Raw genomic sequence first — 44,299 nt, forward strand, 5'->3', positions numbered from 1 at the left:
GGGGAGGGCGGCGCTGGCCACGGCTGTGCGCTGAACGGCCCTGCCCCGCTTGAAGCTGCCGGACCTTAATAGGCGCTTAAGCCTCGTGGTTGCAATTGTGACCGTTTCGTGACGCTCTCCGTCCCTGGGCCAGCGCTGCTAGGATTGACACAACTACATCTTCGGCTATGCCAACCGTAAACACAAGCCCTCAGCTCAGAGGCGCCATTCAGGCGGTCACTGGTGCCGATCCAGTCATTACTCTAAATGGAAGCACTGCTGATCAGTACTCCGTCCTCACGCTGGGACAGAGAAGCAGCTTCGTGCCGAAAGCATCCCGGTATAATGGTTATACAATTCAGGGTACATCAAGCGTTCTGGCAAATTCAGCAAAGCTTGTTAATACTCGCATCTATCAACAAAATGTCGATAGCGCCTTTGCGCCCGGAATCGTAAAAAATCTCACATTAAATTATACCTCGTCTGGCGCCGCCGATAACGGCGCCCTGCTCAGCGTCTCCTCAACGGCCGCCCGTTCGATCACGCTGGAGAATGTCCTGATCACCGGTGTCCACAGGGGTTGGAATGGCAACGGCAACCTCTACATGTCGTTGCGCAGCTTCAATGCCGCAGCTCCGCTCAACACATCGCTGACCCTGACTGGTGTCAGAGCCAACCTCACTGGTCAGGGTGGCTTCCTCGGCACCACCGGAGGTTCTGCTTTCCTGCATAGCTGGAACAACAATGGCCCTGTAACCATCTCCAGCAGCACCTTCGATGAAGCAGGTTACGCCAGCTCCTTCAACTTCCTCACCTTCGGATCGACTGTCGCTGGTAACTACACCCTCACCGGCAACACCTTCTTCCGCTCCTCCAACGACACAGTGCGTCCCGAGGGCAACCGTCTCGGCAGCGTCGTAGCCAATCTCACGGACAACATCTTCCAGGATGGCTCCTACCTCGATCTCTACGGCAATGTTGGTTCGGTTACCCTCCATGACAACACATTTGCCACGATCGCAGGGGGCTACGGCATCCGTGTCAACGATCCCGTCCTCGGCACGCCCACCCTTTCGGGCACCAACGTGTTCACCGGTGCTGGCCTGGCCCTGAAATTCGTGAAGGCCACGGCAGGTTCCACCTCCCTCGCGGGGGCAGTCACGGTGAATGGCTCCAGCTTTTCCAACCTGATTGCCGGCGGCCAGGCTGCCGACACGATCACGGGGACTGCCGCCAACGACTGGATCAGTGGCGATGATGGCGCTGACAGCATCAGCGGCCTCGCCGGCGATGATTTTATTCTGGGTGGGGCTGGCAATGACACGTTGATCGGAGGATTGGGTGCAGATATGCTCACCGGTGGATCTGGAAATGATCAATTCCAATGGGCTACTGGTGATGGAACAGACACTATCACTGATTTCAGCACTACGGAGGACCAAATTGCGCTCATTGATATCTTTAACAATACATCTCCAGGTAGCACTCTGGCTGCAGCTGATTACGCTACCGTCGTCGACAACACTTTCATTACAATAGCAGATAGTAATAAAGTCATCGAGCGTACCCAAGGGGTATCCACTTTAGAATTCACCAGCTTTACGCTGGCAGGTTTGACAAATGCTTATTTGCTCGGGTACAATTCAACAGTGAGCAATGCGCAGCTTTATTTTGATAATGACTGGGGAGATACTGCAGGCCGTCAATTAGTCGCAAACTTTACCAACTTGACGTCTGGTCCACTGACTAATGCTTTCACCAATTCAAATTTCATTGCTGTCTAAGTCTGCTTAAGTTTGCTCCACCGAACCTGGCCCGCTCTACCAGCGGGCCCTTTTTTATGGCGCGCTTTCGCAGCCACTGGCATTCGCCTCCCAGAGTCCGCCGCTCAAGCCTACAGCGAAAACTTCTTTTCCTGCCGCCCTGCTTTCACCGTACGCGATATGGTGATCTTGGAGCGCGGCTTCTACTGGCGCCTGCTCACCGCCCTGGTGTAGCGTCCCCTCGGCTGGGCTAAGCAACAGTTCCTGCGTCGTTAAGGAATAAGGATATTGCGTAGAGTGCTGACGAGTCTGGTTAAGGTTTTTTCAGAAGTGTGGCTTCTGATGAGGGGACTCCCCTGGGGCTCCCGTAAAGAAATTCCAGCGTCTCTCATTTTTCCTAACTCGTCAGCCTCCGGTGTCATGACTCAGTTCATCAGGATCGGCAGCAACGATTACTTCAATCTGCGTTTGGCCATCATGGCTGCCACCACGGGTGTCCTCACCGGGCAGACGATCGACATCGGCGAAGTCTGTACGACATTCGCAGCTCCGCCACCTCCTTCACTCCGATCCCGGACCAGACCCAGCTTCGCAATCCCAACACCTTCGCCCGTTTCGGGACCAAGACTCTCACCTTCACAGGCTGCAGTAGTGGCAACAATCACACGCGCAATACCATCATCACCGGCAACGCCCGGATCTACACCGCTCAAAGCGACAGAAGTTCCGGCGTTCCTGTCGGGATCACAATCAATAACCTTCGACTATCCTACGGCGAGACGTTCAATGCCTACACGTCCCCAAATGGAAGCGGCTACACCCTCCAGTCGGGAGTCGCGAGGTCTACACGAGTGGCGGCCTGAGTGGCATCACCAACAGAATCGGTACCGTCTCCCTCGATCGTGTGACCTTTGCCGGTGTGCACAGCGGCGCTGTTGGAACCGGGGAAGGAGCGCCGTTCGGTAACTACATGGATGTGGCTGTCTCCACCAGCCTCACGTTCAACAACATCAACGCAGCTCTCACCGGTCAGGGAGGCGGCAGCTTTTTCGCCAACAACCCCACCACCTATGGATCGGCCTTCCTGCTGGCCAATGGTCCCCAGATCACAGTCACCAATTCACCATTCGATGAAGCCGGCTATCGCAACGCCCTGTCCCTGTGGGGGGCCAGTGGCTTCGGCATCGTCGTACGCGACGGTCAGACGCCCGTCAAACTGGCCAACCTCATCATCTCGGGCAACTTCTTCTTCGACGGCGGCCTGGCCGTGGTGAACGCAATCTCCGCCAACAACTCCGCACTTAGCTTTGGCTCCAATACCGTCAACGACGTTGCGTTCGACACCCTCACCGGTGGGGCCAGCGCCGACGCCTTCGTGTTCGCCAAGCTTGGTGCGGCCGACACGATCACCGATGACAGCGGTACCGGGGGACAGGGGGATCAGATCTGGCTCGATGATGCCGCCTTCACCGGCCTCTCCACTGTGTTGGGCCCCACCACTTATCTCAAGCAACTCGCCTCTGGCGATTTCAGCTCGGCCTTCGACCCCGGCAAGCGCATCATCTACAACGGCAATGCCCTCTGGTACGACGCCGCCGGCCTCGCCCGCCCCGCAGGACAGCAACATTCTGATCTTCTGAGGCCCAACCGGCTTCCCCGTCCCGGGCTCTACGGGCCCAGGACGGGATTCAGGCGCTCCACCAACGGCGCCGGGTCAGCAGCAACATCGTCAGGCCCAGCCAGCCCAGCAGGCCGCCGATCGGGTTCACCGCCGGATCCCCGGGGCCCGCGAGCCAGGCCGGGGCCGAAGGAGAAAGATTCAGGAGCCCGGCCTGTAGCAGGAACCAGCCCCCCACCAGGCCACCGTGCAGTCCCACGGCTCCCCAGAGCACGCCGCCGTCGGCCCGGCGCTGCAGTGCCAGCGCCAGACCCAGCAGCACCAGTCCCCCCAGGAGTCCCGCCGCACCGGCCACCGGCAGCCGGTACCAGGGATGCACAAGGGCAAACACCAGCGCCTGCACCGTCAGGGCCCGGTTGGTCCCCAGATGGCGGCCCAGTTCGCCCTGGAGCCAGCCCCGGAACAGCAGTTCCTCGGCGAAGCCCACCCCCGCCCCCAGGGCCAGGGCATTGGCGGCGGCTCCGCCGCTCAGCACCCCGGCCCAGCGGGCGCTGCCCGTGGCCAGCAGCACGACGCTCACCAGCCCCAGCAGCAGCAGGGCCTTGAGCAGGCCGCGAACCAGGGCCCGCAGCACCGCCGGGGTCGGGGCCACCAGGCCCAGCTGGAGCCAGGGGTGATCGATCCCCCAGGCCCGCCGCAGCCGCACCGGCAGGGTGAGCAGCAGCAGCACCAGGGCCAGGACCGCTCCGGCCAGATTCACCTGGTCACCCCGCCAGGTGGGGTGCACCAGGGCCAGGGGGCGACTGGCCAGCCAGCCGCCGCCATAGAGGAGGGGCACGTAGAGCACGGTGCCCACCCAGGTGGGTTGCCGGCCACCGCTGCCGCCCGCCGTCACTCAGCTCTCCGGCTCGATCGTGCTGCTGAGGCCCTTGGCCTTGAGGCTCTCGCTGTAGAACTCAGCGGGCTCAATGTCGCAGACGATCACCAGGCCCACGCCGGTGTTGTGGGTTTCGAGCATCACGGCGATCGCATCCTGCTCACTGAGGCTCGGCACCACCTGCTGCAGGGTGAGCACCACGTATTCCATGGTGTTGACCGGATCGTTGTGCAGCAGCACCTTGTAGCGGGGTGATGTCTTGCGTACCCGCTCCGGGGCCTTGTCCAGCACGGCGGCGCCGCCGGGGGTCTGGCCGGGGGTGGCCGAGCCGATGGGGCCGTGCTCGAAGGCGGCTAGCCGCACCTCTCTGGAGGTTGGGGCGGCGCAGTGAAGGAGGCTTGTATGCACGCTGGAGCCGTTCACGGTTACAAAGGGAGTGGTGAGGCGCGGACAGTGGCCGGCGCGGCTGATGCTGAGCCGCGCAACCAACCTGCGGGCGGCAACCCACTTGGCCGCTGGAACAGGCTCGGCCAAGTTTAGGGCCGATCTTCAGAGGGCACGCACCCGCCGCATCGCCTCCTCCACATTGGCGCGGCTGTTGAAGGCCGAGAGGCGGAAGTAACCCTCGCCGGCGGCACCGAAGCCGCTGCCGGGGGTGCCCACCACATGGGCCTTGGTCAGAAGGTGGTCGAAGAAGCCCCAGGAATCCAGTCCCTCAGGAGTTTTCAGCCACACATAGGGCGCCTGTTCGCCGCCATACACGCGGATGCCGGCCGCCGTGAGCTCCCGCCGGATCAGGGCGGCATTGTCCATGTAGAAGTCGATCAGGGCCTTCACCTGGGCCTGGCCCTCAGGTGAATACACCGCCTCGGCGCCGCGCTGCACGATGTAGCTCACGCCGTTGAACTTGGTGCACTGGCGCCGGTTCCATAGCCCCCACAGCTCCACCGCCTCGCCGTTGGCGGCCGTGCCCATCAGCCCCCGCGGCACCACGGTGAAGGCGCAGCGGGTGCCGGTGAAGCCGGCGTTCTTGGAGAAGGAGCGGAACTCGATCGCGCACTCGCGGGCGCCCTCGATTTCATAGATCGAATGGGGCAGGGAAGGGTCGCTGATGAAGGCCTCGTAGGCGGCATCAAACAGGATCAGGGCCTTGTGGGCGCGGGCATAGTTCACCCAGGCCTGCAGCTGCTCCTTCGTGGCCACCGCGCCGGTGGGGTTGTTGGGGAAGCAGAGATAGATCAGGTCCACCGGCTCAGTGGGGATCGGGGCGGTGAAGCCGTTGTCCGCCGTGATCGGCAAATAGGTAAGGCCGCCGTAGCGGCCGGTGGCGTCGGCCTCGCCGGTGCGGCCCGCCATCACGTTGCTGTCCACGTACACCGGGTAGACCGGATCGGTGACGGCGATGCGGTTGCCGGCCCCGAGGATGTCCAGGATGTTGCTGCTGTCGCACTTGGAGCCGTCGGAGACGAAAATCTCCTCGGCGCTCACCTGGCAGCCGCGGGCCTGGAAGTCGTGGCGGGCGATGGCTTCCCGCAGCCAGGCATAGCCCTGTTCGGGTCCGTAGCCGTGGAAGCCCTCCCGGGTACCCATGGCCTCGATGGCCTGCTTCATCGCCTCGCGGCAGGCCTCCGGCAGGGGTTCGGTGACGTCACCGATGCCCAGGCGGATCACGGGAGCCTCGGGATGGGCCTCGCTGAAGGCCTTGACGCGTCGGGCGATCTCGGGGAACAGATAGCCCGCCTTGAGCTTGAGATAGCTGTCGTTGACCTGAACCATGGGAGGGAAGCGGAAGGCGCGGCGGCTGGGCCCGGCGGCATCTTCCTATGGCGCGGTGCGGCCTGCCTACCATCGGTTTCCAGCCCGCAGGCCATGGCCTTGACCGTTGCGCCGATCGACTTCGCCGCGCTGGTGGACAGCAGCGTCTCCCGGCCGGCCCGCTACCTGGGCAACGAGCGGGGGGTGGAGCCCCGGGACTGGTCGGCGGCCCGGGTGCGCTGGGCGCTCACCTATCCGGAGGTCTACGAGGTCGGCGCCAGCAACCTCGGCCACGTGCTGCTCTACTCGATCCTCAATGCCGTCCCCGGCCAGCTCTGCGATCGGGCCTACCTGCCGGCCCCCGATCTGGCGGCCCGGCTGCGGGAGCGGGGCACGCCCCTGTTCGCGGTGGAAAGCCACCGGCCCCTGGCGGCCTTCGACATCCTCGGTTTCAGCCTCAGCTACGAGCTCGGCGGCACCAACATCCTCGAGATGCTGGATCTGGCCGGCCTCCCGATCCGCGCCGCCGACCGCGGCGACCTGCCCCTCGACGATCCGGCGGCCCCGCCGCTGATCTTTGCCGGCGGGCCCACCGCCACCGGCAACCCCGAGCCCTTCGCGCCGTTCTTCGATTTCCTGGCCCTGGGGGATGGGGAGGAGCTGCTGCCCGAGATCGGCCTGGTGGTGGCCGAGGGCCGGGCCGCCGGCCTGGGCCGGCGGGCCCTGCTGCGGGATCTGGCCGAGGTGCCGGGGGTCTACGTACCGGCCCTGTACGCGCCGGGGCCCGATGGGGTGAGCCTGCTGCCGCTGGAGCCGGGGCTGGCTCCCCGGATCCAGCGGCGCACCGCCACCCCCATGCCCCACTACGCCATGGGCCTGGTGCCCCACATCGAGACGGTCCACGACCGGCTCACCGTGGAGATCCGCCGCGGCTGCACCCGCGGCTGCCGCTTCTGCCAGCCGGGGATGCTGACGCGCCCGGCCCGGGATGTGGAGCCCGAGGCGGTCATCGAGGCGGTGGAGGAGGGGATGCTCCGCACCGGCTACAGCGACTTCTCCCTGCTGTCGCTCAGCTGCAGCGATTACCTGTCCCTGCCGGCGGTGGGGGTGGAGCTGCGCAACCGGCTGGCGGAGCACAACGTCAGCCTCACCCTGCCCAGCCAGCGGGTCGACCGCTTCGACAACTCCATCGCCCACATCCTTGGTGGCACCCGCCGGGCCGGGCTCACCTTCGCCCCCGAGGCCGGCACCCAGCGCCTGCGGGACATCGTCAACAAGGGACTCACGGATGCGGAACTGCTGCGCGGCATCCGCACCGCCATGGAGAACGGCTACAACCGCGTGAAGCTCTATTTCATGATCGGCCTGCCGGGCGAGACCGACGCCGACGTGCTCGGCATCGTCGACACCTGCCGGGGGCTGCAGCAACAGTGCCGCGATCTGGGCCGGCTGCAGCTCAACCTCACGATCAGCAACTTCACCCCCAAGCCCCACACGCCGTTCCAGTGGCACAGCGTGTCGACGGCGGAATTCCGGCGCCGGCAGCAGCTGCTGCGGGACGCCCTGCGGCCCCTTCGGGGGCTCAAGACGAACTTCACCGATGTGCGCCTGTCGGCGGTGGAGGATTTTGTGGGCCGGGGCGACCGGCGGCTGGCTCCGGTGATCGAGGCGGCCTGGCGGGCGGGAGCCGGGCTGGATGCCTGGTTCGAATCCGCCGATCGCACCCATGCCGCCTGGACCGGCGCCATCGAGGCGGCCGGTCTGGGCGGCTCCTACCGGGCCCTGGAGATGGGCGGCTGGAGCGCGGCGGAGGCCTTCGCCACGGGCGACCTCGAGGCCTTCTGCCGCCAGCCCCTGCCCTGGGACCACATCGATTCCGGCGTCGACAAGGTCTGGCTGGCCGAAGACCTGCTCCGGGCCCTGGCAGCGGCCGTGGTGCCGGATTGCTCCTTCGAGGGCTGCAGCAGCTGCGGCGTCTGTGGTCCTGAGCTGGGCCACAACGTGGTGATCCCGCCGCCCCCCGTGCCGCCGCCGATCCCGCCGCGCGTCCCGGCCAGCGAAAGGGTCTGCCGGCTGCGCTTCGGCTTCGCCAAGACCGGCTCCCTGGCCTTGATCAGCCACCTGGACACCCTGCGGCTGCTGGAGCGCGCCCTGCGCCGCAGCGCCTTGCCGGTGAGCTTCACGGGCGGATTCCACCCCCTGCCGCGGCTGCAGATGGCGCTGCCCCTGCCCCTGGGGGTGGAGGGACTGGGCGAGTGGCTCGACCTCGACTTCGCCGCCCCGGTCGATCCGGAGATGGCCCGCCAGCGCCTGCAGGCGGAACTCAGCGCCGAGCTGAGCTTGCTCTCGGTGCAGGCGGTGCCCCTGGAGACCCCCGGCCTGGCCCAGCAGATCCGTGCCGCCCACTGGCGGTTCGCCCTGCTTCCGGGCCCGGATCAGCCGGCTCCAGTACCGCAAGAGTGGTCGGCCGCCATCGCCGCCCTGCTGGAGGCCACCACCCTGCCCTGGCGGGACCAGGACAAGAAGGGGCGCCCCCGGGAGCGGGACTGCCGCCCCTACTTGCTGGCCCTGGGCCCAGCGCCGCTGGAAGCCGAGGGCCCTGGGCAGGCCGGGCTGGTGCTGGATCTGGAGGCGGCCGTGGACCCCCAGGGGCGCAGCCTGCGGCCCGAACAGCTGCGTCAGTGGCTGGGCGAGTCCCTCGGCCTGCCGCTGGTGCTCGGGGCGGTCCAGCGCCGTTGCCTCCGGCTGGACGCATGCTAAGTTCGCCTTAGACGGAGAAAGGAATCGCGGGGATCCTCCCTTTCGTCCTCCTCCGCCCAGACGCTTCTGCAACAGGGACGCTCTCTAGAAGCTCCTCGGCGAAAGCGCGATTTCAGTCAACATTGCTTGGTTCGATCTTCGTTGCTTCGCATCGGGAAGGGACGTCATCCCTTCCGCCACGCTGCCGGCCCGACGACGTCTTGGCTCCCCCTGCAGCCCCCTTGTCCAGGGGGCTGTACCAGGCAATCAATCGACTCCATTGTTACCGGGGTCGTTCTGTTCCTTTTCAGTGGCTGCGCGACCGCCACGGTCGGCGTCCGATTCCTTCCCCACACCTGCCCTTTGGCAGGGCTCCACTGAGCCCACCATCTCTTCCATGCCCCAGCAGATCGTCATCGCTGAGCAGTTGCGGATCGCCGCAGTGCTCAGCGACGAACGCGTTGATGAACTGATCGTCGCCCAGGGTCGTTATCAGATCGGTGACGTCTATCTCGGAACCGTTGAAAACGTGTTGCCCGGGATCGATGCGGCGTTCGTCAACATCGGAGAAAGCGAGAAGAACGGCTTCATTCACATCACCGACCTCGGTCCCCTGCGACTGAGGAAGGGGGGCGCTGGCATCACCGAGCTGCTCGAGCCCAGGCAGAAGGTGCTCGTCCAGGTGATGAAGGAGCCCACGGGCACCAAGGGGCCACGGCTCACCGGGAACCTCTCCCTGCCGGGCCGCTTCCTGGTGCTTCAGCCCCATGGCCAGGGGGTCAACATCTCCCGACGCATCAACGGCGAAAACGAGCGCAACCGGTTGCGGGCCCTCGGTGTGCTGATCAAGCCCCCCGGTGCCGGCCTGCTGATCCGCACCGAGGCCGAGGACGTCAGCGAAGACATGCTGATCGACGACCTCGAGGGTCTGCTGCGTCAGTGGGAGTCGATCCAGCAGGCCGCCGAGACGGCGGCGCCGCCGGTGCTGCTCAACCGCGATGAGGATTTCATCCACCGGGTCCTGCGCGACCTCTACAGCCCCGATGTGCTGCGGGTGGTGGTCGACAGCGCTGATGCGGTGGCGCGGGTCAACGCCTTCCTCGGCTCCGACCAGGCCAATCTCCTGGTGGAGCACCACAGCGAATCCACCGAGATCCTGGAGCACTACCGGGTCAACGCGGCCATCCGTGATGCCCTCAAGCCGCGGGTGGATCTCCCCTCCGGCGGCTACGTGATCATCGAGCCCACCGAGGCTCTGACGGTCATCGACGTCAACTCCGGCTCGTTCACCCGCTCGGCCAATGCCCGCGAGACGGTCCTGTGGACCAACTGCGAAGCGGCGGTGGAGATCGCCCGCCAGCTGAAGCTGCGCAACATCGGCGGCGTGGTGATCATTGACTTCATCGACATGGAGTCCCGCCGCGACCAACTGCAATTGCTGGAGCACTTCACCCAGGCCTCCCGCGACGACACCGCCCGTCCCCAGATTGCCCAGCTCACCGAGCTCGGCCTGGTGGAGCTGACCCGCAAACGCCAGGGCCAGAACATCTACGAACTGTTCGGCCGGGCCTGCCCCAGCTGTGGCGGCCTGGGTCATGTGGCCGTGCTGCCCGGCAAGGACACCCTCCAGCCCCTGGCCACGGTTTCGGGTCTGGTGCGCTCGGCGGCTTCGGCCCGGGCCGAAGTGGCCAGCCCCGCCAACGGAGGTGGTGAGGTCGGTGGCAGTGGCCGGCGACGGCGCGGTGGTCGTGGCGGCCGGGGCTCCGATGGGGCCGAGGCCCCGATGGCAAATGGGTTCGCCGACGGTGTTGGCAATGGCGCCCTCGCCGTGCCTTCCCCCCAGGAGACCATCCCCTCCTCCGAGGCGCCCCAACGTCGTCAGGAGCCCGAGGTGCTGGCCGTGCCGATGGACGCGGAGCAGGAGCTGGTCTACGGCTGGATGGGCCTGAGTCCGGCGCTGTTGCTGGATCCGATCCCCACGGGGGAGAGCCTGATGGTGCGCGTCGTTCGGCCGGATGCCGATCCGGAGGCCGTCATCGAGGAAGCCCGCCAGCAGCTGGCCGCCAGCGGCTCCCGTCGCCGCCGGCGCGGCAGGAACGGCGAGGGGCGCAATGGATCTGGCGAAGCCCCAGAGACCCCCGAGGCCTCCGACGCCTCCGACGCTTTCGAAGCTTCTGACTCCTCCGAGGCCCCTTATCACCACGAGGTGATTCCCATCCTGGAGATCACCCCGGCCCCGTTCGAGCCTGAAGCCGTCCCTGCGCCGGCTGAGCCCGTCGCCGTGGCGCTGCCCAGCCGCCGCTCCTCTGCCAGGTCCACACCGGTCGCGGCCCCTGTCCCGGTGGCCGCCTCCGCCGCGCCGCCTGCGGCCGAGGAGGCCCCCAGTGAGGCCGGCGAACCGCGCCGGCGCCGGCGCCGTTCCTCTGCCTCGGGCTGATCCTCCCGGCCAGGACACCCTCGGGCGCCCGGATGCCCCGGTCTGGGGAGGACTCGATCCCTCCGCCTGTGCCGGGGTGGACGAGGTGGGCCGGGGCAGCCTGTTCGGGCCGGTGTTTGCGGCGGCGGTGGTGCTGCCGGCGGCGGCCATCGGCCCCCTGGTAGCCGCGGGTCTGAACGACAGCAAGACCCTGTCTGCCAGACGCCGGCAGGCCCTGGTTCCCCTGCTGCGGCAGCACGCCCTGGCCTGGTCCCTGGGGCAGGCGAGCGCCAGTGAAATCGACCGCTGGGGTCTGCGCCTGGCCACCGAATGGGCCATGCTGCGGGCGCTGCAACGGCTGCCCCGGCCGCCCCGGCTGCTGCTGGTGGATGGGGTACTTTCCCTGAGGCCGTGGCCCGGACCCCAGACCACCCTGGTGCGGGGCGACGGCCGTTGCGCGGCGATCGCCGCCGCCAGCGTGCTGGCCAAGCAGGAAAGGGATGCCCTGCTGACCCGCCTGGCCCTGCGCCATCCCGGCTATGGCCTGGAGCGTCATGCCGGCTATGGGACGCCCCAGCACCGGGAGGCGATCCTGCGGCTGGGTCCCACCCCCCTGCACCGCCGCAGCTTTCTCAGCTCGATTGGCACCAACGCTGGAAATCCCCCAGCAGCTGCTGACTCACCCGGGTCCTGATGCCCAGCAGGATGCCGCCAAGCACCGAGCGGCCGGTGGCCTCCAGCACCTTGGGGGGGATCACCTTCAGCAGGGTGGGGCGGCTCACCGTGACCGAGAGGCTGGCTTCGCCGGTGAGGCCGCCGTCGGCCGCGGCAAGCCAGGAGCAGAGGCCGAGGCGGAAATCCTCCACCAGTCCCAGCCCCTCGAGCTGGCAGTCGAGGGCCTCCAGCTCCAGCCGACCGTTGCGGCGCACGACCTGAAGCTCCACCACGGGCTGGATCCGGAGCTGGAACACCTTCACCTGGCTCACCGTGTAGCGGTAGCGGCCCGGTCCGAGGGGTTCGAGCTGGCTCGGGTCGAGCAGGGCCTGTACCACCCGCTGCTCGTCGTCCAGATAGGCCGGCAGACGGTCCGCTTCGTTGACCACCGGAAGGTCAAGTTGCTGGCTGGCGCTGAAGGCCAGAGACATAGCCTGCAGGCCGGCAGGCCATGATCCTACCGATCACCCCAGACCGCCCCCCGCCATGCGCCTTGCCTTTCTCGGTCCCGTCGGCACCTATGGCGAGCAGGCGGCGCAGCGACTGGCGGGCCTCGAGGGCCTGGAGGGCGTCGATTTCGTGCCCCAGCAGGGCATCCGCGCCGTGATCTGGGCCCTGGCTGACGGGGATTGCGAACTGGCGGTGGTGCCGGTGGAGAACTCCGTGGAGGGGGGCGTCACCAGCTGTCTGGACGCCCTCTGGGAGCACCCGGACCTGGCGGTGGCCCGGGCCCTGGTGTTGCCCATCCGCCATGCGCTGGTGGGCAGTGGTCCGCTCGACGGGATCAGTGAGGTGCTCTCCCACCCCCAGGCCCTGGCCCAGTGCAGCCTGTGGCTGGGGGAACAGCTGCCCCAGGCGTTGCAGCTGCCCACCAGCTCCACCGCCGAGGCGGCGCGGCTGGTGCGGGGCAGCCGCTTCCGGGGCGCCATCGCCTCACTGGAGGCGGCCGCCGAGCATGGCCTGGAGGTGCTGGCCTACCCGATCAACGACGTCCCCGGCAACTGCACCCGCTTTCTGCTGCTCCGGCGCGGGGAACGCTCCCAGCGGGGGCCCTACGCCAGCGTGGCGTTCTCGCTCCACTCCAACCGTCCCGGGGCCCTGCTGGAGTCGCTGGGCTGTTTCGCCCGGCAGGGGCTGAACATGAGCCGCATCGAGTCACGCCCCTCCAAGCGGGAAATGGGCGAGTACATCTTCTTCGTCGATCTCGAACTTCCCGAGGGAGCCGCACCGCTGGAGGGGGCCATCGCCGATCTCACCCCCCTCTGTGAGCATCTGGCCCTGTTCGGGGCCTATCCCCTCACCAACCTCGCCGCCGAGGAGAAGCGGGCCTGAGTCAGCTGGGCCCGTACGGGTCCTCGGCCCCGGCTCCGGGCACCGGACCGCGGAAGACGCCGAACTGCATCAGACCGGTGCGGAAGGCCCAGTCCATCAACAGCAGGGTCGGCGTTTCCCGCAGGCCCTGAATCACAGCCCGCGGGCCCAGCCCCAGCACCGCCCCGGGGCGGCGTATCCCCTCAACGATGGAATCCACCCAGGAGGGCAGGGTGGCCACGGTCCAGTCGGCCGTGCTGATCGGCAGGCCCCGGTTCCAGGGGCTGGTCTCCAGGTTTCTCCTGAGGGAAGGAATGCTGGCGAACTCCGGATGGGCCCACTGGTCGAGCAGCTGGCGCATCACCCAGCGCTCGAGGCGGTTCATTGGGGCGACGGCCGGGTCGCGGCGGTTCCAGTCGGCCACCGCCAGGCAGCCCCCCGGCCGCAGCACACGCAGCATCTCGTCGGCGTAGCGCTGCTTGTCGGGCATGTGGGGTCCGGCCTCCACGCTCCAGACCGCATCGAAGCCCGCATCGGGAGTTCCGTCTGGCAGATCCAGGGCCAGGGCATCCATGACGGCGAAGCGGCAACCCGGCAGGTCGGCCGGGGTGAGTTCCCGGGCCCGGGCGATCTGGGCCGGACTGATGCTGATACCCAGCACCTCAAAGCCGTAGTCGCGGGCCAGGATCCGGGCGCTGCCGCCGATGCCGCAGCCCACATCCAGCACCCGGCTGCCGGGGGGCAGACGGTCGAGGCCGCTCCAGCGCACCAGTTCGTGCACGAAGGCGGCCTTGGCGGCCCGGAAATCCCGCGATCCGGGGGGATCGCCGTAGTGCCCCAGATGCACGTGCTCGCCCCAGAGACGCTCCAACAGCCGATCGTCCGTCCAGCGGTCGTAGGCGGCGGCGACGCTGGCCGTGGACAGGTAGGCCCTTGAGCGGCGCCGCCATAGCATGGCTGCAACGACCGCGACAAGGACACCCCCCGTCACCAGGAGGGGCAGCAGGACGCCGCCCGGGAACAGGCTCGCCATGGTTCAGGCCTCGTCGTCGCCGCCGAGGCTGGAGAAGGTGTCCTTGAGGACGGTGCGGGCCGCCAGCTGGCGCCGGGTCTGGTCAAGCAGTTCGTATTCCTGGCGCAGGCGTTCGCCGGTGTCGGTGATCTCCAGCAGGGCCTGCTGGTGATCGGCCACCGGCCCGCCGAGATGGGCGCCGATCCAGAAGGAGAGTTCCCGGGGCAGATCGGGGAGGTCGGCGGGCAGGGAGGAGGGCTTGCCGATCAGCTTGCCGGTGAGATCGACCACGTCGCGCAGGGCCCGGATGACATCGCTGGTGAGGGTCTCGAGCTCCTCATGGCTCTCGCTCACGGTGTCTTCGATCCAGCTGACCATGCCCACCCGGAACGGGGTATCGCGCACGATGTCGAGGACCCGGAAGCGCTGCTGCCCCATCGTGACGATGTTGCTGCGGTCGTCGTCCTGCACCTGGCAGTGGAGAATCTCGGCGCAACAGCCCACTTCCGCCATGCGTTTGTTCTGGGGGTCCCAGCGCACCACGCCGAAGCGTCGATCTTCCGACATCGCCGTGCGCAGCATCATGCGATACCGCGGCTCGAAGATGTGAAGCGGCAGCACCTCCTGGGGGAAGAGCACCACATCAGGCAGGGGAAACAGGGGCAGCTCCCTGACGGCCAGATCAGTCACGCGCGGATGTTGCCGCTGGCGGCAGGGGGAAAGGGGCGATCGGGGGTCGGCAACGAAAGGATCAACCAGAGCATCTCAAGTTTGAATCGATCCTAGAAAGACCGACCCACCCGGCGAAGGCCGCATGGCCCCATGACCATCAGAGCTTGACCTCGATGTCCACACCACTGGGAAGGTCGAGCTTCATCAGGGCGTCGATGGTCTTGGAACTGGGGCTGTAGATGTCGATGATCCGGCGGTGGGTGCGGGTCTCGAAGTGCTCACGGGAATCCTTGTCGACGTGAGGCGAGCGCAGCACGCAATAGATCTTGCGCTTGGTGGGCAGGGGGATCGGACCGATCGCCGTGGCAGCGGTGTGATCGGCGGTCTCGATGATTTTTTCGCAGGAGAGATCCAGCATGCGGCGATCGAAGGCCTTCAGGCGGATGCGGATCTTCTGCTGGGGGATGGAAGCGGTCATCGGAAGGGAAGCGCGGGCGAAGGGCGGCGGCAGCGCCGCTGAAACGGATTGTCGAGGTGCACCGGGAACCGGTGGTTCAAAGGGGGAGCTTCTCTGACGAGAGGCTCCCCCGAAAAGGCTAGATCAGCCTCAGAGAACGATCTTGGAGACCACGCCGGCACCGATGGTGCGGCCGCCTTCGCGGATGGCGAAGCGCATGCCCTGCTCGATGGCGACCGGGCAGATCAGCTCGGCGCTCATCTTGATGCGGTCGCCGGGCATCACCATCTCCACGTTGGTGCCGTCATCGGCGGTGAAGGCGGTGATCTGGCCGGTCACGTCAGTGGTGCGGATGTAGAACTGAGGGCGGTAGCCGGCGAAGAAGGGGGTGTGACGGCCGCCCTCTTCCTTCTTGAGCACGTAGACCTCACCTTCGAACTTGGTGTGGGGCTTGATGGAGTTGGGCTTCACCAGCACCATGCCACGCTCGATGTCCTCCTTCTGGACGCCGCGCAGGAGCAGACCGACGTTGTCGCCGGCCATGCCCTCGTCGAGCAGCTTGCGGAACATTTCGACGCCGGTGACGGTGGTTTCACGCGTGTCGCGGATACCAACGATCTGGACGGTCTCGCCCACTTTCACCTTGCCACGCTCGATACGGCCGGTGGCGACGGTGCCGCGGCCGGTGATCGAGAAGACATCTTCGACAGCCATCAGGAAGGGCTTGTCGATCTCACGCTCGGGCTCGGGGATCGACTCGTCGACCGCATCCATGAGGTCGAGGATCTTGTCGACCCACTCATCTTCACCACGCACGGCCTTCTTGCCACCCTGGATGTACTCGAGGGCCTTGAGGGCGGAACCGGCGATCACGGGGATGTCGTCGCCAGGGAAGTCGTAGCTGCTGAGCAGTTCGCGCATCTCCAGTTCGACGAGCTCGAGGATCTCCTCGTCGTCGACCATGTCCTTCTTGTTCAGGAACACCACCAGGGCGGGCACGCCCACCTGCTTGGCCAGCAGGATGTGCTCCTTCGTCTGGGCCATGGGACCGTCGGTGGCGGCCACCACCAGGATGGCGCCGTCCATCTGGGCGGCACCGGTGATCATGTTCTTGACGTAGTCAGCGTGGCCCGGGCAGTCGACGTGGGCGTAGTGACGCTTGTTGGTCTCGTACTCGACGTGGGCCGTGTTGATCGTGATCCCCCGCTCCTTCTCTTCAGGGGCGCCATCGATCTCGTCGTAGGCCTGGGCCTTGGCCATGCCCTGGGACGCCAGCACGTTGGTGATGGCGGCGGTGAGGGTGGTTTTGCCGTGGTCAACGTGACCGATGGTGCCGATGTTGACGTGAGGCTTGTTCCTCTCGAACTTCTCGCGTGCCATGGAAGGAAAGAATCGGGGGGGTGGGTTGGATGGAAAGAAAGATCAGGAATTGCCCTGATTCTTGGAGATGATGGCTTCCGCCACATTGCGAGGGACTTCCTCGTAATGGCTGAACTCCATCGAGAAGATACCCCGACCCTGGGTCATGGATCGGAGCTGGGTGGCGTAGCCGAACATCTCGGCCAGAGGCACTTTGGACTGGACTTTGGACTGTCCGTTGTCGACGGACTGTCCTTCGACCTGACCGCGGCGGGAGGAAAGGTCGCCGATGACGGAACCGAGGTAATCCTCGGGGACCTCGACCTCAACCTTCATCATCGGCTCAAGCAGTACAGGATTGCACTTCTTGACGCCATCCTTGAAGGCCAAGGAACCGGCGATCTTGAACGCCATCTCAGAAGAGTCGACGTCGTGATAAGAGCCGTCCACCATGGTGACCCGGACATCGATCATGGGGAAACCGGCAATCACACCGGACTGGCAGGTTTCCTTCATGCCGGCTTCCGCCGGACCGATGTACTCCTTGGGAACGATGCCGCCAACAATCTTGTTGACGAACTCGAACCCTGAACCCGGTTCGCCGGGTTGCATTTCGATCACCACGTGGCCGTACTGGCCCTTGCCTCCCGTCTGGCGGGCGAACTTGCCCTCACCCTTGGCGCTGCCGCGGATGGTTTCCCGGTAGGACACCTGGGGGGCACCGATGTTGGCCTCCACCTTGAACTCCCGCAGCATGCGGTCGACCAGGATTTCCAGGTGCAGTTCGCCCATGCCGGCGATCACGGTCTGGTTGGTTTCCGGATCGGTGGAGACCCGGAAGGTGGGGTCTTCCTCGGAGAGGGACTGCAGGGCCTTGCCGAGTTTCTCCATGTCGCCCTTGGTCTTGGGCTCCACGGCCACGGAGATCACCGGTTCGGGGATGAACAGGGATTCCAGAATGATCGGATCGGAGTCGACGCAGAGGGTGTCGCCCGTGGTGGTGTCCTTGAGGCCGAGGACGGCGCCCAGGTCACCGGCCCGGAGCTCGTCCACCTCTTCGCGCTCGTCGGCCTTGAGCAGGATCAGGCGGGAGATGCGCTCCTTTTTGTCCTTGGTGGAGTTGAGCACGTAGCTGCCCTTCTGCAGCACGCCGCTGTACATGCGGACGAAGGTGAGCTTGCCGTAGGGGTCGGCCATGACCTTGAAGGCCAGGGCACTGAAGGGAGCGCTGTCGTCGCAGGCACGGGTGGCTTCGCTGCCGTCGGCCAGGAGGCCATGGATCGGCGGCACATCGACGGGGGCGGGGAGGTAGTCGACGACCGCATCGAGCACCAGCTGGACGCCCTTGTTCTTGAAGGCGGAGCCGCAGAGGATCGGGACCATGCCGTGATGCAGCACCCCGAGGCGGATGCCCCGCATCAGCTGCTCCTGGGTGAGCTCACCGTTCTCGAGGAAGGCTTCAATCAGCTCTTCGTCGGTTTCGGCCACCGACTCCATCAGCTTCTGGCGCCATTCCGCAGCCTCGTCCTGCATGTCGGCGGGGATCTCCCCTTCGAGGATGTCGGTGCCGAGGTCATTGGTGTAGATGATCGCCTTGTTCCGCACCAGATCGATGATGCCCTTGAGGTCACCCTCGGCACCGATCGGCAGCTGGATCGGCACGGCGTTGGCCTTGAGGCGATCCTTGATCTGGTCGTAGACCTTCAGGAAGTTGGCGCCGGTCCGGTCCATCTTGTTGACGAACACGATCCGGGGCACGTTGTAGCGATCGGCCTGGCGCCACACGGTTTCCGACTGGGGCTGCACCCCACCGACGGCACAGAACACCGCCACGACACCGTCGAGCACCCGCATCGAGCGTTCCACCTCGATCGTGAAATCGACGTGGCCAGGGGTATCGATGATGTTGATCCGGTTGTCCTTCCAGCTGGTGGAGATGGCGGCGGCGGTGATGGTGATCCCCCGCTCGCGCTCCTGCTCCATCCAGTCGGTGACGGCGGCGCCATCGTGCACCTCGCCCATCTTGTGGACCACGCCGGAATAAAACAGAATCCGTTCGGTCGTGGTGGTCTTGCCTGCGTCGATGTGAGCGGCGATACCGATATTTCTGACGCGTTCCAGGGGATAGGCGCGGGCCACGGGAAAGTTCTCCGGGGGTGGGTCGACGAAAAGCGGGCGTAACTTTACAGACCGGCGTTGGCGCGATCTGCAGGAACCGGATCAGCCCAGGGATCCGGCCCCTCTGGGCGGCTCAGTAGCGGTAGTGGGCGAAGGCCTTGTTGGCTTCGGCCATCTTGTGGGTCTCCTCCCGCTTGCGGACGGCACTGCCGGCTTCGTTGGCCGCGTCCATCAGCTCACCGGCCAGCTTCTGGGCCATGCTCCGGCCGTTGCGGGCCCGGGAGAAGTTGACCAGCCAGCGCAGCGCCATGGCGGTGCCGCGCTCCTGACGCACTTCCATCGGCACCTGGTAGGTGGCGCCACCGACCCGGCGAGCTCGCACTTCCACCAGGGGCGTGGCATTGCGGACCGCCGTTTCGAACAGGTCGAGCGGATCGGCGCCGGTGCGCTCGTTGATCAGGGTGAAGGCATCGGACAGGATGCGCTGGGCCGTGGACTTCTTGCCGTGCTTCATCAGCCGGGCCACGATCATCGAGGCCAGGCGGCTGTTGAACTGAGGGTCCGGGAGAACCGGGCGTTTCTCGGCGGCGTTGCGGCGGGACATGGAACGGAGGGAGAAAAAGCAGGTGAGAGCTGGTCCGGCCGCGAAGAGCCGGGGGAACGAAGGCTCAGGCCTTCGGTGTCTTGGCGCCGTACTTGGAGCGGGACTGCCGCCGATCCTTGACACCGGAGGTGTCGAGGGTGCCGCGGATGATGTGGTAGCGGACACCGGGCAGGTCCTTGACGCGGCCGCCGCGGATCAGAACCACCGAGTGCTCCTGAAGGTTGTGACCGATGCCGGGGATGTAGGCCGTTACCTCAAACCCGGAGGTGAGGCGCACACGGGCCACCTTGCGCAGCGCCGAGTTGGGCTTCTTCGGGGTGGAGGTGTACACCCGGGTGCAGACGCCACGCCGCTCGGGGCAGGCGCGCAGGGCGGGCGACTTCGTTTTGCGGGTGAGACGCTGCCGCTCGGTGCGGATCAGCTGCTGAATAGTGGGCATCGAAGGCCGGGGTGCTGCTCGGTGTGGACGGGTCGGTTGTCCGACCGTTTCGACAATCCGACACCTTACTTCGTCGCCGTCCCCCTCAGCTCTCGCGGCTGAAGGCGGCCCCGCAGGCACAGCTGCGCACGCCCGGTCCGGGACGCACCAGAAATCCGCCGCCGCTGAGGTCGCCCCGGTAGTCGAGCTGCAGGCCCTGCAGCAGCGGCAGCTGCCCAGCGGGGGAATAGAGGGTGATGCCGTCGGCCCGGGCCACGGGGGTGCCGGCCAGGTGGCCGGGGCGCAGCCGGATCGTCCAGGCTTCGCAGGCGCCCTCCAGCAACTCCAGGTGCATCAGCCCCGGGGTGCCCGCCACCGCCGCCTGGCGGCACAGTTCGGCGGCGGCGGCGGGGGTGAGGCGAAGGCTGTGGCCCCGGGGCACGGTGGAGTGGCGAATGGGTTCAGTTTGCCAGCCGCTGGCTGGTAGGGCTCAGGCCGGTGGCCGCTGCGCCGCCCCCGACCGGCACCAGCCCCAGGCCGTTGTGAACCGAGCCGGCGACCCCCCGGCCCTTGACCCGGTGGCTGCCGCCCATCACCAGGCCCGTGGAACTGCCTCCGTCAAGGTTGAGGGCATCGACCAGGCCCAGTTGCTGCAGCAGCCAGGCGGTCTCGGCAAGGGTGGGCCCGGCGCCACCCCCGGCCCCTTCCAGGGTCACCAGCCACAGCAGGGCGCCATCGCTGCCCACCACCGTGCGGGGGGCCCCTTGCCGCAGGAAGGCGGCCCCGAATCCTTCGGCGCTGCCGTTGAGCACGATGCGGCCGTTCTGGAGCAGCAGCGGCCCTCCGCCCATCACGGAGCCGGCGTTGCCCAAGGTGTCGCTGGGGCGGCTCTCCAGGCGCACCGACTCGCCTTCATTCCAGGGCAGGACAGCCCCGCCGCGGGCCACCACCAGGGTGTCCTCCGGCCGCAGCGGCACCCCCGCCGCCAGCTCCTGGCTGCTGATCCGCCGCTGCACACGGCCACCGCTCACCATCACGCCCGTTTCCGAGCCGGTCAGGGCCTGGTAGAGCCGGCCCCAGTCGGCGGTGTAACGGCTCAGGCCCCGCTGGGCGTAACCGCTGTTGACGGTCAGCAGCGGCCAGCGCTGGCCACGGTCATCGCTGATCCATTCGTCCAGCCGCAGGCGCCCGAAGCGGGGCAGGCTGCGGGGATCCCAGCCCATGGCGCCGCGGTTGAGGATCGGCCCGGACAGCCAGCGGCCCTGGTCCCGCAGGGCGCCGAGGGGAAGGCGGCGCACCCGGTTGAAGAAGCCGCCGTTGATCGCCACCAGGGCGTCCTGGCGCTGGGCCAGGGCCGTCAGGGAGCTCAGGCCCGCCATGCCATCGGGCCGGCTGAGGGGCCGCAGTTCCAGCGGCCCGCTGCGGGGATCGATCCGGACCGCGTTGACCATGACCCTGGTGCCGCCCACGCTGCGCACCTGCTGGTCCCAGCGCAACTGGGGGCCCAGCATGGCCAGCAGCCGCGGATCGATCGGCGCCGGAGCCGGCGGCGCCGTGCCGACGCTGCCGGCGCCCTGCGGCAGATCGATGATCACCCGGGCCGGATCCCCCAGGGTGAAGGTGCGCAGAGGGGCGGCACCAGCCGGCACCGCCAGGGTCATCTCCGCCCCGTCGGCGCCACTGCGCAGGCCCCGGGCGGTGAGCAGGCTCAGCTGGTCGGGTCGGCTGAGCAGGGACAGCTGAACGCCGCCCTCGCTGCTGCGCACCAGGGTGGGTCCGTCGAGGTCGAGCACCACCCGCCGGACGCCGGCCTGCTCCGAGCTGCGCACCTGGAGCAGCCGGGGCGCTGGCAGGTGCAGGTCCAGCCGCTCGCCGCGGCGCTCCACCGCCACGCCCACGTCCTGCAGCAGGGCGGCCACGTCGATGGCCACCTCGTCCGCCAGCGACCGCTGCTGCGCCGGGGGCACCACCAGCTCCCGGCCGAACCATTCCAGCGCCAGAGCGCCATCGGGCCTGGAGCGGCTGCTGAAGCCCAGCTGGCCTTCGAGCACCTCGAGCGGCAGCCACAGGGCCACCGGCCGGCGCGGGTCATCGCCGCTCCAGCGCCAGGCGGCCTGCTGGCTGCGGCCGTTCAGCGTCAGCCCGGTGCCGCCCACTTCCGCGGTGGGGACCGCCCGCACCGGCCCGGTCCGGCCGGGACGCGGGGCCGGCAGTTCCGGCAGGGCCGGGGGCATCGGCGGCGGGGCCGCCCTGGTGACCGGCGGAGCTCCGACCAGGGCCAGCAGGGCCAAGGCGATCGGGAGAGTCCTGGCCATCGACGACGTCCTGCCTCTTGAGGCAAGATCCTGCCCCTTGAGGCAGAAAGTTAGTCCCATCGCTTCGGTGTAGGTGCGGCTGCCTAGGATCGATGGCTCGCCGTGACATCTCGCACACGGCTGCTGCACGGGTGACACGGCAGCTCCTCGGCAGGCCCCCTGCTGCCGGTGTCCTTAGGCTTGTTCCCTACAAGCTAGTTCCAGCTCCGTTTCAGCAGCCCCAACCCGGCCTATGTCCTCCTCCGTCCCCGTCTGGCCCCACCGCGACAGCTCGGCCCCAGGGCCTGGCGAGATGGACGCCTGCGGGGTGGGTTTCCTGGCCCACCTTGATGGGGTTCCCAACCACTGGGTGCTGCAGCAGGCCCTGCGCGGCCTGCGTTGCATGGAGCACCGCGGCGGCTGCGGCGGCGATGGTGATTCCGGCGACGGCGCCGGCCTGCTGACCGCGATCCCCTGGAGCTACCTGGAGGCCGTCTGGCCGGCGGCCGCCGCCTCCACGGCGATCGTGCGGGGGCTGGGGATGCTGTTCCTGCCGGCGGATCCCGAACGCCGCGACCAGGCCCGCCGGATCTGCGACGAGGAGGCCGAACGCCTCGGGCTTCTCAGCCTCGGCTGGCGTCAGGTCCCGGTGGTTCCCGAGGTGCTCGGTCCCCTGGCGCGGGAGAACGCCCCGGCCATCGAGCAGTGGCTGCTGGCCGCCCCCGATGCGGTGCCCGGCGTCATGGCCGACGTCGACGCCCTCGAATCCCTGCTGTTCCGTCTGCGGCGCCGCGCCGTCGACCGGGTGCGGGAGGTGTGGGGGGCCGACACCACCGACCTCTATTTCGCTTCGATCAGCGGCCGCACCGTCGTCTACAAGGGCATGGTGCGCTCGGAGGTGCTCGATGCCTTCTACGTCGACCTGCGGGACGAACGCTTCAGCGTCGCCTTCGCGGTGTACCACCGCCGCTTCAGCACCAACACCCTGCCCCGCTGGCCCCTGGCCCAGCCGATGCGCCTGCTGGGCCACAACGGCGAGATCAACACCCTGCTGGGCAACATCAACTGGGCCAGGGCTGCCGAATCCCACCTCGAGGCCGTCTGGGGGGATGCCGCCAGGGACCTGCGGCCCCTGGTCAACGGCGCCTTCAGCGATTCGGCCAACCTCGACGCCACCCTCGAACTGATGGTGCGCAGCGGCCGGCCGATCACCGACAGCCTGCTCACCCTGGTGCCGGAGGCCTTCCGCGACCAGCCCGAGCTCGACGAGCGGCCGGCGATCAAGGCCTTCTACGAGTACAGCGCCTGCCTGCAGGAACCCTGGGACGGCCCCGCCCTGCTGGTCTTCAGCGACGGCCGCATGGTGGGGGCCACCCTCGATCGCAACGGCCTGCGGCCGGCCCGCTACTGCATCACCAGCGACGGCTACGTGGTGATGGGCTCGGAAACGGGCGTTGTGGAGCTGGAGGAATCCCGCATCATCGAGAAGGGCCGCCTCGGCCCCGGCCAGATGCTGGCCGTCGACCTGGAGCAGCACCGGCTGCTGCGCAACTGGGATGTGAAAGAGGAGACCGCAGCGCGGCTGCCCTACGCCGGCTGGCTGCTCGACCATCGCCGCAGCCTCTCCCCGGGCGCCTGGCAGACCGATCGCTGCCTGGGCGATCTGGAACTCCTGCAGCAGCAGACCGCCTTCGGCTTCACGGCGGAGGACCTGGACCTGGTGATTGAAGACATGGCCGGCCAGGGCAAGGAGCCCACCTACTGCATGGGGGATGACATCCCCCTGGCGGTCCTCTCCTCCAAGCCCCACCTCCTCTACGACTATTTCAAGCAGCGCTTCGCCCAGGTCACCAACCCCCCCATCGACCCGCTGCGCGAGAAGCTGGTCATGAGCCTGGAGATGCACCTGGGCCGGCGCGGTTCGGCCCTGCGCCCCGATGCCTCCGGCGCCGCCGTGCTCCACCTCACCACCCCGGTGCTCAACGAGGCCGAACTCCAGGCCCTGAACACCCAGGGCCTCGGGCTCACCACCCTTTCCACGCTGCTGCCGGTGGCCAGCGGCCCCGATGGCCTGGAGCAGGCCCTGCACCGCCTCTGCTTCGAGGCGGAGGCGGCCGTGCGCAGCGGCATCCAGATCCTGGTCCTTTCGGACCGCGCCGATGGCGGCATCAGCGCCGGCACCACGGCCATTCCTCCCCTGCTGGGGGTCGGCGCCGTGCACCACCACCTGCTGCGCCTCGGCCTGCGCCTTCAGTGCTCCCTGGTGGTCGATACCGCCCAGTGCTGGAGCACCCACCACCTGGCCTGCCTGATCGGCTATGGCGCCAGTGCCGTCTGCCCGTGGCTGACCTGGGAGACCACCCGCCACTGGCTGGCGCACCCCCGCACCCAGTCGATGATCGAGCGGGGCAAGCTGCCCGCCCTTGATACCGACATGGCCCAGGCCAACGTGCGCAAGGCCCTGGAGGAGGGGCTGCGCAAGATCCTCTCCAAGATCGGCATCTCCCTGCTGGCCAGCTACCACGGTGCCCAGATCTTCGAGGCCATCGGCATCGGTGCCGATCTGATCGACCTGGCCTTCACCGGCACCACCAGCCGGGTCGCCGGCCTCAGCCTCCAGGACCTGGCCAGCGAGACCCTGGCCTTCCATGCCAAGGCCTACCCGGAGCTGAACCGCACCAAGCTCGAGTTCATGGGCTTCGTGCAGTACCGCACCGGTGGGGAGTTCCACCTCAACAATCCGGAGATGTCCAAGGCCCTCCATGCCGCCGTCGCGGCGGGCCCCGGCTACGACCATTTCTCCACCTACCGCACGCTGCTGGAGAACCGGCCGGTGACGGCCCTGCGGGACCTGCTCGAGCTGAAGCCGGCCCCGGTGCCCCTGCCGATCGAGCAGGTGGAGAGTGTCGAGAGCATCTGCAGCCGCTTCTGCACCGGCGGCATGAGCCTGGGGGCCCTTTCGCGGGAGGCCCATGAGGTGCTGGCGGTGGCGATGAACCGCATCGGCGGCAAGAGCAACTGCGGCGAGGGCGGCGAGGACCCGGCCCGCTACCACCCCCTCCACGACGTCGACGGTGAGGGCCATTCGCCCACCCTTCCCAGCCTGCGCGGGCTGCAGAACGGCGACAGTGCCTGCTCCGCCATCAAGCAGATCGCCTCGGGGCGTTTCGGCGTCACCCCGGCCTACCTGCGCAGTGGCCGGCAGCTGGAGATCAAGGTGGCCCAGGGCGCCAAACCCGGTGAAGGCGGCCAGCTACCCGGCCCCAAGGTGGACACCTACATCGCCTGGCTGCGCAACAGCAAGCCGGGTGTGGCGCTGATCTCACCGCCGCCGCACCACGACATCTATTCCATCGAGGATCTGGCCCAGCTGATCCACGACCTGCACCAGGTGAATCCCGCCGCCCGGGTCTCGGTGAAGCTGGTGGCCGAGATCGGTATCGGCACGATCGCCGCCGGGGTGGCCAAGGCCAACGCCGACGTGATCCAGATCTCCGGCCACGACGGTGGCACCGGAGCCTCGCCGCTGAGTTCGATCAAGCACGCCGGCAGCCCCTGGGAGCTGGGGCTCACAGAGGTGCACCGCAGCCTGCTGGAGAACGGCCTGCGGGACCGGGTGCTGCTGCGGGCCGACGGCGGCTTCAAGAGCGGCTGGGACGTGCTGATCGCCGCCCTGCTGGGGGCCGAGGAGTACGGCTTCGGCTCGGTCGCCATGATCGCCGAGGGCTGCATCATGGCCCGCGTCTGCCACACCAACAACTGCCCAGTGGGGGTGGCCACCCAGAAGGAAGCCCTGCGCAAGCGCTTCACCGGCCTGCCTGAGCACGTCGTCAACTTCTTCGTCTTTGTGGCCGAGGAGGTGCGCCAGTTGCTCAGCGTGCTGGGCGTGGCCCGCCTCGAGGACCTGATCGGCCGCACCGATCTGCTGGCTCCCCGAGCCGTCGGCCTCACCAAAACCAGCGCCCTGGATCTCTCCTGCCTGCTCGATCCGATTCCTGCGGCCGCCGACCGCGCCTGGCTGCGCCACGACGACGTCGCCCACGACAACGGTCCGGTGCTTGAGGACGGGCTGCTTGCCGATCCGGAGGTGCGCGCGGCGATCGACGCCCACGGCCACGTGGTGCGCCAGCTGCCGATCGTCAACACCGACCGCAGCGTGGGTGCCCGCCTGAGCGGCGAGATCGCCGCCCTGCACGGCAACACCGGCTTCCAGGGGGGCCTGGCCCTCACCTTCCACGGTGCCGCCGGCCAGAGCTTCGGGGCCTTCGTGCTCCAGGGCATGGACCTGCGCCTGGTGGGGGAGGCCAACGACTACGTGGGCAAGGGCCTCAACGGCGGCCGCATCACCGTGGTGCCTCCGGCCGGTGTCACCGATCCCGGCGACCAGGTGATCCTCGGCAACACCTGTCTGTATGGCGCCACGGGCGGCGAGCTGTTCGCCCTCGGCCGGGCCGGCGAGCGCTTCGCCGTGCGCAACAGCGGTGCCCGCACCGTGGTGGAGGGGGTCGGCGATCACTGCTGCGAATACATGACCGGCGGCGTGGTGGTGGTCCTGGGCGGCACCGGCCGCAATGTGGCCGCCGGCATGACCGGCGGGGTGGCCTTCCTCCTCGACGAGAGCGGGGGCCTGGCGGCCCGCCTCAATCCGGAGTCGGTGGAACTGGTGCCTCTCACCACCCCCGAGCAGGAAGCGCTGCTGCGGCCGCTGCTGGAGGCCCATCTGCTGGCCACCGGCAGCACCAGGGCGGCGGCGATCCTGGCCGACTGGCCCACCTGGAAGGGACGCTTCCAGGTGCTGGTGCCCCCCAGCGAGAAGGCCGCGGTGGGTCTGGCTCAGCGGGAGGCGGTGGTGGCCTGAGCCGCCCGCCTTGTCCATGTTCCGCTGTGGATCAGTGCGGTGGGGGCGCTTGCCATCGCCGCGTTCCATCGAATTCCATCGGCCTTGATCTGGCCATGATTGACGCTCCATCGGTGTGACTCGACACTGCTTGTCGTCCCCGCTGATTGAGGCGACGATGTCGCGTTCCACCCCTAATTCCATGGGCTGCCTGATTGCAGCATTGCCCTTTGCGCTGCTGATCTTCGGCCCTTTCCTGGTTCAGTATCTGATCTATGCGAATACGCAGGACATGGTTGAGATTAGAGTCGTCAAGGCCGAGCGGGTTGGAGACCGAAGCGGTGATGGAGCGCGCTACTTGATCTTCACGCCGCAGGAAACATTTGAGAACATGGACGCCATGGCTTTTCGTAAGTTTAATTCCGCGGATCTGTACGGCAGGATTCGGGTTGGCGCTACCTACCAGGCCTATGTGGCTGGGTTGCGCGTCCCGTTGTTGAGCTGGTTTCGCAACATCATCAGCATCTGGGAGGTGGAGCCCCGCCCTGATGCGACACCAGTTCCCTCCGAGGCAGCCATCCCGGGTCGACGGTGCGACTCACCCCATCGTTCTGTTGGGTCTGCGAGTGGTGGCCAGTGATGGCTTGGCCTGCCAGTGTCTGCGGGCCTGCTTACGATCGGCCAACCGCCCCGCCCTAGGTCGGTTCACCGCATCCTCCGGCTCGCAGAACTTCCATAGGGTTTCGCCATTGTCTCCAGGCAACCCGCTCAGCCAAGCCTCCCGAGTTCGCTCAGCAGCTCCAGCAGTTCTTCGCCCGCCAGATGGCTGTGGCCTCTTTGCACCGCTGCGCCACGGCCGATCTGACCGTGAATCTGATCACCCCCCGCCTTGAGGAGCTCAAGGAGCTGGGGGACGCCGAGGACCAGCGAGCCCTGCGCGCCGAGTTCGGCGACGCCGAGCCCGCGGCCTGATCCCTCAGCGGGGAAACTGCCGCATCAGCCGCCGCACCTCGCCGGCGTGGTAGCTGCTCCGGGTGAGGGGACTGCTCACCACCTGGAGGAAGCCCAGGTCGGCTTCCCCGTGACGGCGGAAGTCTTCGAACACCTCTGGGGAGACGAATCGCTGCACCGGCAGGTGTTTGGGGCCGGGGGAGAGGTACTGGCCGATCGTGACGATGTCGACGGCGTGGGCGCGCAGATCGGCCATCACCGAGCGGACCTCGGCGTCGTTTTCCCCCAGGCCCACCATCAGGCCCGATTTGGTGTAGGTGCGCGGCCAGCCCTGGCGGACCCGGCGCAACAGTTCGAGGGAGCGTTCGTACACCCCCTGGGGCCGCACCTGCCGATAGAGCCGGGGCACGGTTTCGATGTTGTGGTTAAGCACCTCCGGCGCCGCCGCCATCACCACCGCCAGGGCGTCCCAGGTGCCGCAGAGATCCGGCAGGAGCACCTCGATCGTGGTCAGGGGAGCGTTGCGGCGCACGGCCTCGATGCAGGCGACGAACTGGCTGGCCCCGCCATCGGCCAGGTCGTCCCGGTTGACCGAGGTGATCACCACATGGCTCAGGCCGAGGCGCCGCACCGCTTCTCCCAGCCGCTCGGGCTCGGTGGGGTCCAGCGCCCGCACGCTGCGGTCGAAGTCGATGTCGCAGTAAGGGCAGGCCCTGGTGCAGCCCGGGCCCATGATCAGGAAGGTGGCGGTGCCGCCGGCGAAGCACTCGCCGATGTTCGGGCAGCTGGCCTCCTGGCAGACCGTGTTGAGCTTGAGGTCCACCAGCAGGTCCGCCACCGCCCCGATCCGTTCCCGCTGGGGCGCCTTGACCCGCAGCCAGGGCGGCTTGGCGGGGGCGGGCCGGGGGTCGCTGATGGGCACGGGCATCGCTGGGCTGGGCGGACTGTAGGCAGGACGGTCACGGCGATCAGGGAGGCCGGCCGCCGCGGGCCATCCCCTAAAGTCTGGCCATCGGGATGTGGCGCAGCTTGGTAGCGCACTTCGTTCGGGACGAAGGGGCCGCAGGTTCGAATCCTGTCATCCCGATTTGACATCAACTGCTCTACAAGGGTTTCGCTAGCCGGAACCCTTTTTTTGTGCGACGACCAGGGCAGACACCGCTATGGCTGCGCCATGACTGCGCTATGACTGTACTACTCTTTTCCTATGTCCCATGCGCCCGTCCACTGGTCGAATCCGCCATGGCGCTCCCAACCGAGCTCGCATCACTCACGCACGAACTGAAGCAGGACAGCCCAAGCCAGGGGTTTCGCTTCGAATGGTCATCGAAGGCGCAAGGCGTCCACCTCCTCCTCTGTGGAGACTGGAACCGAAACGGCCGTCGCACCAGTCGCACGTGCTGAGCGAGGGCCAAAAGCTCATCCAGCTTTGGAATCAGGGTGGCAGCACGAACTCGCGTCATCGGCCCTGCCAGCCCCTGATCACTTCAGCCCTGAAGCACCAAAAGAAGAGTGTGCTCTGCCTCATCCCAGCAAGGCAAAGCCAGGACAGGTCAAAGCAAAAGCACCTGAGACACCTTCACGGCCTCTTCGATTGGCTTGAGAGCGGCCGGATGACTCTGGACGGCCCGAATGCCCAGCGATGGGCGAGGGAAGGATGCGACCTCAACACCGACAACTACAGCGACAGAGTCCGTATCGCTAAATGGGCCTGCGGGCATAACGGGATTCCGTGGGTCCTGTCGCCCATCCACAAACCAAAAGCCCCCAGCGTGATACGGCCATTTGTCGATAAGGCGACGGATGCCGACATTCACAGAGCCATCACCCTGGTGTCAGATCCTGTGGCTGCGACATTCTTTTGGGTTGTCGCTGCGACAGGCTGCAGGCCGAGCGAGGTCGCACTCTTGCTGCGGAAGGTTCAAGAAGAGACCATGAGAAAAGGTTTTGAGTGGAGAATTCGCTGGACGGATATTCGGTATCTCTGGACCTTGCGCAGTGATGGCGATGGACCGGACATCAGAACTGCTGCGTTATCACAATCGCATTCAGAAAATATGCATAAGAATGTTTATCGTAGACACAACCCGCATCGGCAAGTCATCGCTGAAGCAGTCCGTTTTGCCCAGGAGATCAGCCTGCGAGGTGCGACCCATGTCTGAAGTTGGTATTGTCGTGAAGGTTTCCCCAGAGATCCACAGTCAGTTGAAAGATGCTTGTCAACAGAACAAGCGTTCGATGGCGCGAGTGGTCGTAGCACTCATCGAGGGGTGGTTGGAGAATGGAGCTCCTGACCCCTTCGGATACGGATCCCAGGAGCCAGAGGCAAAAGCGAATCCAGAGGCCGAGGAAGAGTCAGTAATTTCAGCTCTGCAGGAGTTGGTAATGCACCTAGCGAAGGAGGACACAAAGCAGCGCCTCCAACTAGAACTCCTTAGTCGTTATGTTGAGGAATGTAAGGAACGCCTATCGGATTTGGAAGCGAATTTAGGCAAACCCCAAGGGGGGGCGGGCAAAGAAGGTGACTCCTGAGATCAGGATGACTGGACAGGCACTAATACCAATTTCCGTAAAGTTCCTTACGCTAGCCATGACAAGCATTTCTGCCAAGCGCCTTTCAAGCGTGATCAGCTCAAAGAGCGGACGTGACAAGTGACGTATAACATAGACGGCAACGAGCCCAAAGGTGATATCGATTCTGGTGGTGCTAAGGAACATCTGAAAAACCCGCTAGAATCAGTCCAGATCTAGGATTGAGACTGGAACGGATGGCCGCCCCCCTCCGGCTGGGCTTTACGGACTACGAGCAGATCCACGCCAAAAAGAGGACGCGTCGGCAGCGCTTCTTGGATGAGATGGAGGCCACGGTTCCCTGGGAAGCATTCCTGGCCTTGATCGAGCCCGTGTATCACAAGCCCTCCAGTTAAGGAGGTCGTCCGCCGATTCCTTTGGAGGTGATGCTGCGGATCTACCTGCTGCAGCAGTGGTTCACGCTTTCTGATCCCTTGATGGAAGAGATGCTGATCGATACGCCCTGCTTCCGCCGCTTCGCCGGAATCGAGACGATGGAAGGGAGGATCCCTGATGAGACCACGATCCTCAACTTCCGCCATCTGCTGGAAGAGCACCGCATCGCCGAGCAGATCCTCGAGGGTGTGAACCAGATGCTGAGCGAGAGGGGAGTGATGTTGAGGGAAGGCACGATCCTTGATGCCACAATCATCAATGCCCCCAGCTCCACCAAGAACAAAGCCAAGGAGAGGGATCCTGAAATGCACTCGGTGGCCAAGGGTAAGCAGTGGTTCTTTGGGATGCGTTGCCACATCGGCGTTGATGCCGCATCAGGGCTGGTCCACTCTGTTGAGAGCACGGCGGCCAACGTGCATGAGCTGAACACAGCAGCTGAGCGGCTCCATGGGGATGAACGCCTCATCTACGGCGATGCAGGCCACATCGGCATCGAGAAACGAAACGACTTCCAGGACTGCGAGGCTGAGTTCAGGATTGCTATGAAGCCCGGCCAGCGCAGAGTGCTTCCAGAGACACCAGAGGGCAGGCTTCTGGATCTGATTGAGACGGCGAAAGCCCACTTCCGCGCCAAAGTGGAGCATCCCTTTCGGATCATCAAATGTCAGTTCGGATTCCGGAAGGTCTTCTACCGAGGTATCCGCAAGAACGACCTCAAGCTGAAGTTGCTCTTTGCCCTGGCAAACCTCTGGATGGTACGGGAACGGATACCTGATTCAGCGTAGTACAAGGGTTTAGTATGTCTTATTGTCGATAATCATCTAGAAAACAAGACAGAACACATGATGGAAATTGCCTGAACGACTTTGAAAGGAGTGCAGTGAGCGAAAAGCGGGCAAAATCTGCTCAACATCGCCTCATTAACGAGAATGAGACTAGGTTGTTTTCGTTAAGCCGTCTTGATCAGAGCTTCCTTAAAGCGAGAGCCGGATGACAACAAGACTTGGGCGAACCTTCTGCCCGTGCTTGAGGAGGCCGGTGTCCTTCCCGAGTTTTGCTTCTTCACCAACTTCTACATGGGGCTAATCCCAGGCAATAAGTCTACCGGGAAGTTCCCAGGCAGGCACGACCTGCAATTCACAGAACATTGCCTAAACATTCTCGTCAAACAGTTAGACGTACAACGCCCGCGATTGGTGTTGGTGCTGGGCGGGGAGTTCTACCACCTCTTGGCCCGGATTTCCGATGACTTGAGCCGATGGAAGAAAGGCATGAAGTTCACCGAAATCGATGCCGTTGGTCCCGTTATTTCAGGTGCAGCGATCAATGGCATTCCAGGCTTCACAACTAATTTTGCGCTTCTTATGCACCCGTGCAAACGGAAGCTCAACGTAGGGGGCCGCAACTACAAAGGGCGACGTGGTGACGCTGCCGAAAAGCAGATGATCCGCGATGGGCTGGTGCGCAGCACCACTACCTGAATCATCGGCTGCGCCAGCGGGCATCCTCCCGCAGACGCACCAGGGCGGGAGCAGCGTCTCTCGCGCTTTTGAAAGGTTGCGAAAAGGGGCTGCCTGACACCTGGCACCGATATCGGTAGGGCAAAGGCCCTGGCTACTGCCCCACTTGGCTGTGATCATGGAGGGGGCAAGCAGTCCAAAAGCATCCTGGCCGTGACCGATCAAGTGATCCGACCAGTCACACCAGACTTGGCGGGCATCATCACCCGCCACAAGTACCAGCCACCGCCGTGGGTTTCCGAGCACCTGAGTCCAACCGCCTACAACAACTGGCTACGCGGTAAGGCTCAGGGCCTTGTCCGCCGTGACGAACAGCGTGGGGGGGCTATTCGGTCAGTGAGGCCAAGGCCGCAGTTCATGCCGCAATCGCGGATTGCGGTGGGTGCGAGTACTGGACAGGTGAACAGCTGCGATGGGACCTGCTCGGCAATTACGACAGTGACGAGTCGGGGTTGCAGGGCGCGACCTACAAGCGAGCGCGGGCCTTGCAACCGACCATCGATCACCGCGATAGCCAGGCCATCTGCGATTTCGTCATCTGTGCTTGGCGCACCAATGACGCCAAGCACGACATGAGCATTGACGAACTAAAGACCTTCTGTCGCTTGGTGCTGGAGCACAACCCGTGACAACCCGCGGTCGGCCTACTTTTACCTGATGCAACCACCGCCGAGCATCGAGCAGCTGCGGGCTGAACGGCCCGACCTCACGGATGAGCAGATGCTGGAGAGGGAAGGTCGCATCAGGCTGGTTCAACAGGCCCGGATGACCGGCTTCCCGGGTGAGGTGAGCGTGCCGCCGGATAACCCCGACGATCCGTGGCCCCAGGAGCCCGAGCTGCAGGAGTGGTGCAACCTCAAGGGTTCGCCCCTGACGCTATCCACCAACACAGGATGTCCAGCCGACCCCGATGAGCCAAACAACCTGGAAGCCTGGTGTGCTTACCACGGAATCGAACTACATACTGGAACCGTCGCGGGGGCCCCATGACTGCCGCTCAACAGCAAGCCGAACTGCCCACAGGGCCTAGCCCACCGCCAGCCAGCCACCACTGGCCACACCCTCAAGCGGGACCTCCGCGGCCCTGGCCTTCTTCAGTGAGGCCTGTTCGGCCTCGGTGGCCAGGCGGTTCAAGGTGCTTTTTGCCTGTCGCGATGGTGAACCGCTCCATGAACCGGTTGCCGTCGGTGCTGACCCTGACGAAATCCTGCTCGATCTCCGGCCAGCTGAGCCATGGCATCCCGCTACTGGCGGCGCCGCTGCCCGGCCCGAGGATGCTCTGCTGGCTGGCCACCTGCCTCTTTTCCACTGAGGAAGCAACTTATGTCAAGACGACGATTAGGGCTTTGGAGAGTATCTGTCTCGAAGGCTCAGTCCAGGCCCAGGAGCGGAACTCGCCGTGGACCAATAAGAACCCCCGCAAGGCAAGCTCAGCATGATAAAGGGATACGGCGTAATGGTGACATTATGGTGGCGATTGCCACCTGGCTCGCCACTTGCGTCATCGTGGGTCTTGCAGTGTTCGTAACTGCATTTGTCGTGTTTGTGTTGGGCGTAATATCAACGTCAACCTGGGCCTACCTTCAGGGGGTTATCCAACAACACCGTCCACATCATTGATCGCTGGTCAGCTGGCAACAGCCCTGATCAGCCGATGCTTTCCCAGGCGATGCTCCAGCCGGCTTCTCTCAGCCGCTCGGGTGTTTTTGGCCGGGGCTGGTCGTCGGGCAGCTGCTCCAGCTGGTCGACCTCTATCAAGTCACTCACCCCTGACAACAGCAGCAGCACAAGGGCCAGCCCGCCCTGAAGCTGCAGCACTTGGCCGGTATTGCCCTCGCCGTTCGCAATTAATCGCCCTCTCTGAAGGTGTTGCAGGTGCGGCAGGCTGGGCGACCAGCAGGGCCAACAGTTCGACAGTGGTAAGCGCGGCCGAGCCGATCTCGCCGCCTCCGGGGGAGGCGTTCATCTCAGCGCCTCGCAAGCTTTGCCGTCACTGTCTCCATCCAGGTAGGTGTGCCCTTGCCGCAGCAACTCCTGGGCATGCTCCCAAGACCCCACGGTCCTGCAGTACCAACGCCTGCCTGAGCTGGGCCTGGCTCCCGCGTTGATGATCGTGAGGTTCACCGGCCGCTGAGGTCTTGGCACCGGCTGGCTTTGCAGGCCCCGCCGGGCAGCCCTGAAGTCCCAAGGGCGCTTGATGCCGCAGGTAGGCCTCAAAACGCATGGCGGTGTAAGCCTTTCCCACCAGCAGATTGCAGCATTCCCTGCCAGTTTGCCAGCATCCATTCGTTGAGACCAGTTGCAGCGCAATTGATTTACCTTGTTTCAGGAGCCCCTAGTTGGTACCCGGTCAGGGGTTAGGAATGGAAATGAGGTGAACTTGCCTCAGAGGGGCTATCCGTCGTTGCCATGGCGGGCTTGAAGGAGTGTAATGGGGTTTGTCGGGTCCGCGTTGATATACCTTGATAGATTTCCAAACATCACCCAGCGGAACAGACCGAGAGCATTGCAATGGATCTCAGGTTCATCCCGCCCCTGAACGGCTACTACTATTGCAGGTAACCCATTAAGTTCAGTCTCTGAGAATAGGGGGTGTTCTGCCCGGAATTGGCCGTTGAATTTCGATAAACCTCCATCCTAATAGGACTGCCTGGATCTAGAATTAGGCGCACTGGAAGGGTGGCCACGTATACGCCAGTTCCCGCTGAGGGGGAAGCGCCCAAGCTTTGAACCGGCAGCCAAGCGACAGCAGCTTTCCTTCCCGTTTTAAAACTGAAATTGCCTCCGACCGTTTGACCCAAAGTCGCCTGTCCGGAAAACGAGACCGTTTCAATAACGAAGCTCTTTGTTGTCGAGGGCGTACCGGTTTGTACGCAAATGTAATTGTTAAGAGGTATGGTACATTGAATTTCTATCGTAAAGGGCTGCTCCGCGTGTGCCGGCGGCCAAGGCGCGAGCGCTAGAAACAACGCAGCAATGCCCAGCAGTTGGGCGTTCCAGCTAAATTTAATCATAATGCCTCTATGAAGGTTGATGAGATTTCCGAGAAGAAAATACTAGTTCGCAAAAGGTCCACTAAGGTTGGGCGGTTCTGAGAGCCGCCCAATTCTGACGGGCCTTTCAGTGAACTACGCAAGAAATGAGTTGCCGAGATCACTCAAATCGTCATTAAGACATAGGACGTGAAAAACATTTCGAAAACCGTAGTTGCGGCTCACCGGTCCGAGAACCGCCTGCTGGGGATCACCTCCAAGAATTGCCATTACACAGCCAATGTGATTCGGGACCAAATCAGGAACCATCATGTTGTAACAATTCCTCATGCGGATCATTCTGAACTTTTCGGATTTCTTATCTTTTTCGAGGTGCCCTCTGGATTGTACGAGTTATTAAGTAGGGCTTGCTCAATTGCCTGATCGAACATTTCCTTGCGCCAAGGGCGGTTTGATCAGCCTGGACGATCAATTGCGAACGACGTCGCGCCTTATGCAAAAGGTAGCCTATGTAGCCCACAAGCGCCCTGAACGACGCCAGGAAGCCCATAACCAGAGCATCGCAAAGTAGATCGAGACAACAAGAACAAATAATAGGCGCAGTAGCCTCAGGATCTTCTCCGCATTCATCACAAAGAACGCCATCATGATCACCGTTCTTGATGTTGCAACTAGCTTGGTCAGAATCCGATCAAGTCCGTATTTCCGCTTTCCCGTTCCGATCCTTCCCTCAATCACCGAACGCTTTCTTAAGTCTGATTTGAACAGCTCCTGCTGCTCTGGTGTCTGCATTTCGGCTCCTGCTTGCTTCTTGCGTGGGCGGCCACTGAGCCTGATGTTATTGTCTGCACAGAACTTCTTGTTGTCTGATGTCATATAGATCGAATCGGCACAGATTCTCGCTGGGTAATATCCCCGCTCTCCCTTGTATTGCATGGCACGTGCGATCAAGTCGTTGGCTTCATTGTAGTTGTCCCAGCTAATCCGATCCACATCGACAAATCCGTTATCATCAGAAATTGAGATCTTGGCCCCGAACTCAGTTTTCTTGCCGGCCTTGCCTCTCACGATCGGTCTTACATGCGGTTTCGAAAGATTGACGATCCTGTCATCGATACGCCGGCTGTCATTGTCGTACATATCCTGCTGCTGCCGATAGATCTCACTGGCGATCAGCAGTTTGTGGTACAGCTGTGAGCCAAGCGCCGAAAGCACTGCGCCGCAGTGGATCATGTCGTCAACTGCCCTTAGGTTACGGCTGATCTCGTTGAGCTGGAAGCGCTTCGCCTCGCGGATCTCCTCACGCTTTGGCTTCTTCTTCTTGATGATAGTCAGAAATAGATTGTGAGCTTTATCGCGATTGCAGCGGGGCTTACGCCCGATCTTTCCCTGCAGCTGCTTGAACAACTCGTCAATCACCTTCTCCGTTGTTTCTCGCGATTCATCAAGCAGTCTCAAGTCCACAGGATAGGGGATGTCATCGGGCACGCAGGTTGCATCAAGGATCAGAGTGCCCCAGTTGCTATCGGCCTCAAGCGATGCTGGCTTCACGCCAAGCTCCTCCTCAATGGCCGCAAGCTGCTTCTGTTGTTCTTGATCTGTTCCGTCTTCTTGCTGCGATTCCGCCAGCAGCTCCTGAATCATCGCGATCCCATTAGCCTTGGTCATGTCATTGCAGACCTTCATCAGGTCAGGGCCAATGCGCTTGCGGAAATGCACCATCATTGATGGGTCAAATGGCGGCAGTGGCTGGTAACCGCCCAATCCAATGAAAAATTGCAAGTAGGGTGATTCTGTGATCAGCGCCACCGTCTCCCGATCCGTCACGCCCAACCTTTGCTGGATGTACACGGCTCCGAATGCCATCTGGAAGGGCTTGGCTGGGGCTCCTGTCTTGGCGGTGAACTGGGGCGCATAGTCGCTTTCCAGTGGCATCCACGGAATCACCTTGTGGAGCAGAACCCAGCGGTTGTTGGGATCTAGCTTTCCACCAAAGGGCGAGTGAAACTCCTCAATCGACAGCTGGCCCATGTGCTTAAAAAACGTACATTTGCGTGCCAGCAGGATCTTCTAAGCTAGAAATGGCTGATTGCACTCCATCCTAACGCGAGACTGCCCCTGGAATCAACTGTGGCGCAATGGATCTGGGTAATTCAGCAAGCCCTACTTAGGCGGCCGCCTATCTAATCGTCGCCGAACACGCAACCGATCTCGATCTGATCAGCTACCACAAGGCGATCCCAGATGCCCGTCAGAGAACCTGGCTGGCATGGAGGACCTGTGACCCACGCCGGTGCCTGCAAAAAGGGGGCCGGAGCCCCCTGGGATCAGATCACCGAAATGGTCGAGCCCTTGGCGCCCTGGAGTTGGCGGGCGATCTCAAAGGCCTTGGCGGCAGGCACCAGGCGCATCTTTTTGACTTGCTTGCCCCGCTTGCCGAAGTACCGGACTTCGCAGGGGCTGGAGCCGCCCTTGGGGCCTTCCGGGTAGTTGATGTGTTCAATCACGAACCGGATGGCGCAGCAGGGGCCTTGAGGAGCAGCCATGGGAGGAATGGCGTGGGTCACCACGACCGGGTGCAGGGCGCAGGGGAAGTCAAGGGGACGCCCAGCGGACTTGCGCAGCCCTTGCCGAGCCAAGCCAGGCGCCACCGTGCTGTGGCCACTCGTGCTGCAACTCCCAGCGGCTCCGATGGCCCTGCCGTCCAGTTGCTGTGCGTTCGAGCACCTGCGGTGGCCCGGGACTTCTGGACAGGCCCCATCGTAACCCCGTGAGGCAGGTTGTACCCGAAGCCTGTAGCCCCGAGCGCAAAGCCAAGGTCACCATGCAGGCGATCAGTGGTCGCCAGATGCCCCAGATCACAAGCACTAATCATGCTGTGCAGCCCCCAGCTCCGTTCACAACTGGGGAACTTGGAAGGCATTCAGCCATGCCTATAGCAAGTCTCTTCTCCCGAGCCAGCTCTGCAGCCGCAACCAATTCGGAAAGGCTGAGAACCAACACTTTGAGCTTGGGGTGCTCCTCCATGATCCTCACGTATTGCCAGTGGCTGGTTACAAACTGATTCCTGAAAAAGTATCTCTCCGGCGCGCTATCCAAAGCAACCATAGACTGCTCCTCCTCTGTCAAGCCTAGCCTGGTATAGACATCTAGAAATACACCAAGCTTCTTAAAGAGAGCCACCCATTTTGAGTGGGTCATCGCCCCCACGGACTGGCCGAAGATCTCCCCTGCCGAATAGTCCATACATACAACGATACCGCCCAGGTTCCGGCGCCCCTTGCTGATGCGCTTAACGTCATCAGGGATCTCGATGTGCTCAGGCTTGACGTTTAGCCAATGGATGAAGTAGCTACACTTGAAGGTGCGATGCGTATCTTTGCAAACAGTGATCGGTGGAACCGAGACTAACTGCTCCACCAACTGACTCTGATGGCACAAGACGCCGTGGACGCGGGGTTGGGCATTGTTTATAGTCTGAACAGACATTTCTACTCCATTTAGAAACAATGAGGCCGATTGCCTCTGTTGCTTTTCTTTGTTCAACACAGCCACGGGATCCACAGCTGGCTGCTGGACGATCGCCCCCACCGACAGCACCGGGGGTAGGGGGGGGCTCTGTGAGCTGCCTCGAAGGGTCAGGGAGCCGTCACCCCAGGTTGCGCCTGCTGCTGCGACACCAGGAACGTCTCGATCCAGCGTGCTGGCGCCGCTGGCTGATTCGATCCGCGATGGTGACCGTCTCAGCCGGCACCTGGACGCGCTTGCGGAAGGCTTTGCTGAACCCCGCCAGCACCGGGGCGTGCAGCTGGCGGACAGTAGCTGGATCGAGGGGCGCCAGGCCAGGGTCGGGTTCGGGTTGGGGGCCTGGCGCCGGGGGGACCACCCGCAGGGAGGTGGGCCTGGCACCAGCACCCCCGGTCACCTCCCGCTGCTGCTTGTCGTACAGCGCCAACCCGAAGGCATTCCCGAAGGTCATCAACGCCCGTTTCATCGCATCGGTCTCGGCTTCCTTGAGCGCGGACTCATGGGCCTGCCCCAGGTCGGTGTCGATGCCGTGGCCAGCCCCTGAGCCCTCACGGATCAGCTGGGCACCGGAGCCCTCACCCACGCTGATGCGCAACCGGGCGGTGTAAGTCACACCCCAGCCGGGGCGCTCTTGCTCACCGATCAGCCGCTCGCCCTGGTGAACGCAGCGGGTCTGGACGGTCTGCCGCTGCCAGCCGTCAAAGCCAAAGATGCGGTTGGCCTCGGCGATCACCTGCCAATCCTCCAGGTAGCTGACGGAGCTGCGGCCCTGGCGCTGCTGGCGAACCTTGGCGCGATCAAGGGGAGCGGACAGGAACGCGATCTGCTCGGGGGAGAACAGGTAGGTCATTGCGGTGCGGGGGCGGGGGGGGGGGCGTGCGAACGGGATCAGCTGGCGGTGCCGTCTGGATCGAGGGGTTTGAGGGGTTCAACCAGCACCCAGCAGGGCGGCTCGCTGCAGTGGACGTGCTGGGGCGAGGGCCGGCGACCCGGTTTGCGGGTGATGGGCACCACCCAGCTGGCCAGGCGGGTGGACCAGATATGGCCGGGGGGCCGGGGGCTGGTGGGGGTGGGGGTGGTGCTGGTGGTGTTGGCGTAACCGGTGAGGTCCATGGTTCTGGTGTGGGATTGGGTTGGCTCTGGAGGGAGTAGGTGGGCCTGCTCCTGCTGCAGACCCTTTGGAAGGGCCCCTGGCCCCTCAGGTGATGCGCCAGCTGCGGCGGGTGAGGAGCTGGGCGCCGGGGATCTGCTGGCCGGCCTTGATCGCAGCTTTGATGGCGGTTTTGTCCGGTTGGGTGGTGGTCTTGACCGTGAGCCACTCGGGGGGCAGGGCGGCCTCGTCAGCGATCTCGACGGCCTGGGTCTTACGGGAGCTGAGTTCGTGGTTGGGGAAGCTGAACCGGGTGGCGTTGGGCTGCAGCCGGGTGAGCACCAGCACCAGGGAGTCCTCCAGGGCAGCGGCCCGGTGGGCGTCGCCAGTGGCCAGGGCGTTGAGGCGCTTGGCCTGCTACTGGCGGTAGGCGGCCTGACCGCGCAGGTGCTCGATCACCCAGCAGGTGGCATCGGCCTTGGCGGCCAGGGCGGTTTTGTTGTGGGCCTCAGCCAGCAGGGTGGCCTCCAGCTCAGCGAGGGCCTGGGAGCGGGTGTCGTCGTCGTCGGCCTCCAGCAGCTGGGCCAGCTGGCCGATCGTCGTAGTGAGCTCCTGGGCCTCGATGCCCAGCTGCCACAGGGAGCCGGAACGCTGCAGAGAGCAAGCGGGGGCAGCGGCTGGGGCCGGGGCGAGCGCGACGGGGGCCCGGGAGTACGGGCGTGTTGATACAGAGAGATCCATGGATTCAGTTGCCGAAGGTGACAACTGATCGGGGCATCACAGCCGCTCAGGCAGACGCAGCGGTGATAGCGAGACCAGGGGATAACGTTGCCGCAGGCGATGGTCTCGTGGCCTTTGGCGTGGTGTTTATTCTACTTGATGAACTACACTTTGAGGCAAGCAGTTGGCTGATGCTGCAGCGGATCTGGGGTAAGCTAAGCCGTCCAGGGGCAGCGCAGTTGAGCAGGCTTGAAGTGCAATAAACACCGCACTGGAGCAGCGCCGGCCGCGGAGTCGCGCGAGGCAACCTGTGCCAGCACCTGACCAGCAAACGGCCTCCAGCGCCCCGCCACCGCTCGGCCTACGGCTCGGACCTGAGGATCCCGTGACGATCCAAAGATTCCGATGGATCCCCTGCCCACTGCGCGTTCAGATGCTAGACTGAAGCAAATGTAGTGTCCTGCTGGACAACCATGGATCCCAGCGGTCAAGCGTTCATCGACTACGCCCTGCCCGACTGGGTTTCGCTCGACAAGGCCATCATCACCATGGCCCTCGGCGAGGATGGCGCTTCGGAACTGTTGGGCTGGCAGGACGGAAGTCAGAAATTCTCCACTCACGACGTCGGGTGTGGATCAGCTCCGACTGAACCGGATTGGACAGTGACCACCCTGGCCATCGGCGAGGAGGCCGGTGATGCTGGCCTCCTCGCCGATCCGATCACCGGAAGCTACCTGACTGGCGAACCTCTCCAGCCCGTGGATGGCTTCGCGCCCACAGAACCACCCCTGGACATCACCGAGCCGACGATCATCGATTGCACGGGCGGTTTCATCCCTGGGTGCTTCCTGCCGGTTCACCCGCTAACTGGAGAGCCGACAGAGCTGCCCGATGCCTCTGTTGATCCCGTGTTCAGCCTCCCCAACCTGGCGATCACCCAAGTCACAGCGGCATCGGTGGCCACGGCAGGCGATCAATTCAATGTTTCCTGGACTTACTCCAGTAGCGGCAATACGTCTTTGCCGTTTGCAGCCTCTCTGTGTGTGGTCACCTATTCTCAAAATGATGTTTATGGCGATGAGGACGATGCCTACATCACCACCCTCTATGGAGGGTTCGATTGGTCCAATCCCGCTTCCGTTGATCTTGTCACCAGTAGTCAGTCTATTTACATTCCAGCGGCATATGCCGGCGTTGGTAACCTCTTCTTCAGGCAGGATGGTTTCAATTACCTAGAAGAGTCTAATGAGGCTGACAATATCGTAATGCATGGTATTGAGGTTGTCCTTCCGAATCTCTCCCTCGATGCTGCTGTCGCACCCTCCCAGGTGGTGTCTGGTCAGCAGGTCGAGATGAGCTGGACGGTTACCAATCATGGCGATCTCGCTCTGGCAGGATCGTCCTATCAGAACACAGTTGTTTTCTCAAACAACGATGTCTATGGAGATGAGGATGATGTGCGCATCTTTATCGACTATTCGCCCTCCTGGAGTTCAGACGCTATTCAGCCAGGAGAATCCAGATCTTACACCCAGAGCTTCAGTATCGCCAGCAGTCTCTCCGGTGAAGGCTATTTATTCTTTTCTGCTGACGGATTTAATACTTTACCCGAAACTATTGAGTCTGACAACGTCTTGATGCAAGCATTCTCCATTCTTCAGCCGGATCTCGCTATTGCAGATGTTGTGGCCCCAGCAACTGCCAGCTCAGGTGATCAAATTCAGCTTTCCTGGTCTGTTGTCAATCAAAGTGATGTTGCCGTTCACGCAGCCAACAACTTTGACTCCATCTTTTTTTCCGTTAATGATATTTATGGCGACGACGATGATGTTTTCCTTGCCGACAGTCTTTCCTTCAATCCAATTGATCTAGCTGCATTTGGCACTCAAGCGTTCAGCCATTCGCTGCATCTCCCAAGCGACTATGTTGGTGATGGATACCTGCTCTTTAAGCTCGACAGCGGTAAGTTGATCAACGAGACAAACGAAACCAACAACCTTTACTCTCAACAGATTTCTATTCTTAAAAAGAATGTAGCCATCACCTCTATTTCCGCTGCCAATACGGCAGATTCGGGATCGTACTTTAACTTAAGCCTTGAGATTCGCAACGATGGCGAGTCGGCTGTCAATACATTCAACCCCGATCAGATCGTCTTTTCGCCCAACGCCATTCTCGGCGATGAAGATGACAGCTACCTTTTCAGCCACGGACATGCTCCATACTTCCCATATTCCAAGGTGTCTTCTTGTGTTGTTTCGGATGCTCAGACTTTCTCCCGTTGCGGCACCGTTGTTCCGCCTCCTCAAGCAGAACCATTGAATCTCCAGCCCGGAGAATCAACGAACATCTCCTTTCCTGTTTATATACCATCTTATTTGTTCGGCGCCGGATATTTATTTGTGAAATCATCTCCTGAGGCCGTAAGCTCTGTGCCCATCGAGATCACCCCACAACCTGCTGACGTCTACACCCTTGATCCGATCCCGTCCTATTGGCTGCGATCCACTCTCATGACAACTTCTACGTCTGTGATGGTGAATGCCTCTATACCCCAGCAGGTCACATTGATGGATCCCACGATCTTGATCCCGGAAGTCTTGTTATCGGGAAATCAAGTGGTTGCTTCTGATTCTCAACCAGTCCTGCTGTTAGGTCTTGCTCCGCAACCTGCCTCTGACGTGGAAATGCAACCATCGATTGCTCCATCACTCTCCCCCTCGCTGAGTGGTGATGCACAGTTTTCGCAACTGGGTTTGCCGGAGCAGAGCACCACAGTCAGCGATCAGCCAACCGCCTCCTTCAGCACCGTTACCGCGCCAAAACCACCGACCGGCTTTGCAGTGGCAAGTATAATTCCAATCATGGGCCTTTCAATCAAGGACGCCGTTTTGACGTCCAAGCCTACCAACGACTATAAAGAGGTTCTTCCCCAAGTGGAATCATCAGCTTCCACGGTATCCGTCAGTAGTTCAAGTTTGCTACTCCAGAGATCAGGCGTTGCTCCCATCGCTAACGTTGACATATCCTTGGATTACGTTGTTGTGAATGATCTTCTCTCCGGCCTGAAATTGTGAAAACTAGCACCATTTGCCTGATCAGGCTCAAAGACTGATTGACTGAGGGAGTCTATTGTGGCGACCAACTCGGCGAAGAATGGCCGACACGCCGTCATGGGTGCCAAGCAACGTGCAGCGCCTTTAAGAGTTCGCTGAAAAACCCGGCCACCTCTGCGAGAATGGATCAACTGCCCATTCGTTGATGCGAGGCCAACAGGAGCGCAGCGGCTCCTTGTTCTCCTACGTCTCGATCGAGGATCGGATCCCGAGCAGCCATCCGCTCAGGCGGATTCGCAAGCTGGCGGATCAGGCGCTTGATCGGCTCAATCCAACCTTCTGCAGGCTGTATGCCTTGGAAGGAAGACCATCGGTTCCGCCGGAGCAACTGCTGCTGGCCTCGCTGCTGCAGGCGTTTTACGGGATCCGATCCGAGAGGCTGCTGCTGGAGCAGCTCCACTACAACCTGCTGTTCCGCTGGTTTGTGGGCCTCAGCCCGGATGATCCGATCTGGCACCCGACCACGTTCAC

The 44,299-nt window shown here is 63.8% G+C and carries 39 protein-coding genes, 1 tRNA gene and 2 pseudogenes (1 of these 42 cut by a window edge); 19 read left to right on the forward strand and 23 right to left on the reverse strand.

Annotated features, from left to right (window positions below):
- Both KBZ12_RS10990 and KBZ12_RS18525 read left to right on the forward strand, forming a co-directional pair.
- Positions 1-34 carry the 3' end of a photosystem II high light acclimation radical SAM protein gene (locus KBZ12_RS10990; RefSeq protein WP_254958004.1) on the forward strand. The gene continues 1,538 nt to the left of window position 1, outside the view, so the window shows 34 of its 1,572 coding nt (coding positions 1,539-1,572); the start codon falls outside the window, past its left edge; the stop codon is at positions 32-34.
- 268 nt (positions 35-302) lie between these two features.
- On the forward strand, positions 303-1,763 hold the full coding sequence (locus KBZ12_RS18525; protein ID WP_315859421.1) for a calcium-binding protein: 1,461 nt from the start codon (positions 303-305) through the stop codon (positions 1,761-1,763).
- A gap of 1,099 nt (positions 1,764-2,862) precedes the next feature.
- Here KBZ12_RS18525 and KBZ12_RS11000 read toward each other — a convergent pair.
- The 4 genes from KBZ12_RS11000 to KBZ12_RS11015 all read right to left on the reverse strand — a co-directional run bounded on the left by KBZ12_RS11000 (position 2,863) and on the right by KBZ12_RS11015 (position 6,013).
- The gene (locus KBZ12_RS11000) at positions 2,863-3,369 is read right to left on the reverse strand and encodes a hypothetical protein (protein ID WP_254958005.1); all 507 of its coding nucleotides are present in this window, start codon (positions 3,367-3,369) and stop codon (positions 2,863-2,865) included.
- Between the two features lie 61 nt (positions 3,370-3,430).
- Entirely contained in the window at positions 3,431-4,255 is an 825-nt protein-coding gene (locus KBZ12_RS11005; RefSeq protein WP_315859326.1) for a CPBP family intramembrane glutamic endopeptidase, read from the reverse strand.
- A complete protein-coding gene (gene clpS, locus KBZ12_RS11010; protein WP_254958035.1) occupies positions 4,256-4,570 on the reverse strand; it encodes an ATP-dependent Clp protease adapter ClpS in 315 nt (104 codons plus the stop codon).
- Positions 4,571-4,786: 216 nt separating this feature from the next.
- On the reverse strand, positions 4,787-6,013 hold the full coding sequence (locus tag KBZ12_RS11015; protein ID WP_254958006.1) for an LL-diaminopimelate aminotransferase: 1,227 nt from the start codon (positions 6,011-6,013) through the stop codon (positions 4,787-4,789).
- A 93-nt stretch (positions 6,014-6,106) separates the two neighbouring features.
- Here KBZ12_RS11015 and KBZ12_RS11020 point away from each other — a divergent pair, with 93 nt between their 5' ends.
- The 3 genes from KBZ12_RS11020 (at position 6,107) to KBZ12_RS11030 (ending at position 11,841) form a co-directional block, all read left to right on the forward strand.
- Complete coding sequence (locus KBZ12_RS11020; protein WP_254958007.1) at positions 6,107-8,752, forward strand: TIGR03960 family B12-binding radical SAM protein; 2,646 nt, start codon at positions 6,107-6,109, stop codon at positions 8,750-8,752.
- A gap of 376 nt (positions 8,753-9,128) precedes the next feature.
- On the forward strand, positions 9,129-11,168 hold the full coding sequence (locus KBZ12_RS11025; RefSeq protein ID WP_254958008.1) for an Rne/Rng family ribonuclease: 2,040 nt from the start codon (positions 9,129-9,131) through the stop codon (positions 11,166-11,168).
- Positions 11,169-11,244: 76 nt separating this feature from the next.
- Positions 11,245-11,841 carry a ribonuclease HII gene (locus tag KBZ12_RS11030; protein ID WP_254958036.1) on the forward strand — a complete coding sequence of 199 codons (597 nt, stop codon included), beginning with the start codon at positions 11,245-11,247 and terminating at the stop codon, positions 11,839-11,841.
- On the opposite strand, the gene KBZ12_RS11035 is transcribed toward KBZ12_RS11030, so the two are convergent.
- Positions 11,780-12,292: a DUF1997 domain-containing protein gene (locus KBZ12_RS11035; RefSeq protein WP_254958009.1), complete on the reverse strand. Its 513-nt coding sequence runs from the start codon at positions 12,290-12,292 to the stop codon at positions 11,780-11,782. The two genes, KBZ12_RS11030 and KBZ12_RS11035, sit on opposite strands and share 62 nt — an antisense overlap.
- Before the next feature lie 55 nt (positions 12,293-12,347).
- Here KBZ12_RS11035 and pheA point away from each other — a divergent pair, with 55 nt between their 5' ends.
- The gene (pheA, locus tag KBZ12_RS11040; protein WP_254958010.1) at positions 12,348-13,193 is read left to right on the forward strand and encodes a prephenate dehydratase; all 846 of its coding nucleotides are present in this window, start codon (positions 12,348-12,350) and stop codon (positions 13,191-13,193) included.
- Position 13,194: 1 nt separating this feature from the next.
- Here the strand turns inward: pheA and KBZ12_RS11045 are convergent, their stop codons facing one another.
- The 9 genes from KBZ12_RS11045 to KBZ12_RS11085 all read right to left on the reverse strand — a co-directional run bounded on the left by KBZ12_RS11045 (position 13,195) and on the right by KBZ12_RS11085 (position 22,127).
- Entirely contained in the window at positions 13,195-14,205 is a 1,011-nt protein-coding gene (locus tag KBZ12_RS11045; protein ID WP_315859327.1) for a methyltransferase domain-containing protein, read from the reverse strand.
- A 3-nt stretch (positions 14,206-14,208) separates the two neighbouring features.
- The gene (locus KBZ12_RS11050) at positions 14,209-14,874 is read right to left on the reverse strand and encodes an LON peptidase substrate-binding domain-containing protein (protein WP_254958011.1); all 666 of its coding nucleotides are present in this window, start codon (positions 14,872-14,874) and stop codon (positions 14,209-14,211) included.
- 139 nt (positions 14,875-15,013) lie between these two features.
- A complete protein-coding gene (gene rpsJ / locus KBZ12_RS11055) occupies positions 15,014-15,334 on the reverse strand; it encodes a 30S ribosomal protein S10 (protein WP_015109452.1) in 321 nt (106 codons plus the stop codon).
- 129 nt (positions 15,335-15,463) lie between these two features.
- On the reverse strand, positions 15,464-16,693 hold the full coding sequence (gene tuf / locus KBZ12_RS11060; protein WP_254958012.1) for an elongation factor Tu: 1,230 nt from the start codon (positions 16,691-16,693) through the stop codon (positions 15,464-15,466).
- Positions 16,694-16,735: 42 nt separating this feature from the next.
- The gene (gene fusA, locus KBZ12_RS11065) at positions 16,736-18,811 is read right to left on the reverse strand and encodes an elongation factor G (protein WP_254958013.1); all 2,076 of its coding nucleotides are present in this window, start codon (positions 18,809-18,811) and stop codon (positions 16,736-16,738) included.
- A gap of 112 nt (positions 18,812-18,923) precedes the next feature.
- Entirely contained in the window at positions 18,924-19,394 is a 471-nt protein-coding gene (gene rpsG, locus KBZ12_RS11070) for a 30S ribosomal protein S7 (RefSeq protein WP_015109449.1), read from the reverse strand.
- Between the two features lie 64 nt (positions 19,395-19,458).
- On the reverse strand, positions 19,459-19,833 hold the full coding sequence (gene rpsL / locus KBZ12_RS11075; protein WP_015109448.1) for a 30S ribosomal protein S12: 375 nt from the start codon (positions 19,831-19,833) through the stop codon (positions 19,459-19,461).
- 85 nt (positions 19,834-19,918) lie between these two features.
- Positions 19,919-20,254 carry an AIR synthase gene (locus tag KBZ12_RS11080; RefSeq protein ID WP_254958014.1) on the reverse strand — a complete coding sequence of 112 codons (336 nt, stop codon included), beginning with the start codon at positions 20,252-20,254 and terminating at the stop codon, positions 19,919-19,921.
- Between the two features lie 19 nt (positions 20,255-20,273).
- Entirely contained in the window at positions 20,274-22,127 is a 1,854-nt protein-coding gene (locus KBZ12_RS11085; protein WP_254958015.1) for a phosphodiester glycosidase family protein, read from the reverse strand.
- A gap of 232 nt (positions 22,128-22,359) precedes the next feature.
- Here KBZ12_RS11085 and gltB point away from each other — a divergent pair, with 232 nt between their 5' ends.
- The 3 genes from gltB (at position 22,360) to KBZ12_RS11100 (ending at position 27,915) form a co-directional block, all read left to right on the forward strand.
- Positions 22,360-26,964 carry a glutamate synthase large subunit gene (gene gltB, locus KBZ12_RS11090; RefSeq protein ID WP_254958016.1) on the forward strand — a complete coding sequence of 1,535 codons (4,605 nt, stop codon included), beginning with the start codon at positions 22,360-22,362 and terminating at the stop codon, positions 26,962-26,964.
- A 157-nt stretch (positions 26,965-27,121) separates the two neighbouring features.
- Positions 27,122-27,583, forward strand: a complete 462-nt coding sequence (locus KBZ12_RS11095; protein ID WP_254958017.1) for a DUF1523 family protein — start codon at positions 27,122-27,124, stop codon at positions 27,581-27,583.
- 182 nt (positions 27,584-27,765) lie between these two features.
- The gene (locus KBZ12_RS11100; RefSeq protein ID WP_254958018.1) at positions 27,766-27,915 is read left to right on the forward strand and encodes a hypothetical protein; all 150 of its coding nucleotides are present in this window, start codon (positions 27,766-27,768) and stop codon (positions 27,913-27,915) included.
- 4 nt (positions 27,916-27,919) lie between these two features.
- On the opposite strand, the gene lipA is transcribed toward KBZ12_RS11100, so the two are convergent.
- A complete protein-coding gene (gene lipA, locus KBZ12_RS11105) occupies positions 27,920-28,822 on the reverse strand; it encodes a lipoyl synthase (protein ID WP_254958019.1) in 903 nt (300 codons plus the stop codon).
- A gap of 85 nt (positions 28,823-28,907) precedes the next feature.
- Between lipA and KBZ12_RS11110 the strand changes: the two genes are divergently transcribed.
- From KBZ12_RS11110 to KBZ12_RS11145, 8 genes and pseudogenes are all read left to right on the forward strand, one after another.
- Positions 28,908-28,981: transfer RNA gene (locus tag KBZ12_RS11110), tRNA-Pro, on the forward strand.
- Between the two features lie 526 nt (positions 28,982-29,507).
- The gene (locus tag KBZ12_RS11115; protein ID WP_254958020.1) at positions 29,508-30,056 is read left to right on the forward strand and encodes a hypothetical protein; all 549 of its coding nucleotides are present in this window, start codon (positions 29,508-29,510) and stop codon (positions 30,054-30,056) included.
- Positions 30,049-30,426: a hypothetical protein gene (locus KBZ12_RS11120; protein ID WP_254958021.1), complete on the forward strand. Its 378-nt coding sequence runs from the start codon at positions 30,049-30,051 to the stop codon at positions 30,424-30,426. Before KBZ12_RS11115 ends, KBZ12_RS11120 begins: the two co-directional genes overlap by 8 nt.
- Positions 30,427-30,662: 236 nt before the next feature.
- A pseudogene (locus KBZ12_RS11125) lies at positions 30,663-31,646 on the forward strand (IS5 family transposase).
- Between the two features lie 237 nt (positions 31,647-31,883).
- Positions 31,884-32,342 carry a hypothetical protein gene (locus KBZ12_RS11130; protein ID WP_254958022.1) on the forward strand — a complete coding sequence of 153 codons (459 nt, stop codon included), beginning with the start codon at positions 31,884-31,886 and terminating at the stop codon, positions 32,340-32,342.
- A gap of 524 nt (positions 32,343-32,866) precedes the next feature.
- On the forward strand, positions 32,867-33,010 hold the full coding sequence (locus KBZ12_RS11135) for a hypothetical protein (protein WP_254958023.1): 144 nt from the start codon (positions 32,867-32,869) through the stop codon (positions 33,008-33,010).
- Positions 33,011-33,038: 28 nt separating this feature from the next.
- Positions 33,039-33,371, forward strand: a complete 333-nt coding sequence (locus tag KBZ12_RS11140; RefSeq protein ID WP_254958024.1) for a hypothetical protein — start codon at positions 33,039-33,041, stop codon at positions 33,369-33,371.
- Positions 33,372-33,535: 164 nt separating this feature from the next.
- The gene (locus KBZ12_RS11145) at positions 33,536-33,820 is read left to right on the forward strand and encodes a hypothetical protein (RefSeq protein WP_254958025.1); all 285 of its coding nucleotides are present in this window, start codon (positions 33,536-33,538) and stop codon (positions 33,818-33,820) included.
- Between the two features lie 208 nt (positions 33,821-34,028).
- On the opposite strand, the gene KBZ12_RS11150 is transcribed toward KBZ12_RS11145, so the two are convergent.
- From KBZ12_RS11150 to KBZ12_RS11185, 8 genes and pseudogenes are all read right to left on the reverse strand, one after another.
- Entirely contained in the window at positions 34,029-34,199 is a 171-nt protein-coding gene (locus KBZ12_RS11150; RefSeq protein ID WP_254958026.1) for a hypothetical protein, read from the reverse strand.
- Between the two features lie 1,682 nt (positions 34,200-35,881).
- Positions 35,882-37,405, reverse strand: a complete 1,524-nt coding sequence (locus tag KBZ12_RS11155; protein WP_254958027.1) for an IS5 family transposase — start codon at positions 37,403-37,405, stop codon at positions 35,882-35,884.
- Positions 37,406-37,701: 296 nt separating this feature from the next.
- Positions 37,702-37,941 carry a hypothetical protein gene (locus KBZ12_RS11160; protein WP_254958028.1) on the reverse strand — a complete coding sequence of 80 codons (240 nt, stop codon included), beginning with the start codon at positions 37,939-37,941 and terminating at the stop codon, positions 37,702-37,704.
- Positions 37,942-38,245: 304 nt separating this feature from the next.
- Positions 38,246-38,965 (reverse strand): hypothetical protein, encoded by a 720-nt coding sequence (locus tag KBZ12_RS11165; RefSeq protein ID WP_254958029.1) that lies wholly within the window; start codon positions 38,963-38,965, stop codon positions 38,246-38,248.
- 58 nt (positions 38,966-39,023) lie between these two features.
- Positions 39,024-39,752 carry an RAD52 family DNA repair protein gene (locus KBZ12_RS11170; protein WP_254958030.1) on the reverse strand — a complete coding sequence of 243 codons (729 nt, stop codon included), beginning with the start codon at positions 39,750-39,752 and terminating at the stop codon, positions 39,024-39,026.
- Between the two features lie 38 nt (positions 39,753-39,790).
- A complete protein-coding gene (locus KBZ12_RS11175) occupies positions 39,791-40,015 on the reverse strand; it encodes a hypothetical protein (protein ID WP_254958039.1) in 225 nt (74 codons plus the stop codon).
- 85 nt (positions 40,016-40,100) lie between these two features.
- Positions 40,101-40,394: pseudogene (locus KBZ12_RS11180) on the reverse strand (siphovirus Gp157 family protein); the annotation flags it as partial.
- Between the two features lie 15 nt (positions 40,395-40,409).
- The gene (locus KBZ12_RS11185; protein ID WP_254958031.1) at positions 40,410-40,733 is read right to left on the reverse strand and encodes a hypothetical protein; all 324 of its coding nucleotides are present in this window, start codon (positions 40,731-40,733) and stop codon (positions 40,410-40,412) included.
- Positions 40,734-41,185: 452 nt separating this feature from the next.
- Here KBZ12_RS11185 and KBZ12_RS11190 point away from each other — a divergent pair, with 452 nt between their 5' ends.
- On the forward strand, positions 41,186-43,789 hold the full coding sequence (locus KBZ12_RS11190) for a CARDB domain-containing protein (protein ID WP_254958032.1): 2,604 nt from the start codon (positions 41,186-41,188) through the stop codon (positions 43,787-43,789).
- 184 nt (positions 43,790-43,973) lie between these two features.
- The coding region (locus tag KBZ12_RS11195) for a transposase (protein WP_254958033.1) at positions 43,974-44,299 on the forward strand (326 nt) is incomplete at its 3' end.

This window comes from Cyanobium sp. Cruz CV13-4-11, from assembly GCF_024346055.1.
Taxonomy (GTDB): domain Bacteria; phylum Cyanobacteriota; class Cyanobacteriia; order PCC-6307; family Cyanobiaceae; genus Cyanobium.

Bases quoted from the DNA above. Each gene is read 5' to 3' on its own strand.
- KBZ12_RS11000 (WP_254958005.1), bottom strand. From the start codon at position 3,369: ATGTTGCTGTCCTGCGGGGCGGGCGAGGCCGGCGGCGTCGTACCAGAG.
- KBZ12_RS11015 (WP_254958006.1), bottom strand. From the start codon at position 6,013: ATGGTTCAGGTCAACGACAGCTATCTCAAGCTCAAGGCGGGCTATCTG.
- KBZ12_RS11020 (WP_254958007.1), top strand. From the start codon at position 6,107: ATGGCCTTGACCGTTGCGCCGATCGACTTCGCCGCGCTGGTGGACAGC.
- KBZ12_RS11025 (WP_254958008.1), top strand. From the start codon at position 9,129: ATGCCCCAGCAGATCGTCATCGCTGAGCAGTTGCGGATCGCCGCAGTG.
- KBZ12_RS11035 (WP_254958009.1), bottom strand. From the start codon at position 12,292: ATGTCTCTGGCCTTCAGCGCCAGCCAGCAACTTGACCTTCCGGTGGTC.
- pheA (WP_254958010.1), top strand. From the start codon at position 12,348: ATGCGCCTTGCCTTTCTCGGTCCCGTCGGCACCTATGGCGAGCAGGCG.
- KBZ12_RS11045 (WP_315859327.1), bottom strand. From the start codon at position 14,205: ATGGCGAGCCTGTTCCCGGGCGGCGTCCTGCTGCCCCTCCTGGTGACG.
- rpsJ (WP_015109452.1), bottom strand. From the start codon at position 15,334: ATGACCGCTTCCATCCCCCAGCAGAAGATCCGCATCCGCCTGAAGGCC.
- tuf (WP_254958012.1), bottom strand. From the start codon at position 16,693: ATGGCACGCGAGAAGTTCGAGAGGAACAAGCCTCACGTCAACATCGGC.
- rpsG (WP_015109449.1), bottom strand. From the start codon at position 19,394: ATGTCCCGCCGCAACGCCGCCGAGAAACGCCCGGTTCTCCCGGACCCT.
- rpsL (WP_015109448.1), bottom strand. From the start codon at position 19,833: ATGCCCACTATTCAGCAGCTGATCCGCACCGAGCGGCAGCGTCTCACC.
- KBZ12_RS11085 (WP_254958015.1), bottom strand. From the start codon at position 22,127: ATGGCCAGGACTCTCCCGATCGCCTTGGCCCTGCTGGCCCTGGTCGGA.
- gltB (WP_254958016.1), top strand. From the start codon at position 22,360: ATGTCCTCCTCCGTCCCCGTCTGGCCCCACCGCGACAGCTCGGCCCCA.
- KBZ12_RS11095 (WP_254958017.1), top strand. From the start codon at position 27,122: ATGTCGCGTTCCACCCCTAATTCCATGGGCTGCCTGATTGCAGCATTG.
- KBZ12_RS11100 (WP_254958018.1), top strand. From the start codon at position 27,766: ATGGCTGTGGCCTCTTTGCACCGCTGCGCCACGGCCGATCTGACCGTG.
- lipA (WP_254958019.1), bottom strand. From the start codon at position 28,822: ATGCCCGTGCCCATCAGCGACCCCCGGCCCGCCCCCGCCAAGCCGCCC.
- KBZ12_RS11115 (WP_254958020.1), top strand. From the start codon at position 29,508: ATGACTCTGGACGGCCCGAATGCCCAGCGATGGGCGAGGGAAGGATGC.
- KBZ12_RS11120 (WP_254958021.1), top strand. From the start codon at position 30,049: ATGTCTGAAGTTGGTATTGTCGTGAAGGTTTCCCCAGAGATCCACAGT.
- KBZ12_RS11140 (WP_254958024.1), top strand. From the start codon at position 33,039: ATGCAACCACCGCCGAGCATCGAGCAGCTGCGGGCTGAACGGCCCGAC.
- KBZ12_RS11145 (WP_254958025.1), top strand. From the start codon at position 33,536: ATGGTGAACCGCTCCATGAACCGGTTGCCGTCGGTGCTGACCCTGACG.
- KBZ12_RS11155 (WP_254958027.1), bottom strand. From the start codon at position 37,405: ATGGGCCAGCTGTCGATTGAGGAGTTTCACTCGCCCTTTGGTGGAAAG.
- KBZ12_RS11170 (WP_254958030.1), bottom strand. From the start codon at position 39,752: ATGACCTACCTGTTCTCCCCCGAGCAGATCGCGTTCCTGTCCGCTCCC.
- KBZ12_RS11175 (WP_254958039.1), bottom strand. From the start codon at position 40,015: ATGGACCTCACCGGTTACGCCAACACCACCAGCACCACCCCCACCCCC.
- KBZ12_RS11185 (WP_254958031.1), bottom strand. From the start codon at position 40,733: ATGGATCTCTCTGTATCAACACGCCCGTACTCCCGGGCCCCCGTCGCG.
- KBZ12_RS11190 (WP_254958032.1), top strand. From the start codon at position 41,186: ATGGATCCCAGCGGTCAAGCGTTCATCGACTACGCCCTGCCCGACTGG.